The sequence below is a fragment of the Shewanella sp. MBTL60-007 genome (assembly GCF_019654915.1).
GTDB lineage: Bacteria > Pseudomonadota > Gammaproteobacteria > Enterobacterales > Shewanellaceae > Shewanella.
On sequence record NZ_BPET01000002.1, the window covers coordinates 57672 to 112415 of the forward strand.

Here is a 54744-nt window from a genome sequence, read left to right on the forward strand (position 1 = left end):
TAAACACGAGAGAAGCCGTGCCAATTTCAATAATTTTTTGCAAAAAAAAAGGCTCCGAAGAGCCGATAATCACAAGCAAAAATGATACAAAAAGGGTAACGAATAAAAACCCGCACAGCACGTAGGAATACTGTGCGGGGGACACAAGCTACAAAATGCAGCCAAACTTTTATAAGATGGGGCTTACTCCACCAGCATTTGATATCCCGGCTCTGTTAAGAAATCGACCAGAACATCTGAAGTTGTGATCTGCTCTAGCAGCACTGCCGCCTGAGTAAATCGACCGTGTGTGAAACGATCTGCTCCCACTTCATCTTTCACATTGGCAAGCTCTTCCACCAACATCTGTTTAAATAGCGATGGAGTCACCACCTCTCCTGAGGATAATTGTTGACGATGCTTAATCCACTGCCAGATAGAGGTACGAGATATTTCGGCGGTGGCCGCATCTTCCATCAATCCGTAAATAGGGACACAGCCGTTGCCATTAATCCAAGACTCGATATATTGCAGTGCGATTCGAATATTGAGACGCATACCCGCCTCCGTGCACTCCCCCTTTGCGGGTTCGAGTAACTCTCTGGCGTGAATAGGCGCATCAACATCGCGGGTAATGTGTAGTTGATTGATATGATCTTCACCTATGTACTCGTTAAAAATGGCCATTGCAGTGTCGGCCAGCCCTGGATGAGCAACCCAAGTCCCATCATGACCATTACGCGCTTCTAACTGCTTATCTTGTTTAACCTTAGCCAGCACTTGCTGGTTTATCTGCGCATCCTTGGAGGGAATAAAGGCGGCCATGCCGCCCATGGCTAAGGCGCCACGCTTATGACAGGTTTTGATCAGCAAGCGAGAGTAGGCACTTAAGAATGGCTTATCCATGGTGACCGACTGCCTATCGGGCAGCACTCTATCACTATGGTTATTTAGGGTTTTAATATAGCTAAAGATATAGTCCCAACGGCCACAGTTCAGGGCAACTATGTTAGAGCGAAGCTCATACAAGATCTCATCCATTTCAAACACTGCCGGAAGGGTTTCAATTAAGCAGGTGCACTTAATCGTACCAGGCTGCAAACAGAAACGCTCTTCAACAAAGGCGAACACTTTTGCCCACCACCTTGCTTCTAAATGACTCTCTAGCTTAGGGATATAAAAGTAAGGTCCGCTGCCTTTACTGAGTAACTTGCGATAGTTATTGTAGAAGTAGACGCAAAAATCAAACAAACCAGCGGGAATGGCAACGCCACCAAACTGTACGTGCCGCTCTTGCATGTGTAGGCCACGCACTCGGCAGACGAGTACAGCAGGATTATCACTCAAAGAATAATGCTTACCTGTTTCTGCTGTGTAGCTAATATCACCATTTACTGCATCACGCAGGTTAATTTGCCCTTGTACGACTTTATGCCAACTAGGAGCCAATGAATCTTCAAAGTCGGCCATAAACACTTTGGCATTAGCATTAAGCGCATTGATCACCATCTTACGATCCACAGGACCGGTGATCTCTACACGTCTGTCTTGCAGGTCTTTTGGAATACCGCGGATCTGCCAGTCTCGCTGGCGTAGCGATTTTGTCTCCTCTAAAAAATCGGGCAACTCACCTGAATCGAAGCGCGCTTGCTTAGCCTGCCGGTTGGCTAATAAATTAGGCACCTCAGGGGCAAACTGCTTACACAAGGCTTTAAGCAAACACAGTGTGCCTTCGGTCAGCACTTGTTCCTGATTTGCAACTGTAGGCCCGATAATCTGTAACTCTTGGCTCGACACCAATGTGTCAGCACTCTCTAATGCAGTTAGTTGCTCTGTCATCTTTTATATCTCCTAAAACTTTCCCATATCCTCGATGACACCAAACATTGACAGCATTCGGTCGCAAGTGTGCAAGCTTAAAAAGCTCAAAACACCCACTCTCTTATAGTTATGCTTGCTTCGAGCCTTCAAACCTATGACTTATTTCTTATGGCTTATCCCCATATGGGCTAAGCCATATAACTTGTTCGTTGGTACTAAGCGCCCTAAGTCGGCATCTGTTGATTTACAACAAAACCTACTGACTAAAAGTTTTAGTTGCAAGCCCGCACCGTCCCTGCCTATGTCAGTAAAGAGCTGTTTCAACTGCGTAAAACCACAATCACACAGCAGAGACGAAATGATATAACCATCTGATTAACTTGGATAAAAACAAGAATGAATAAATTATAGAAATTAAGAACTAAGACTTGTAAGACAAATTGACCATAGAGCGAAGAGTAAAACTAAGTTCGTTATTATATTTCACAGCGTTAACATAACTTGCCAGCAAAAAGCTTAAGCTAACATCATATCTATTCAGCGCTGCGTTTACTCCTCACCTCTAGGTTAATCTATAAAAGTACATTAAAACAAAAACTTAAATAAGTAACAGACAAAACCGATTTCAAACGCATGTTTGAAATTTACGTTTACGTTAACGAAATGTAAGTATGGCTAGACTGTTATCGATTCCCTGACGATAAATAGTGACCAACATCTCAAAAAACATTGGTTCAAGCCGAAAAAAGTTTAAAACTCCTACCTAAACAGGCACTACAACAAACGGATATCGGCTAATGTCATTGAGCTAGATTAATTGAAAAGGTTTAATTGAACACGGTAAGGGTAAGGGTAAGGAATAGATAAGCTAAGAAGCTGCTTAGTCGGATTAGCAACTAAATAAACATAACAGAAATGGCGCTTAAGGCCTCAAGGGATAGCAGTTCAGTTTAATAGTAAGGAATGACCAATATCGATTATTGTTATCTGCTGGAATAGCTCAACTCTGTCTCGATTCTAGCTAAACCAGACTAGGACAAAACTCATGCCTAGCTAGAAACTCATTAGATAATGGTCGAATGTTAATTAAATACCAGTGAGCGCTGAGTCTCGTCGCTTTTGCTCTGCAGCTCAAGCTCTGGACTATATAACGTTACCCTATTACGACCCGAGTGTTTCGATGCATAAAGCGCAATATCGGCACGCTTTAAAACCGGATCTAAACTGAGATCCTCTCGGTCATTGCTCGATACACCAAAGCTCGCACTAATATTAAACACATGCCCTGAGTACTTGGTATCGATCGCTTCTATCGCGTCCTTACAACGCTCGGCTATCTTCAGTGCTGTTTTCTCGCAAGAATAGGGCAGAAAAAGGGCAAACTCTTCACCTCCCATGCGAGTAAAAATGTCGCTATCACGAATAAGTGGTTTGATCACCGACACCACATGTTTTAGCACCCAGTCTCCGGTTGCATGACCGAAGCTGTCATTGATGTTTTTAAACAGATCTAAGTCAAGCACAACCACAGAAAAGTGTGCTTTACGCAAACTAACTTGTACGAACTCGTTCTCGGCAAAGTCCTGACCCGCGCCGCGATTATAAACACCCGTTAGCCTGTCTGTTAAGGCCAACTTCCGGTAACGCTGCTTTTGCCTGTGGCTATACAATAAAAACAGCGACAGGAAGATTACGCTCCCCGCTAACATAGTCATAATCATCACATCATTTGTCTTGTCAGAACGATCTAGCTCTTTCTGCGCCTCTACCAGCTGCCGCTCCTGATTGAGTAATGCGATTTCTCGTGCCTGCTCTTGGTGTTTAAACTTAGCCATCTGATAGGCATTAGCCTTGGCTTTAGTGTCATCGAGGACTAAATTACTATAGTGTTGATGGGACTCAAGGTAATCATGTGCAAGTTTGTACTGCTTTGACTCTAAGTATCGCTGCGACAATACTTTCGCGGCAATGGCTTTATATCCGACATTACTGGGTTCATCACTTAACCCCATCACTTTATTAGCATACTCTTCAGCTTGAGAATACTTCTTGAGTCGCAGGCTTGTCTTGGCAAGCAAAGCATGAACACTTATTATCTCCGCTTTATAGCCATACTTAATGTATCCGGCAAGGATCTCATTAAGTTGTACCTCCGCTCTTTGAAAATCATCCATTTTTATGGCTATTTCAGCCAAACCTTTTCCAGACACGAAACCGAATAAAGGAAATTCTTTGTTTTCACAATATGCCTTACTCCGAGCAAACCCTTTCTCGGCTTCTAAGTATTTAAATTCATTCAAGTCTGCATATGAACTCAAAATTAGTGAAAAACAACGAAGCCGACTATTACCTTCTTTAGTATATAAAAGCGCCCGCTCACTGTATTCTCTAAGTTCTTCATTAGCATCTAGGTTTAACGCTAAATTAGCCAACCTAACATAGGCGCCAGCCTTAGTATCAAGATCATCGCCTACCTTAATTTTTTTTAGGTAGCTATCCATCAACTGAAATGCTTCGCTATACTGTCGTAAACCAAGTAAATTTGCGGATTGATATTGATAAATATCCGTCAATAGCTCATCACTTAGATCATAATTTTCAACGCTTAGCAATAATTCCTTAGAAGATTGATACTCTCCTGCATAGCTCTTTTGAATAGCTTGATAAACAATCAATCTAAATTGCTGCTGTTGAGTTAGCCCATCCCAAGAAGTAAGCAAATTATCAATTAACTCCTCGACTTCTTCAGGAGAAGAGCTAATAGCCTTATCAATTTGAGACAAGGCTAAATCGTAGCGAACCTTACTTTCCTCCCCATAAACTGGACAGAAAAGAATAAAAGTAAGGCATAAAGCTACAATTAATTTCATACTTTATTTTTTATCAGATGAATAGATCAAAATAAGCGAACGATAATTCTGGCCACCTGATAGTGATTTAATCTGGTTGTCATCGCCCGACATCACCGCTTGGATTTCATCATCACTTAGACCATTGGCCTGCATCACACCTTGAGGATCTTGCTTATACTCCTCTAGTAGTTTGGCATCTGAACCTAACTTTTCGAAAAACTCATTAAACTTTGACATTTATATTCCCTTAAATTAAATGAACATCTTTGGTTTGTTTTACTTTTCACTTTTACTTTTTTACTTCTCAATTTCTTGTTTGCATAGATAAGCTGAAAAACCTCTGACACTCTTAGTACCCGACAATGGCTTTAACTGGTTAATATCATCCGAATTCACCATTTGGAGCTCATCACCTAGGCCATTGGCCCGCGCCACCGCTTGAGGATTTTGTTTATACCCAGCTAACAACTTTGCATTTAAACCTTATTTCTCGAAAAACTGATTAAACTTTGACATTTTTAATCCCTTAAATTAAATGAAACACGTTATCGTTATATTTAGCCTAGCTCTTCTGCGGTGATCCCAAGCTTGGCCAATACCTCATGGTTAAACTCAAGCTCCCGCGAAGGCGGAATAAGCAAGGTCGTGATAGCTGAAAGCTGCGCAAATGGCAGTTGTTTCAATGCTATTCTCTCTATTCTCGGAGTCTGAGTCGGCAAATTAGGCGCCTCATAGAGCACGATTTCATGCTCAAGCGGATACCACTCATTAAGTTGCTCCACTAAAACCTGTAATCTATCCGATGAAGTATGAAATTCGGTTAAGGTGTGCTCGCCAGCAATGCCTATCTGCCATAACAAGAGGTGGGTTGTTGGATCTGGAGTATGCTTATAGAACATAAACTGGCTGGCTTCGAAACTTTGATGACCAGAAGCGCCGGGATCGATGCCCACATCGGCCCATAAACAGGCCTCAGCAGAAATGCCCGGCTCCATTTGTGCCTGATAGCCCTCTCCTCTAGCTCTAGCAATCGCAAAGTGAGACACACAAGCAAACACGCCTGGGTGACCATATAAGGCACAGACGACTTTTTTGCCTAAGCGCACTTGCTCCAAAATAGCGGCCACCATCTGCTCATAGGTATCGCGACGGCTTTTAACTTCTCCCTCTCGAGCATAATAGGGCTGAAGACTGCGCACATCTTGATTAAGCGACTCCAGCCAATGCTGGGCAAACCCATCAGGTACCAGAGAAAACACCACATCAGCGTACTCAATATAGCTTTTGCTCAATATGCTAATTTGTCCGGCTAAATTGAGCCCGGTGCCGACACAAACCAAAGATCCTTTTTCTGTTGTCATCTACTCTCTGCCTATCGATGTAAACTTTATTCTTGTTCTAGCTAATTTTTTACAGCCGCTGACCAAAGCTTAACTTTCAGGGCTTTGGCTTCATACTTGGATTTCTAAGGTTAGATTTAAAGGCTTAAATTTCATGAAAAAACAATGTTAACTTAACACAACATTTCTGCAACTTAAACCAGAATTAGACTAGTGCGTCTTCTTTCTCAAAGTGGCCTGAATGACTTTCAGTAAAAGCTTTCTTATCAGTAAGGTAAAGTGAATTATTTGAGGTAGATAACAAGGTAGTCTTATCTAAGATTAAATGACAAAACGAAGCGACTAATCAGCTCAATAGCTATAGATAATGAACTTCTTCGGTATTTCCGACTCCATATATTCATTAATTAGGGTTTAATGTTAAATCCTGAATTGAACTAAAGAATTACGCTCCAAGCACGGCTTGACGCAATAGCCCTTGTCATAAGGGGGAGTGCTTGGGTATTATGACCGACAGATTTTTATGAAGTAGCGCATTCAATGACAATTAAAAAGAAAAGTCTTACCCTTTTGGGCGCTGCTGCGCTCTCGTTATCACTTAGTGGCTGTGGTGTTTTTGACTGGTTGATCTATAAGCCTGATATCCCTCAGGGTAACTATATGGAAAAACAGCAAGTCGAAAAATTACGTATTGATATGACTAAAGAGCAGGTTGAATACGTGCTTGGCCGTCCGGTTTTACGCGACAGTTTTTCTGACGACACTTGGTATTATGTCTACCACTACAAGAGTGGTCGTGATGCGAGCATCATCCATAAAGAGCTTATTCTAAACTTCGATGGCGATAAGCTTGTCGAAGTGAAAGGCGATTATGAGCTAAGTCCTGAGTTCAATACACCACTCGAAGAGAGTAGGTTACCTGAGATCAATACACCTGAAGGTGAGCCACTGATCCCAGAGCAACGCCCTCAAGCAGAACCGTTAGTTGAAGAGAAAGAAACTCAACCTGAGACGCTCTCTGAAAAGTTTGAATAACTAACCACTGAGATAAATACAAAAATGGCGATACCCTTTTAGGGATCGCCATTTTTTATCGCTGTTCTTTATTAAAACGACTGAGGTTTATTAAAGCTTACTACCAGTCTTCTTATTAACTCGGCCTTCATCTTTGGCTTTCTCAGCTCGCTTACGGCGCACATCTTTAGGATCGGCGATCAATGGGCGATAGATCTCAACCCTCTGCCCTGGCTGTAACACCTCATCATGTTTAACTAAGCGGCTAAAAATACCAAGCTTGACGGTATCTAGGTCAATCTCTGGGAAATAAAGCTGCATGTCACTTAATTTGACCGCCTCAATACAAGTGGTTCCCGGTGTGACATTGACCTTAATCAGCTTTTGCTGCTTGGGCAGCGCATAAATCACTTCGACCATAAATGGGGTTGGTTCGTTACTCATTGATAAATCACCTTTGCACGACTGGTAAATGCCGTCACCATTGACGCCATCAACTCTTTAAATATTTTACCAAAAGCCAAGTCGGCAATAGAGCTTGAGAACTCGAAACTCAACTCAAACTCGACCTTGCAGGCATCTTCGGTCAGTTCGGTAAACTTCCACTCACCAACAAGTTCTTTAAACGGGCCGCTCTCTAACTGCAGTTGAATACTTTTACCAGGAATAACCTGATTACGTGTGGTAAAGGTTTTACTGATCCCCGCCTTTGCAACATCCACCGAAGCGACCATAGTTTTGCCATCAAACTCTAGGACCTTGCCCCCGACACAACCGGGCAAGAACTCTTTATAAGACTCAACATCATTGACTAGGTCATACATCTGCATCGCGCTGAAGCGCACTAATACACTGCGAGAAATTTGCGGCATCTGTCGAACGGTACTCAGTAATTAAACACGAAAGGCCGATTTTAACATGAACACAAAAAAACGCACCTTTGATACTGTGCTAGCCTCTTGAGCGCCTAAAAAGCAGACAAACTCTCTCAGCAAAGAGATAAAACTTGTAATAAATTCATTTGGCCAATTCCATATTTGTTTAGCGCGAGTATAATGGCTGCCTATGGCTAAGAATAATGCAAAGAAATCAAAGAACCCACCAGCGACGATAGCACGTAATAAACGCGCCACTTTCGACTACAAATTTGAAGAAAAATTTGAAGCTGGCTTGTCCTTAATGGGCTGGGAAGTAAAAGCAATTCGTGTGGGTAAAGTAAACCTATCTGAGAGCTATGTGTTCCTGAGAAATGGTGAAGCTTACCTATTTGGTTGCACTATCACTCCACTCAATACTGCATCGACACATGTGGTATGTGATCCTATGCGTGATCGTAAGCTACTGCTTAATCGTCGCGAGCTGGACAAGTTACAAGGCTTAGTGGATCGTCAAGGCTATTCTATCGTACCTATCTCTATGTACTGGCGCAAAGGTGCATGGGTCAAGATTGAAATTGGCCTAGGTAAAGGTAAGAAAGAACACGACAAGCGTGATGACACCAAAGAGCGCGAGTGGAAGATTGAAAAATCACGTACGATGAAAAAAGCCGTTCAACAATAAGTTACAACGGAAAAAGCGTACGGATAACGAACAATCGATTTAACTTGTACTATTTATCCTTGTTTATAAGGGAATACACAGGTTACAATCAGTTTGTACTTGGGGGCGATTCTGGATTCGACAAGATTCACGAAACCCTAGGAGCATGCCGAGGGGCGGTTGGCCTCGTAAAAAGCCGCACAGTTATAGTTGCAAACGACGATAACTACGCTCTAGCAGCTTAGGCTAGCTAGCCATCTTGCTCACGTTTCTCAAATGGGCAGAGTATATAGATGGTCACCTTTACATTTGATAGCGAGGGAACCTTGTTCAGGGGTGAACCGCGAAACAGTACTGGACTCGCCAATTGCAATCCTGTCTTTCGGAGTGTACTTGGTTAACCAAAAGAGAGACTAAGCATGTAGTGCCGAGGATGTAGGCTTTTTGGACGCGGGTTCGAGCCCCGCCGCCTCCACCAATTAAAACAAAGGGTTAGCCGAAAGGCTAACCCTTTGTCACATCTGAATGTCCACAAATTGCCCACGCAGTTTCAAAAGTTGCCCACAAATGCCCTTTACCTTAGTTCGTTGCTGGTAAGCTTTACCCTCTTTTTTTATTTCAGTTTTATTTTTATCTAACTTAATGTTTTTATTGTGTTTGATCACCTTTCTAATTTTTAGCCTTTCTTGTTAAAACCCCACGGAATCCAGCGAAAACCTAGCATTCATGCGGCTTTCAAGATTGCTTAATCTCTCAGCGTTCCTGTATGGAACTGTAAAACAGTGAAATTAATCGCGATCATTTCAGATCTTCGATCCATTAAAAGCCCTAGGAATGGCGCTGGCTGCGCCTATGAACTGCAATAATCTAAAACTGAAATAAAAAAATTATAAAAAGCCCGTAGGAGGGGAGGACGTGTGCGGATTTCGTGGCGCGGATTCTCTGTGTGAATGGTTTCCGTGATAAAACTGGACGGTAATATCTGGGCGTGGGTTCGAGCCCCACGACAGGAACCGAACCCGCACCAATAGTTTTACCCTTCTGTAGACAACAAAAAGCCCAGCACTTGGCTGAGCTTACGTGTGGCTTTATCTATTATTTAACTTTGTATGTGCCGGCGCTGGAACCGCCTGTGACTTGCACTTGGGCGTTGCTGGTGATTTCGGCTACGACTGCGGCGGCTATGGCTTCGGCCATCTTCCCTGCAAAGGCATGTGGGCCTGTAGTAACAAAGCCTCTGCTTTCTAGCTCACTGACGAGCTTACTCTCTAGTGATGATTGACTTAGTGCCATGTGACTTCCTCTTTATTTACCTAACTACTTGCCTGCTGTAACTGTTGATGAACCATCTGCATGAGGGCCACCAATAAAGTGGCAGATGTGACCACAAGTGACCACGGCTGAGCCACCATTAAGTTTAATTGTGTCGGCATCCTCACTAATGTTCTTGGCCTTGATGCTTAAATCTTTGGTGATTGTCATGGTCATCTTGCCCTCGACTTCGGTTAGCTGGTCTTTTAGCACTTTGATTTCTTGCGACTGCTTAACCAGTAGCTTATGCATTTGGCCGATAGTGGTGCGAATGTCTTTATCGGTTTCGGTGATCAGGTTGCCCACATCATCGAATAACTGATAAACCCCATCGCGCACTTGGTTGCGGCTTTCACCTGCTTTGATGGCTGGTAAGTCCCAACCAAATGGCAATACTGTGCGAATAAATGGTTTGTCTGGTCTGCCGTAAGCAAATCCCACTTCAACAATTGCGCCAATGGCTGGCGGCTCTAACCGCCCTGCTTTATCGCCAATACCTGGCACGGGTAATGGTGCCGCCTCTAATATTGATTCGGTTTGGTTACCGTCTTCATCTAGCAGTTGTACATTAACCGCATAACGTGGGTGAAACGCGTCACTGCCGCGTTCGCCCTCTTCGGCTGGCAACTCTGGCAACTCAACGACCTTACCCCACCACGGCAAGTGATAGCGTCCCGATAATTCTGGCAGCACATTAAACAACTTGCGCTGTTCACTGCGTTCGTCTGCTTTGGTGACCGTCCACGTTAATGTCATGGTGTCGTTTTCAAGTTCAACTTGCTTAACTCGATGGCCGTTAACTAATGCGCCCGGGCGCATTGCTGGCATTGCCAATAATTGCCAACCATTACCGTATTGATTTTGGGTTAAGCCTTGCTCGATAGTCGTGGGCTTATTTGCCCAGCGGCTGTCTTGGTAGCTACCAACGTATATTTGGCCGTCTGGTTGCTGGTACCAAACGCAATCCGGTACCGCAAACACAGCGCCCAAGCTTTGCAACAACTGATACCCCGCACCTTGGCTCGTGAAGTTACCCACTTGTGAGTCGAGGTACAGCGCATTATTAGGTAAAACAAAACTTAAGCCAGTATCTTCACCAAGCTGGGTGATCACTTGCCTAAATGTTGCGTGGCGGATATTAATCGGCCATTTGTCTGCCAATATGCTTGCCAGTTCACGCACCATAATGCGGTGCATGCCTTTGCTGCTTGGGGTGACTTTGGTGACATAACCGGTAAAGTAACGCTGCAGCTTATTGTTGTAACCAATATCAAGGGCAACCACTTGGCCGTGTTTGGCCTCACCATGAATGTTGAAACTGCCACGGCCTGCGGCTGACAGCTCAAGCACCACATGGGCATTTGAGTGAGCAATAATTTGCTCGCCTATGGTTAAGCGTTTAGTTAGCTTCATGCTGGCTCGCCTATGGCGTTGTCGATGCTGGCCAAGAACTTCTCGACAGATGACACTTCCACTTTTGGCGGCGCTGCAGCAATTGGTGCGGTTGGGATCACGCTACTGCTTTGCTTAGTGGTTTGAAATCCGCTGGCACCCGCTAGCTCTTGGCGCTGCTCTGCTACCTCGGGCACACTTAAGTGTTCACGTAATTGGAAGCTGACATTCCACGCTAAAAACGTTGGGTGCTCTGGCGCTGATATAAGACCGCAAAACTTTACTTGCCTGATTTTAACCATGCGCGCCAACTCTGAACCTACGCGGCGAACAACACGGTTGCCCGCCTCGTCTTTAGCGATAGCCAGCTCAAACAAACGTGATAGCTGCGCCTTATCAGTGAACGGGATTAAGCCGGTGACTTTTAGCTCTTTGGCTTTATCGCCCTGTTCACTGCTGGCCGTGCTTGAGCTTTGGCCTGACATATCTTGTTCGGCCAGTTGCATGCTTAACTCAATTTTGCAGCTTTTTAAGTTAATCAGTTCACCGTCTAATGCTATTTGGCTCATGGCTTACTCCCCTGGCTCATTGATGCTACTCCTAAAAACCTTGCGACGATGAGTGTCATCATCATCGCCACTTATGGTTAATTTAACTGACGCATCACTCCGCTGCAGGCTGCGGATATCTCGTTTTAATTTCAGCGACCTTGTCCCGCCAAGCTTGCTCCGACTCGATCGTTTTATCGTATTGCCACTCCATATATAAAGGATCGGACTCGCTCTCGTAAGCCAAGCGGCGCTTAGCAAACTCTTGAATTTCTTCAAACGCTTTTTGATTTAACGTAGAGTTAATTGCATCCTCATCCATTCCAATTCCTTGCATATAATCTTGGCTAGAATTCGCATGGATCTTGCCTTCATGTATATATTTAAAATTCATAACTACGTTCTCCTGAATGGGGCGCTAAGTAGCGCTTTTCTTAAGTTATAAGTACTTGCATGGCTGGCATGACCAAGCCACGACTGGATGCTTTGACTAATATCGGCAAGCTGTATCTCGCCTTTTGCATACAGCTTGCGGTACTTTTTTAACTTGGTCTTTATTCGGTTAACACTGCACTTTCTGAGCAGCCGATGTGACGAATAAATTCGAAACCCTAAAAAATCCAGCGCTCGACCATTCGCCGTCGAAATGGGGAACACTTGGGTTTTACTGTTGGTCTTCAACCGCAGGTTCTGATTAAGAAATATTTCTACTTCTCTTCGCCATTGATGCAACTGCTCTTTGTCATGATGAATAAAAACAAAGTCGTCCATATAGCGCACGTAAAATTTGGCTCCTAGCTGATGCTTGGCAAATCTGTCCAGCTCATTAAGATAGATGTTGGCAAATATCTGGCTGGTTAAGTTGCCGAGCGGAATGCCAGCACCCAACGCATCGCTTGGGCTTGTATCAATAATGTAAAACAGCAGCGCTTTGGTCCGCTCGCATTTAATCTTCGCATCCAGTATTGATTTGAGGATGCAATGATCGATACTTGAGAAGTAACGACTAATGTCGGCTTTTAACGCATAAGTTTTGCCATGCTTTCGCTCAACTTTTTTAATAAACGCTTGCGTCCTATCTGCACCTTTGTGGGTACCTTTACTTCGGCGGCAGGCGTAAGAGTCGTGAATATACTGCTTATCAAACAGCGGCTCGATAATGTTGTATATCGCCCTATGCGCTACTCGGTCCCGAAAATGTGGTGCTGATATTAATCGGCGCTTTGGCTCAAACACGTAAAAATGGTGATATGGCGACATCTGATACATGCCCCACATCAACTCGTTTTGTATTTGAATAATATTCTCTTCAAGATTATTGAAAAACACCAAAGTAGCGTTGGCCTTTGTTTTCCCTTTTCGGCACTGATACGCCGCATCTAGAATATTTTCAAAACTGTATATCTGCTCAAAAATACAACCCATTGACGCATCAATCGGTTTAATACCTGTTCCAGCAATAGCTGAGGTGACAGCATCCTTTTCATTGTCGCACTGGCAGCACCCATTAGGGTGGTTGCTTCTGGCATAATCAAGAGCTGGGCGAAAACCAATGTTACTGTTCGCATTCGAGCGCGAATTGTTCAGATTGAGCATGCCCAAACCTGCGTTAGAGCCATTGTTCCAGTTGCCCCCGCGAAGCGGGAATCGGTTCCGCGTATTCATAATGCTGTCGCCTGCTGTTTCAACTTAACAGACTTGATCCACCCGCCAATCATGCGACCTATCTCAACCAATTTCTCAATCCATAGCTGATATTTTTTAATATCAAGATAATGCAGATCTTTGGCTAATCTCACTCGGCGCTTCAGTATTGCAAGCTCAATATCAAGATCCGTGAGTGTGGTCTTTTTGTGATAACGTTTAAATGCAGTAATAACTAGGCGCTGTAACTGCAGCATGGATAGGCGTATCTCAGCGCCAAGCACGTGCTTTTCATGCTTGGGGAACTGCTTAAGCGCTACGTATCCATAGAGCAACATTTCGCGGCATTTATCTTCGATCAAAAGGGCGGTCAAGCTGCCTCCGGTAAAGCCTTTAATATAATTAAGATTAAGCTGCGCTATCGCGCAGCGGCCAAAGTGTCAGTTTGCATTACACAAAGAAAGCTGGGCGAAAACCAATGCTACTGTTCGCACTCGAGCGCGAATAGTTCAGATAGAGCATGCCCAAACCTGCGTAAGAGCCATAGCTCCAGCCGCCCCCGCGAAGCGGGAATCGGTCGCCATAATTACGAACATAAATAGCACCTGCCACAGTGGTTGGTGACGCAGACTCAATCAGCAGTCTGCGCATAAGTTCAACTGGTGCATACCCAGCAGACTTGCCAATGGTGGCGAAATGAGCGTTATGCGCATACGGATAATCGTGACTATCATCGTTAATCGGGCCGTTACGCTTAATGATAGTGTTGCTTAAAACTGGCGCGCCAACATTACCTGTGCCAGCCATACTGTCTGAAGTTGAGTCAAAGTAAGCACCGTGGCGGTGCCAGTTTGCTTCATTGATGCTGGGGTTGTTGTCCAGTGTTGTGATGATTTGGCCATTATCGAGCTTCATTTGATCGAGCCACTCATTCACATTACCGACTAAATCCTGCACCCCGAAAGCGCCGTGATCGTGTGCCCAAGTATCTGGCCCTTTGCCTGTATCGGTTCTTCCGGTTCCGCTCGAATCCCCCGGCATGCCGTTATCACTGCGACGAGCAGTTTCTAATTTATTTTCATGACTGCGGCCATAATTTGTATTACCACGAGGCACTGTATTGTTTGCTAGTGACCAAAGCGCAATAGCGGCCCATTCATGGATTGACATCATGTGCCAGCCTGCCCCCTTATCGGTACACAGCGCTTTGGCGACATCGTAGTTAACTGATGTGCGCGGCTGCACGCCACCGACTACGCTGCAACCACCGTTAGCACCTGCACTTGCTAGATACTTGGCAATATAGACTTCACTGCGGGACGTGCCGTTATCCATAAACATAGTTGGCGTGCCTGTACCAAGCTGAAGATCGACACCGGTTCGCGTCAATATAGCTTCGTTTAGATCTTCATAATTAAAACGCTGGATACGCACCATGATGTTCGGGTTGCCCTGGGCATCAATTAAAATCGTGTTGCGACCACCTGATGCGTCTTCAATGGCTTTTTTATGGCCCTCAATCGCGTAATCCGTTAGAGCATCAACATTGTCATTAAACGCCTTTTCAGCGAGGGCGATAGCATCATCAGCTTTCTTATCAAGCTGGGCCATTTTTCCAGCCACCTCTTGCCCGAGTTCTTGCGATGCTGCGGTCTGCTCGTTTGACGCGCTAACGGCTTTGGTGACCTCTTTTAGTAGCTCGTTAATTTCCTGACTCATTTTATTTCCTCCAGTGAACGGACGCGTTCGCTTAATATTAAATTCCAGTAGGCATTTTTTGTCACCCATGTATTGGCGCTAATCACTGCTGTCGCGTTGCTGGCGGTGCAGCTTTGAAGTTGCACTATTTCATTTGAGTAGTCATACATCCACGACTCAGCAGACACCGGGGCTGGTATGGCGTCGGCTATGCCTAAGTGTTCCACTACAAAATTGCGGCTGATGGTGTTGCCCTCAAAGCTGCCAACCGTGCATACTTTTTGTGTTGTCGGCACATACGCGAACGAAATTAACTTGTTGTTATGGGCAAGTCCTATCCAGTTAAAATTAAAGTTGCCGACATCGGGGCCTAGCATCTGGCTAAATGTCACTCTATTTTTATCTATGATCCCGTGCTTTAGCGGCTCTGCGCGGTGGACTATTTGACTTGGCGTTGGCATGGGCTCTTCCGCTGGCTCTGGATCTCTAAAATCCAGCCCAGGAATAAAAGCAAATACAAACTCATCAATAATAAAGTCCTGTACATTGCCAACAGCTAAGGCGATATATTGCTCACCGTAGGTCGTTAGTCGCGCCATTGTTTGCCCCTTATATATAGGTGTTGGTAGTCGTTATTACACTCACTCGAAACGGTATTGAATCCACTAAAGTGTTCTAGGTTGCTATTGCTTAATGTTTTAACTGTAAGCGTTTGAAAATCTTGGCTTGCTTCGGTCACTGCCATACTGTTAACCGCCAGCCTTACTGACAAGTAATCGTAACGTCGGCACGTTCTGCCGTAACATTGAATTATCTCTGCGAGCAGGGCATTGTTCGGCGCAACCTCGGTGTCGTCTATCTCAATAGACACCCTATCCCAATCAAGTTCCGGCTGCCGCTCCCTGACACTGATCACCTCCATGCCTAAGCGCCCCATGATGTTAATGAAGCCTTGGGTGCTGCCCGCATCTTTAGCATTAACAAAAGCGTAAGCTACCCGCTTGCGGTACAGGGCCAAAGGCTCACCTTTAAAGCGGTTCACGGCGCGTTCCCATGCCAGCAAATCCAACATATCGACCGAGCAGGTTAACGGGTCAATTTGCGCTAGCGGCCAAATAAACCAATCGCGCAGCCGTTGCCAAAAAGACTGCAGGCCATTGGTTAACATGGCTGGCTCTTGTGGCTCGTCGGTTTTGTTTAGGGTTTTACCGTCCATCCACCACGGCGGCGTAATGGTGGGTAACTTAGGGCAACCTTTTGGCTCTGGTACTGACATTAGATCACCCCGCGATTGTTAATCACTAAGCTGCTAATGCGTGGCAATGCTAAGCCGTTAATCAAGTCATCAGTTAACCAACGCACACTTTTTAAATGTGGCAACTCGTCTGTTAACTCACTAGTCAGCTGTGAGAAAATAAAGGCACTGCGAGGGAACGTGCGCGTCATCGCTGGGTGCAGCTCAGATTCTCTAAATGCAGCGCGAATACGTGATTCAATGTCAGCCTCTAACTGGGCAATCTCACTGCTACCGATATTGCTGGCATGCCAAAAGTTAAGCTCTAACGCTTGAGCGCTAGCAGCAATAGGCATCACCAATAAGTCATCACCGTGGCCGTGATAGCCTCGGGTGCTAATGTAGTCGTTAATATTGTCAATTAGAGCTTGCGTCGTTTCGCCAACTTCCATCATTACATGGCAATTTGCGGTACCTGGACCACGGGGCGCTTCATGCTCAAAATAAAGTAAGTCGCTACGAATACCCGCAAAGCTTGCTATGGCCGCGCGGTAAACGGCATCAATGTGATAATTACCCCCGCTGCCGGACTTATCACGTATGCGCAGTGCCAGTTCATCGTCAGTTTCTTGGTTAGCACCGCTTTGGGTGATCCAATCGCCAATGTTATTCACCACCGCAATACCCGCTAACACCTCGGGTAAAACATTGTAATAACCTGCGCCAATGTTATGCCCTGCGCCCGACTGCTCTGCCTCACATAATATTGCCTCGGTTAATACGCCTGCGGGGATCAATGTGTCGGCTAATACTCGCATTCGGTAAATGGCGCCTAATGTGGCATCGCTTTGTATCACCGTGCCTGCTTTTACCCAAATATCAGCATTGGCATCTACTTTGGTGAATGTAATTAAGCCTTGGGTTTTTACCGCTTGCTTACGTTCTAGGCCTACATCCCACGCTTTTAGCTCTAAATACAGATCTGTTGCCGTGGCTGTAAACATGGCTGGCAATACGTGATTAGCCAGTAATGTTTTAATTAACCATAAAACTGGCGTGACAACACATGCCGAGAACAATTTCCAAAACGGGCTCATAGCGCTGTTATTACTGATAATTGAATTAGCTGCCATTACGTCAGCTTCAAGCAATGCAGTGACTTGCTGGCTATCCATTGGCACTCCCTCGTTAGCGAGTACCTTTTCAAAATCAACTTGTGGGCGTGTCATAATTTACCTCTGCAGCTAGATCGCCAAATTCGTAAGTGGTCGCGGTGATAGCAATGACTTTAGTGCTACGCACATCGAGTTCGATAGTGCCCGGCACTAAGCGAGTATCGGTTTCAATTAGCAGCTCCATTTCGGTGTATACATCGGCGCGCAATGTCGCACTGCGCTGGGCTAGCAATTTAGTCACTAGCCCCGATTCCATCAGCATGTGTTTAACGTCTTGGGCAATGCTTTTACGGGTGACTGTTAAGTTGGGCTGAGCGCCCACATCTAACGACAATGCACCATCAACAATTAACAGATCGCTATATTTGGCTTGTTCTGTCATGCGGTCATTAGCTCCTGTTGGTCGGCAATTTCGGCCAAACTAAAGTTTTTAGGTGGGTTGTTAATGATCACATCACCAAAGCTAATGCGCTTTTCGCCACTGCTGCTTGCCGCCATGCTGGCTCTGGCGTTCGCTGCTGTCTGCTGGTTAAAACGTGGCTTAATAGCGCTGGCCACTGACTCGTTAGCAACGGGTTTGATATTTAATTGCTGGCTGGTCGCATCTGGCTGATAAACAGGTAAGGCACTGCGCTGCAGATCAACTGCTTGTGTCAGCGACTCTGGCATCACCGGCTTAAACTCGCTTTGCTGATACTCAACAGGCAAACGGGTGATATTAGTCGCTGGCACTATTGAGTTAACGTCCATTGATGCCGCCCAAGGCCCCGCCATTGGCTTTGGCATCGCAGGTTCGTTAGCTGCTGTTTGCTGCATCCACTGCGGCACCGCTTGTTGGTTATGGTTTTGCAACACATCAGGCAAGCTTGATTGCAGCGCCGCTTGATCAACATCGCCCATGATAGGAATTAAATCTATTTCAACACCTGGAATGTAATTTAGCTTTTCGATGTACCAATTTAGGTAATCAACAAACATGCCTTTGAGTGATTCCCAAGCGTTGCTAAATACGCCGACCAAGCCTTGCACCCATTCCCAACTGCCCATAGTGGCAACTAAGTCATCCCAGTAATAAACCAGTGCGCCTACTGCCGCGATGGCTGCAACTACACCTGCTACCACAAGGCCAATTGGGTTGGCGTACATCGCAATATTCACCGCTAGCATTACACCGCGCAGTGACGCTAAACCCGATGTCAGCATGGCATTAATGCCTGCCCAAGCCATAGTGGTTGCACCATAGGCCGTCATCATCATTTTGCCCACGCCCATCGCCATGGTTAGCGCACCACCTGCCGCGACTAGGCCAAACATGGCAATGGCCGCATAACCAAGCCAGCGGGTTAAGTTGGGGAATGTTTCGGTAAACCAAAGCACATCTTTGCCCATATCGGCTATCCAACTAGCAAAACCATTAAAGGCTGGCAGAACGGCACTACCAAAGGCGGCTCGGATCACGTTCCAACTTTGTGCAAGTCGCTGGCTTTGGTCGGTCATATCTCGGGCCATATCGGTGGCAGGCCCCATGCCTTTAACATTTTTAAAGCTGTTAATGTTAGCTTTTAAGCCGTCTAAGTTTTTAGACATATTGATAATGGCTAAGGCACCATCGCCCAAGCCAGCATCATCTAAAAAGGTGCGTGCTTGAATACCCGACATGCCCTCAATCATCGGCTTAATCTTTTCAATCACCTCGACCATAGGCAATAAATTGCCTTTGGCATCGGTTAACCTTACGCCTAACTTTTCTTGCGCTCCGGCTACGCCCTCAAGGTAATTGGTATATTGGGTTACTGCATCGCCTTGGCCCATCTGCTGCCCAAGCATACCCAACACAGCAAACTGTTCATCTAATGCTACGCCTAAGGTCGACGGTAACGAGTGCATACCATCGAGCATGCCCTCCATATCTTGCATTGAGGTACCAAACTGCTGTTTAGCCATAGCGGTCATGCCAGTGATTTGGGCGATAAAGTTATCTTTGCCCATTGCATCGGCTTGGCCTTGATAGTTGCCATACAAGGTTTTGAAATAGTTGGTTACGGTATCAGCGTCTGACTTCATCGCCATGGCAAGCGTGGCACTTGATGTTGTTGCCGACTGCATTACATGCGCAGGCATATCGCCCATGCTGGCGCGCAGCTTTTCAGTGTGGGCTAGCACATCGGTAGCGGCTTGGCCGTATTCAATCGCAAAATCAAAGGCGGTTGAGGTCACCGCTTTTAATGCGTCATCAGCTACGCCAAGGCCTTTTATATCACCAAGTTTGCGGTCGATTTCAATTGCAGGCATCAATGCACTGTGCAGTGCCATGCCTGATGCAGCCATGCCGCCCAAGCCTGTAGCCATTTGCATGGTGCCTGCTTGGTACGTGTCAGCAAGTCCATTAAATTGCTTAGTGATGTTGGCGATAGGCTTAGTGATTTGGTCAACCAAGCCAACGGTAAACATTAGCGGTTTGGGCAGGCTCATTGGCGTTTTGTCTCCGTTGTACTTGTGCTAATACCAAGTGCTATTTTGAAAATGCGCGGCCAATACCTTTAGCGGTAGCGACCTCGATATTTTCTAGTTGGGTTTTGTGCAGCCAAAGCGCTCTGGCAATTGACTGCTCGCTGTCGTCTTCATTGGGGAGCTGATGCCGCCTAATTGCTAGCATCTGCTCAAACTGGTTGTTTTCAATTGCTTCAACCAGACCTGCTATTTTTTTACCGCAATCTCCAACACTGGTGAGAAATCAGCTTTTAGTGCACTAGCGATTTGCACCTCTGCACCAGGTGAATCAGTCAGTAACTTTTTAAGTGCATCTTTTTGCTCGGCACTAATAGAACGCACAACAAAGTTGTGAGCGGCAGTGCACATAGAGCCGCCACGATTTACCATGTCAACAAAATCAGAGTGATCATTCACAGTGACGTTAAATGTAAAATCAGTGGTACCAATGGTTAGAGCGATTTGCTTTTTCATGGTAAATCCTTATTTTTTCTGTTGTTAAAAAAGTCTTTTAAGTTGGTGAATCCGTCTTTCATCTGGCGCTCGATACGGTCGCCCAAATCTTTTACGTCATCTTTAGTGGCATAGCTTTCGGCCACGTGGGTTTTGTGTTCGCTTAGCTCTTTGGCTGTATTCTTTTGGCTGTTAAATAAGCCAACAAAGAGTGGTACCAGCACGGTAAGCACTAAACCGCCAATAGCTAAAAAAACACGGATCCAATCTAAGCTGTCATTCACTTGGCTACTCCCTTAATCTTTTCAACCGTGCGCAGACCTGCAAGGCCAAGCATGGCGAGGGTTAACTCCATCATGACTTCTAATGGCAACTCTGGTGTGCCAACATCAGGCCAAATCCATTGCAAAACAGGGTTAACCAAAAAGGCAAACAAAAAGCCAAAGCCACATACCCACATTAAAAATGGTCTTGCTCCCGCCACAAATGCACTGCGATGTTGCGCGGCCATGGTGTTAGCCAACGCTTGCATTAACATCGGCTTTTGTTTGATTTCGGTAAGCTCATTCTCAAGCTGTTGGCGTTCTTCGTCAGAGGTAAACAGTGCATCACCCGCTTTGCCAATAGCCTCGATGGGGTTAGTGCCTAAAATCGTGCTAAACCAACCCATGGAAAACTCCTTATAAATGCACTACACGTTGCAGCCAGCCAAATTGATATTTCTCTTGGCTTTCGTCTTTCACTGCAATGTTGATACAAAAACTAATTCGCATACTGCGCACCGCTTCAATCAATACCTTTAAGCCGTTTTGCTTACGATGCTCTACATACTTATTAAGCGCATATAGCGAACGGCTACCCACAACTCCATCGGCCACTAAGTCGGGATAAAGTGTTTGGCGGTTATTCAACACGTTAAGCACTTTCTGTAAACATTTGCCTGCACGGTTCGCACCGGAGTTAACCCCAAAGTCAAACAGCTGCTCTGTGAGTGTTTCGCTAATGCGGCAAATGTCATCAAGCTTTAACGGTGTCCAGTAGCGGTCTTGATAAATCTTGAACGCTAACTCATAAGGCAAGTCACGCATTGCGCCTTGATAACCATTTTCACGCGCAACACTTAACGTGATGCCATACATGGTTTCACCACCTCGATCAGTTGGGTCGTTAACATACCCGCCCTCGCGTTCGATCAACTCTTCAATCAATCTGTTTTTTAAGTTGCTCATCGCTTTCGCTCACTTAACTTTTGGCAGTCAATACACAACTGCACACCTTTTACCTCTTGGCGGCGTGGCTCTGGAATGGCCTCGCCACATTCAATACAATGGCTAGCACTGGGCGGTGCAGGTTTAGCGTTCTGGCGCATTGCGTTTGCTCTGGCCTCTGCACGCGCTTCATGTTTGACCGCTAAATCTGCATCATCCATTCGTGGTTGCTCCAAGTTGCCTACTGCACTATGTGTTCAATTTCATCTGGGCGCAGATATGGCACGCCATCGATATGAATAAAGTCAGGGCTAGTGATATCGAACGGGATTTTGAACAAGCTGGCACTGCCGCCTTTGCTGTCAATATCCAACAAGTCACTTAACTTGATGCGGCAACCAAAGCATTCAACCTTGCGTTCGTCTTGTGACGTTTTGGCATAAAACTGAATGTCAAAGTTTGGTAATGCGCGCCATGCGCCTGCCGTTTTGGCTTGTTGGCTAATCAAAGCAAAGTTTGCTGCGTTAACGGTTAATTCACCGCTTCCTGCCACATGGCCATCTACTGCCCCATCGGGTACACCACCGGTTTGAGATACACCGCTGTTGTCGGTAATGGTTACTGTGGCGCTATCGACTTGTACTGCAGTGTCACCCACGTGGGTTCTAAAATTCATTCCTGATAAACGCATTGTTTTCTCCTAATACGTAATTGGCGTTATAGAACGCTAAGATCCAACATGATGTTGACGGTGATTGATTTCGGGCTGTTGTACGGGCGCACAACCATGTAGATAACCACCTGCGTTTTGCTCTTCCACTCAATGGTGATATCGCCATCTTGTGGTGGCATGATGTCACCGGGGAACGCTACACCCTGCACCTTGTAGCTTTTGCTCATGGCGCGCAGTGGCTTAATAAAGTACGCCTTGTTTAACTCAATGCTGGCAGGCGTTGAGTTAAGCACACGGTTAGCCACGCGCATGATGGCGCGAACGCGCACTTCACGGCTTGCCTTGTGTACGACACGTAGATTTTCAACCACTTGGTAATCACCGCCAGTGACTTCTAGCGTTGAGCCATCGCCCCAATAAACGCCCTCCACGTCTGGATACCATTGCGGCACACTAAAACGCGCTACGGCCAAGGTATTTAAGGTCGCCAGTGATAATGGCGTTTCAGTTGAGTCAGTTGGCATAGGGCCAAGACCTGCAACCGAGCCTGTCGCAACTCGCATAGGAGAATCTGCAATGCTCACGCTGCGATTACATAAACGGCCAGCAAGTACGCCCACGTTATTGCCATTAAGCTGTGGCACGGGTACCACTAACGGGAGAGCCAAGCCATTCACTAGAACCGCCATTTTGGCTTCATATGCTGGCCATGTTTCATTTGCTTTATCGATACCTGGCAAGGCAACAATGACAAAGCACCAACGGCCATGTGAGCCTTGCAGTGCGAGTGTGGCGTCATAGATTGCACTAATTTGCTCTGCTGTGGTTTGCACATCACAAATCGCAAGCGCTTCAAAACTCTGTACTTCATTTGCACGAATAATCGCGCCGCTAATTTCTTCATCAGCTGCTAACGGGTATACCGCTGCCGTCCAGTTCTGCCCCGCATTAAGCTGCGCGGCTATGAGCTGCTTACGCAGATTGCTATCAGCAAATAGCGCACTGAGATCAGTTTGCGCATTGACTGAGTAAAGCTGGCTTTCTTCTTCGGCGTTGCCAGCGCGACCAATGTACAAAACGTGACGTTCAATTTCGGTCACTTCGCCTTGTCCTTGGTTTTGGTTGTTTACGGTAGCGTTACCTAATGGCATGGGGTTATCCTCTTGTTTGACTTAATAGTGTTGCTAATTCGGCTTGCACATTTTCGGGTGTGTCGCCAAGGAACGAACGCGATGGCACTGGAATAGGCCAACTTTGCTTACTCGTTTCCCCCCTCAGTTGCCGCAAAATAAGTCCGGCTTGGCCTTGTGATAGGCTTGCCGTGATTTCGCCAAGACTAGCTTTGCGATATCCCTTACCTTTTTGCCGCTTAACTTTGTAACCCTCTTTCGATAACGCTTTGGCTTGGGCGCGCGTACATGGCGCGTCATAATCTGCTTGCCCATGAATACGTGCCATGCGCTGCTTGCTCATTTGTTCGCTGCCACCCTCTTGTTGCAGTGCAGCAATGCGACCTGTATGTGTCGACTTATGCTTTAGCTCTAATCGGTTAGCGCTTTTCACATAGGGCTCAAGCGTGCGGCCCAAGCGTTTTAGTAATTTAGTTTTCTTGCCATTTTTTCGTGGGGCAAAGCTTTGGCCTGTTACCGTTCTTTGCTCTCTAATGCGTTTACGTGCTTTCGCGCGCTGGCTGCGACCAAGGGTTTTTAATATGCGAACCCGCTTATTGGCTGGCAGTGACAACATCAATAGTTGGTCTTTAACACTCAACGCTTGCTGTTTGTTTGGCGCAATAACGAGGCTCATTCGTCATCACTTAGCGACACCACTGTGTCAACGCTTTCGGCAATATTGATAGGCACCAGTGATACCCGGTAACGACCACCATTAAATTGCACTGGGCCGTTGTCGTCAGGAATAAGCTCTATGTCATCCATCAGCTGCAATTCGATTAATATCGTGGCGTTGTCTCGGCTTACTACATCGATATCAATTTCAGGATCATCCAAGCCGTAATCATCACGCGGCCATTCGCTGTCAATAAGGAACGCCGACACCATAGCAAGCAAGTTGTAAGAGTTAATGCGGCGGTGCGGAAACTGCTCGAACGCGATAACCGCGTTGTACTTCCACTTGGCAACTTCATAGCCATTACAACCAAGATCATCACCGTTTAAGATAAGAGTGCCGCGCTCTTGCCACGCATCGATGTTGTTGCTGTTAATCACCGGCTGCAAACTGGCAAGTAAAAATTCGCAAAGTTGCTGCAATTGGGTTTTGGTCTGGCTCATAGCGAGTGCACTCCCGCACGGCCAAGGCCTAACAATAACCGCACGCTGCGGTTAGATTGCCCAAGCAAAGCGTTTTGCTGGTCTTCATCTTGGGCTTTATTGTTGCCCGCCTCTTTTTGGTCAACGGCAGAAAAATAGCCCAGCAAGTCGGCATGGGAACGGGCATACACTGCCGCGCGGTAAATGCTGACCTGCTGTTCACTGAAATCAGGAACTAGACTAGCGTCTAAGGCAAAAGGCACATCCTTGTTAACTGGGGATGCTGCACTTGATGAACATGGCGGAAAAACGTAATTCAGTATTTGTTGTTGCACTTCGGCAACGCTGCGATTGAGTGAGTCAGCAATGGCTTGCTCTTCAAAAAATTCAGGTATACGGCGATGCTTGCGAAACTCGCCCGAAGACAACGCAGGCCAACCCGAATCTTTGTCGATATCTATGCTTGCTTGTGCTGCTGCATCAAATCCAAAACTGCTCATCTCATTCGCTCTTAATTGGGTTCAGTGCGGTTAGCGTCGACGTGGTTATTAACGGTCGCCCGTCAAACACTCGGCTAGCGCACTGGAGGGTTGGGAGTCGGTCCCTTGCGTTAGCTGCCTTGCTCTTGAGAACCATTCTCTTGTGAGCCACTCTCTTGAGAGCCATAGGCCTCTAACGCACGTATTCTCATTTCAATCTTGTTGCGTACTGTTTTTACCTGGGCATGCTTATGCAGGCTGGCGGCTTTTTCCAATAACGCATCTGCTTGCTGCAGGCGGTCAATGTCGCCCACTTGTGTTGGCTTAACATCGCCGTTTGTTGTGCGCAGTAACGCCAAACCCGCGAATTTGTAATACTTAGCGGTAACCACTTCCGGTAATTTCCAGCCATTAGCAACATGCTTAAACACTTGGCTGAAATACGGCTCAATACTGTGGCCGTTTTCTGCTTGCACTGTTGCCCAGTCGTATACAGCATCGCTAATAAACCCCGCCCATTGACGGCGAATACTTCGTGCCATAGGTTGGTTAAGCTCAATGGCTTTGAGGCCGAGCTCAATGCCTTGGCCGAGGTCGTCAATGTCGAAAAGCCAAACCACGCAATAAGCAAAAATAGGATTGTCAGAAATAGCATTTTTGTCGTTCTCCTTGGCACTCTGTAGCGTTGCTAAATATTCAGTGACAATGGGTAACCACTTGGGCAGTAACACGTCACGTTTGTGGGCGATTTTATCCGCCCGTCTTACCAAGCCCTTGAGGCGCTTTAAGTCGTCTTCAAGTTCAATCAGTTGTAAGTGCAGGCTTGGCGCATATTGCGCATCACCTGTTTGGCTTACTTTTTGGAGCTTTTCTTGGCTTTGGCGTCTTTCTCGCCACGCGAGGATGCTTGCTCCGCCAACGGCTTTTTTAGCTCTTCGGTAGCCTCTTTAATGTCACTTGCGGCTTCACTAATGCTTTCTGCGCTATAAGCCAGATCACTAGATGTTTCGCTTACGTTATTAGCAGCGGTTTCAACTTTGTCAGCGGCTTGGGTTACGCTATCAGCGGCTTGTTCCACGGTTTGGGCTGCATCGGTAACTGTGTCAGCACTGTGTTCTAATTCGGTTTGAATATCGGTGATTTTAATATCAGAGATTGCGCCATCATCATCGTTCGTCACTAAAGCTGCAGCCGACTTATCATCACCCGCAGCAGGATCAACATGAATTTGCGCATCTACATAAAGCGCGTTTTGGGCACCCAGTATGCGCCGGGCTTTTTCGATGGCTTGGTGTTCTTCACAACCAAGCAAACAGGCCAGTAGCGCTAACGCTTCATTTACTGGTGCCTGAATGGCATCATGCTCGGCACAGTCATGTGCTTGCTGTGCTTTTTCAGCATTAGCTTTTTCAGCGTCACAACGTTTTTTAAAATTGGCGATAGCACTCATGGCAATATCCTGTTTAGTCGTTCTAGTAATAAGTTGGTAAAGGCTTTACAAGGGTTTGATTAGGCACTCATTGAGTGCCTAATCGCTTGCTTTACACTGCAGGTGCAGGGCCAATATTCATATTGGCTTCATCGATAGCGGCGTAGCCCTCGAACTCTTCAACTGCGTAGCCTTCCATGCGCCAGTACTTGTCTTCATGCTGCTTACGGTCTTCAACATTTTCAGACTTACGCGAGCGCGTGCCTTTTTGCGTGTAAAGGTGCAAGTTAGAAAGCAAGGTCACCACGATACGTTTGCCAGGGAAGAACGGCGGCGTATAAGCACGTAGGCCACCAATGTTCTTATCAGCTTGTTGCGCGGCCACTTTCTCAGTTGGCTTGTCGGCTTGGTTCATCATGTGAGTTTGCGCTGTCGCAGTTAAATCGCTACCCACTAACACCACAAGACGCGGATCATTGCGCAATGACGGATGAATAAGCGTGTTTTTCAACTCGGTAACAATCGCGTCAAGCGTCTTGTATTCACGGTCTTTTAAGACGCCATCTACCGGATTAGGGTTAAAATAGATTGGGTCGGTAACAATTTGACCTGCAGCCTTTTCTTTAACGATTTGGTGCCAGCCCTTGTTAACGTCTTCGCCCATTGGGTTTGTTTCTGGATTAGATGTTGCTGCAACGGTTTTACCGTTAAAGCCAACACGCAGCATATCTAGCGCAAAACGCATCGTGCTATTTTGGCTCATGAGTTTCATAAACTGCTGCGCGCTACCAGCGTTCGCCCATACAGCCAATGTTGCCCAAGGCACTGCCGAGCATGAATCTGTTTCTACTAGCTCGTAGGTATGGCCATCAACACCATTCGTTGATGAAAAACGCCCGCCAGCTTTGCGGCCAGTAGCAATACCATAGTTACCCACTTTAACGACTTGGCCTTTAATCTGGTCAACGTCCATCGTGGTGATCAGTGATAGAAACTCAACCGATTCAAGCATGGCGGCTTTTAGTTTCAGTTCCATCGGGTTTGAAACGCTGAATTGATGGTGTACATCATCAACGCCGTAAGCTGTGGCCATGTTGCTGGTATATGCCAGCAAACAAGCGCGTGCGACCGGAGTCAAAGTATTCATGTTGTTCTCTCTTGTTTAGTGATGAATGTCAGCTATCAATTACAGCGAGTTATACGCAAGTGAAGTTATCGCCCGTACCTGCAGGATCAGGCTCTTGATCGCCCGTTTCTTTGCTTAACTCTTTAAACTGAGTTTCCATACCATCAACTTTGGCGGTTAGGTTGGTTAGCGTTTCATTCAGCGTGCCAAATTGCTCAGCCGTGATGCCGTTTTGTTGCTCACCCGCTGGCGGCCGCTCTTCTTCTGTTTCAGTCGGCTTTACACTGAATGCAGCTGTTTTTTCTTCAAGGCTTTGTAATCGGTCGCCAATAGCTGAAAATTGAGCCATTACGGCTTCATGCTGTTCTTTGGTCATGGGTTGTTCCTCTTCGATATCGTTTGCCGATGCAGGCGTGTTACTTCTGAAAAATGCTTCAAGCACGCCAAACAATCGGCTTTGTACCGACTTGCTTTCTGTATCTTGAATAAAGTCTGTTAATTCGAGGGGTTCTAGCTGGCTGTACTCGCGTTCGGTATCCACTTCACCAATAGAGAATTTAAGGCGAGTCGTGCCTGTTGATGCTGGCGAGTCGGTAACAGCAATACCTTGTAGATAGGCTTTACCAGTACCTTTGTAATCAATGTTTGGCTCAATAGACATAAACAGCTTTTGGCCGTCTTTGTTGGCTTCAAGTAGATAATCATTTGCCGTCAGTTTGACGTATAAGCGCAACTTACCACCTGCGGTAGCGGCTTTAACTTCGTCAACAGTGCCCCAGTTTTTACCCTCAAATGGGCCCCAAGTAGAGCGAAAATGTTCAGGCCAAATCATGGCGGTGTATTCATCAATTGAATACTGCTCGGCCATATCTTTAATCCACTCTTTTGTAATAGTGCGGCCATCAACGGTAGCACCCTCGGTTGCCGCAATTACCCAGCCTGTCTGTTTGCCCATTTGGCTACCCACTCCGCACGTTGTTATTCGATATAAATAGAGATATTGCAGGCAGCATAGCCAGCTGCAACGGCGCTGGCACTCGGTTTGATTCTGAGTGATTCGGATATAGGGAAGTATCCGAAACAGACCGAACATGAGTCCGTTATTGCCTAGCAACTAATGAATACACTGCAGATCACTTAGTTAATTTGTTCACTATTTACGGAGTCGAATTACTCACGCATGGCCTACTCTCCTGAAATTCGCGAAGCAACAAAGCGGCTCTATTTACGGCGCTGGACACCAGACGAGATCCGCCTTGAACTCGACTTGCCTAATACGCGGGTGATTTACTTTTGGGCAGACAAATACAATTGGCGTGATTTGCTGCGTGAAGAAGAAGTTGACGAGGCGATAGCACGCCGCATTGTGCTGTTAACTGATATTGCCGATAAAACGGGCGGGCAAATTAAAGAGCTCGACATGCTGATTGAAAAGCATGTAAAGCTTAAAAAGCAGCGCTTGATTAATGACGGCCATTCATTTGGTGCCAATAGCGCTAATAAAAATAACAAGGGCGGCGGCTCAAATAGCAAAGGCGGTGATCAGCAAAACGATGCTGCGCCAAGTAAGCGCAAAGGCCGTAAGCGTAAGAATGACGTTAGCCATTTAACCAAGGAAGATTTTAAAACTTGGTACGCCTCTTTATTTGAATATCAAAAAGTGATGCATGAAAACCTGCATCAGCGTATTCGTAATATTCTTAAGTCGCGCCAAATTGGCGCTACCTACTATTTTGCAGGTGAAGCATTCGAGCAAGCAGTGCTTACCGGAGATCCGCAAATATTCCTTTCGGCTTCACGTTCACAGGCCGAAGTTTTCCGCACTTATATTGTGCAAATTGCGCAGCAGTTTTTTGAAATTGAATTAACCGGTAACCCCATTGTGTTGCACACAGCGCATGGCGATGCAGAACTGCGCTTTTTAAGTACTAATAGCAAAACCGCCCAAAGTTACCACGGCCATGTGTATGTTGATGAATACTTTTGGATAGGCAAGTTTGATGTGCTCAACAAACTAGCCTCTGCTATGGCCACCCATAAGAACTGGCGCAAAACTTACTTTTCAACCCCATCAACCAAAGCGCATCCAGCGTATACCTTTTGGACTGGGGATCATTGGCGCCAAGGTAAGAGCGACCGCGAAGAGGTGGAGTTTCCCACCTTTGATGCCATGCGCGACCGTGGCCGATTATGCCCCGACAAACAATGGCGTTATGTGGTCACTATTGAAGATGCCCTTGCTGGCGGTTGCGAACTGTTCGACATTGACGAGCTGCGCGACGAATACAATGACGATGATTTTAAAAACCTGTTTATGTGCATCTTTGTTGATGATGCCGACAGCGTATTTAAATTCAGTGACCTTGAAAAATGCATGGTCGAGGCGGCGCGATGGCAAGATCACAAACCCAAAGAGCAACGGCCATTTGGCAACCGTGAAGTGTGGCTTGGTTATGATCCGTCACGAACGCGCGACAATGCCACCGTAGTGGTGGTTGCACCAGGTGAAAAGAAAGGTGAAAAATTCAGAGTGCTTGAAAAGCACTATTGGCGCGGCATGAACTTTGCGCACCATGTAAGTGAAATTCAAAAAGTCTATGCCCGTTATCGCGTCACCTATATTGGCGTAGATACAACAGGCATTGGCGCTGGCGTGTTTGATTCACTCAGCACTTTATTCCCACGCGAGGCCACGGCGATTCATTACAGCGTTTCAAGCAAAACCCGCTTAGTGCTGAAAATGATTGATGTGGTTGAAAGCGGCCGTATTGAATGGGACGCCTCCCACAAAGACATTGCCATGAGTTGCTTGTCTATTCGCAGAACCACCACCGACACAGGCGGGGCGATCACCTTTAAAGCCAGCCGCGATAACGTAACCGGCCACGCCGATGTGTTTTTTGCCATCGCCCACGCCGTTATAAATGAACCATTAAACTTTGCACATAAGAGAACATCATCATGGGCGCTACAACACTAAACGCAGCTAACGACAATTCAATGACCGACACGCCAGAAACGGCTAACGCGCCAGTGGTGTTTGGTCTACCCGAGCAAGTGATGCCCAGTATGTGGCTCACCGATTACGACTCGTTGTATTTCAACGACCATGAGCAGTACTGGGAACCGCCCGTTGATAGACATTTGCTGGCTAACTTAACCCGCCGTAATGCCCAACATGGCGGCATAGTGCAAAGCCGTGCCAACATGGCGACTAGCCGTTTTGTCTCCGGCCCTATGTCTGCACAACAAATTGGCGCGAGTTTTTTAAATTTGGTGCAATTTGGCGATGTGGCCTTACTTAAGATCCGCAATGGCTTTAGGCAAGTGGTGCGCCTGTTCCCGCTGCCAAGTTATCGCACTCGCGTGGGCAAAGATGGCGGTGCGGTAGTACTTGAACGCAACAACCAAGTGAAGCGCTATAAAGCCAAAGACATTATTTGGGTGCGCCAATACGACACTGTTCAACAAGTCTATGGTTGCCCCGACTATTTAGGCGGCTTGCAATCCACTTTACTTAATGAAGATGCCACCCTGTTTCGCCGAAAGTATTATTTAAATGGCGCGCACATGGGCTTTATTATGTATGCCACTGACCCCAACTTAGATGCTGATGTTGAAAAAGACATTAAAGAAAAAATCCAAGACTCTAAAGGCGTGGGTAACTTCCGTTCGTTGTTTGTCAACATTCCCAACGGTAAAGAAAAAGGCCTGCAGATCATCCCCGTGGGTAACTTTGAATCCAAAGACGAGTTTGGCAGTGTTAAGGCGGTTTCAGCCCAAGATACTTTTAACGCCCACAGGTTCCCCGCTGGCCTTGGCGGCATGATCCCCACTAATGCAGCAGGCCTTGGCGACCCGACCAAATACGACTCTGTGTATTTTAAAAATGAAACCAAGCCACTGATCAACATGCTGGTTGATGCGGTTAACAACGACAGTGAAATAGGCAGCAGCTTAAAGCTAGTCTTTGATTTAGAGGTTTAATAAACGGCACGATATAAATGCGTGAATGGAGTCGATAAAACCACTGTTTGAAAAAACAGTACTATGGCGTAAACTGTGGCTATTGTAACGATTAACAAATCGTTAGCCCTTATTAGCATTATTCGGTTGGGAGATAGAAAATGCGCGTCATGTGTCCAGATTGCGGTAGCAAAGCAAGAATAGGTAAATCCAATCGCTTAAGTTTGGCTCATGCTGATTTGTATTGTTCCTGCACTGACCCCGAGTGTGGCCACACTTTTGTGGCCAACTTAAGTTTTAGTCATACGTTAAGCCCAAGCTCGCGTACTTCTAGCGCGCTAGTCACTGAACTGGTTAAAGCAATGAATCCTCTGCAGCGCAAGCAGCTTCAACAAGAACTGGCATTGCTTTAGGGCAATGCTGTTCATTACAACCAACACACCCCCTTTCTACAATACCCGCCATTAATGAGATTGCGACGTCCTTATCGCCTACGGTACAGCAAGTTGATTCGATTGAACGAAGAACAAGATCCATTTGATTTAACAACAAACACATACGTAAACCCTTAATAATATTGACGTTCCCTTAAGACGCCATCAAGCATACATTTTTGCATGCAATATAATGCGAAAAATTGTTCTGCTTTTTATGGGCTAAACTGAAAGATACTTCGGATTTAAAAAAACTGTGATCTATGAGCATTAGCCTAAATATTATTGGGCAAAGGATTGTTACAAAAAGAAAAATTGTGAAGCTTAGCCAAGTTCAGCTAGCCGACAGAGTAGGGATTAGCGATAGAACGCTAAGCAAAATAGAGAATGGTTACGACTTAAAGCTGTCGTTATTATTGGCGATTTGTGATGCGCTCAACATTGAGACTGCTGAACTACTAAGCGAAAACAACAGTAATGCGTCTTCGCTTAGTGATGAAAGTAGGCTGCAGATTGACAGCCACTTAAATGCTATTCGTAAGTTGTTAGCGGATTAGTCGTCACCTGGTGGGTTCGCACACCGTATATTATCCAGCAATGTTTTTACTTGCTGCTCACTAAGCAGTGTAGATTTTATGTCCCCATAGTGAAATATTCCATCATCTGCTACAAGAATACTATCTGACGTACCCGTTTCAGGATTCCGCGAAACTGCCAATCCTTGAGGGTGTAATATCTCTCTATTAATTCGCTCTATAAGCCCTAGTTCGCTCATTTGGTTCCAATCAATTGTATTCATTTTCATCTCTTTATTTTTCCACATTTTAAACAAACACAAAAACACACTAGTTAACTAGTGTGTTTTTCGTGGTTTTTTAACTAATAGCTTTTACGTCTTGATACTGCGGTGCAAGATCTGCAGCTTGGTTAAGTTTTGCCAATGCCTGGCTAAAATGCTGTTGGGTAACATGGTAACGCCAATAAGCCCGTTTTGCTGGTAGGCCGTCAACCAAGTGCGCCATCAATGCATCGATTTTGTTTTGGCTGGTTATACGAGTCAGCTTTAACAACACCGCCAAGCCCTCTCGGGTTTCATGGCCTTGGACTAAAACCCGCTTTAGTTTTGGCGTAGTCATTAAGCCACCTTTTCTATTGCTGCTGGCAAGTGGTAATTGCTATTCACTAAAGCTGCCGCTAGCAATGGCGGTACTGAGTTGCCACATCTGGCCACTTGCTTTGCCTTTGAATATTTTTTGCCTGTATGGTCCACGTTGATAATGTAATCACTTGGGAAAGACTGCGCGGCAAACAGTTCGTGTGGCTCGAGCATGCGCATACCGATATCGACTATTTGATAGGCTTCACCTTTGACCATCACCAAACCAAAGCAATCGCCAGTGCGAATGGTATGTAACGGTTGATTGATATCTTGACCAATCCCAGTGCCGTAATACTTCATTAAGAACGCGCGCACTTCACCCACATGATTACCACCTGCAGTGATAGTGTGCACGGGCTCATTAGTAGGAAACCCAATATTGGTACCGCGCATTTTTATCATGCTGCTAGTCACCAAACCAAAGTGACCACCTTTAACTTGTGCGCAAATCGTTCTTAACGGTTCATTTTCTGGCATATTGCGTTGGCTGCTGGCATTGGCAAATTCAGTGATAAACGGCACTATCATTGCGTTTTCAGGTGCTATAAATGGTGCATCGCAATCAATAACAAATTTTTGAATCCCCTTAGCGATACGTTGCATGGTTTTCTCTGCAAGTGGCCGATCACGATTGAAGATTGATTTGCACGGAATAGACCAATCAATAATATCAGCGGCTGTTTTCCATGCTTTTAGTGCTTTGCCGTTACCCGGCTGCTTTTTAGGGTTGCCATGTGTAGGCTCTGGAAAGGTGATTGGCTGGCCGTCACATCGAGCAACAAGAAAGAAGCGCTTGCGAATAGTCGGGCAACCGTGGTCACTGGCGATCAACTGTTTCCATTCCACTTTATAACCATGCTGGCGAAGTTGGCGCACAAAACTATTAAAGGTTTTACCTTTACGCTTTTGACATGGTTTGCCATCAATAACAGGGCCCCATGTTACAAACTCTTCAACATTTTCCAGCATGATAATGCGTGGGCGAACGGTAGCAGCCCAACGCATTGCTACCCATGCCAAACCACGGATTTTCTTTTCTAACGGTTTGCCACCTGCAGCTTTTGAAAAATGCTTACAGTCAGGGCTAAACCATGCAAGGCCAACAGGCCTACCCGCACAAACCTCGACAGGATTCACATCCCAAACCGATTCACAATAATGCTTGGTTAATGGATGATTAGTTTTATGCATCGCAATTGCATCAGGATCATGATTAATCGCAATATCAATAGGCCGCCCAATGGCTAACTCAATACCTGTAGAGGCTCCGCCACCACCTGCAAAGTTATCAACGACAAGTTCGTAATTTTCAATATTAAGTGAAAATTGATTATCACCTCTAAACATATCCCTTACCCCTGCTTTGCTTTTACTAAGTTATTCAGTACTACTCGGCACAATTCACGCTCTTTTTCTGGTAACCGGCTTAACCATTCGCGCACCGCTTGGCGACTCTGTTGCGCTAATTTGGTTTTACAGCGCTGATACCGATCTAAACACTCGCCCTTTTGAGCATTTAGCGCGTTGAGTCTTTGGCGTTCGTCACTGGTCATTAATTTAGAAAGGTTCATCGTCAACATCCTCTGCACTGTTCTGCTCAGTTTTGCTGTCGCGGTAACTAAATGGGCTTGCCCACTGCTCGGCCTTTTGGGTATCAAGTACCTGGCGTAATTGAGCAAGTGCGCGCTTGGCCACATCAGGTGCCATGTGGCTAATCCAGTTTTCAACATCTGAATTTGTGTCGAGTACTCGCCACGCTTGCTCGCGCAGTTGCGCGTCTAATACCTTTAAGCGCTGGCGCTCAATAGCATCAAACTGACTATCTAAGGCGCTATCGCTCCAATCGTTATCAAGTGCATGATGCGCGCTTGGCACCTGTTTGCTCACAATGAGCATGCCATCGCGCAGACGAACATATTTATGGCTTTCGCCACTAACACCAGAATGACTAGCATCAACAACATCAATAACAGCACCCGCGCGTAGGCGTTTAAGTGAATCGCTGTCGAGTCCTAACTTTTTGGCCTCAATAATTAACTGTTGGTCTTTTAACGGTAACCTTTCGATCCTTTTTCTAGTTTTGATCGACTGCGTACAGTTATTGTCAGAACTCCAAGGTGCGCGGCTGTCGCCGCTTTTCAAAGAAACATCAAAAGCTAAATCAACAGCCAAAGCAAAAGCGGCATCATCTGCCGATACAGGCGCTTTATCTTGGCTGTCGTTGTGTGTTGGCTTGCGAATTTCCCAGCCCTCAAGGCGAGTTTGCACCGCATTGCTCATAGACATAACGCCCATAATTTTGGTGATATCCTCGCCGTATAAGTTCGCTGCTTCATTAGTCACTTTTGAAAGCTGAATAGGACGGTCAGCCCGTTTGCAGAATGTGCCGCCCATAGCCTCAACATAGCGCTGCCAATTGCTGTGGTCTGACGCATTGCGCGCCAGCTCAAGCACATCGTCATAATCAATCGCTTCACGCAAGCGGCGCAGTTCACGCCATACCGTGACCGATGGACCACCAATTTGTTGAAACTGGCGAATGTTCCAAATGCTAGCCCAAGCCGCCACACCCTCGGCGCCATGTTTACCACTGCTTTCGGCTTCATAGTCATCATCGACATAAGCGCCATCAATGTTTTTCGCCACATACTTAGCGATATAACCGGTAGCACTGCCTTGGCTTGGATCAATGGTTTTGTAGTCAAAGCGTGGGCGGTAACCCTGAAAGCGTAAACTGCGCTTACCCTTTGGTGGTGTAAGTTCATCTTTGTGATGCTGCAAAGCATATTTGCGCATAATGGAACGCCCCAAGCGTAATTGCTCGGGGCGAAAAAATAACACCATGTGCCAATGTGGCGTGCCATCGTGGTGAGGCTCTACCACTCTAAAACCAAATAGTTCAACCTCTTCACGCGCTAGCTTTGAACGCGCTTTTGCCCACTGCTTACATAAATAGGCTTGCGTGTCTTTTGGGTTGGCGCCTAAATAACGTCTATTTGAATAGCTAGGGCCTTTCTTGCTTTTGGTGTAACTGTGGTAACAACTTGGGGCAGTCCAAGTATAAAACTCGGCAACTAAACCTTGCTCTATGGCAAGATCTTCAAAACCACGCATACGTACCATCAACTCAGCGCGGCGCACTTCTGGGTTAGCAACCGAGGCAGCAACCGCATCGGCTAGGCTAATTTCAAGACCAAGATCTTCATTAACCACCACCATTTCGTTAAGCCATGCTTTTGCAGCTGCCTTACGGTTTTTAAACTCTTTGAGTGAATTAACCGAAACATAAGGCGATACACCCGCACGAACCTTGCCCGTAACAATGGCAGCATGTTCTTTATATTGTCGAAATGCCTTGTCCAGTTTGCGCAGCCACCACGCTTCATCAACCAAACGTGCTAACGCACCTGCAATTTTGTTGTACATGGTTAAGTCGGCTTCAAACTCACCGCTAGCTTTACGCTGCTCATAACCAACAAAACTAGGTAGTACAGGAGTAAAGCCCCATTGGTCAGCAGGTTGTATAACGGCTAACAGCAGTTCAAGCGCATCAACCTGCACACCACCGTAGGTCATATTATTTAAAATACTGGCGCAGCGGTCGGCCCACTCTTTGGCTACGGCCTCACGGCGCAGTTCGGTATTGATATGCCAAATCGGCAAAGGAAATTGGTGCAGCATTTTCCGTGTGGATGTAACCCTATTGCGCAACCAAATATTAGCGCTACTGCTACGGCTATACTTTTTATGTTTACGCGCATATTCCATAAACAGGCTAGCCGCCACACATTCTGGCAGGCCATCAAGTTGTTTTTGCGCCCATTTAAGATCGTCTTGCTGATGTGGAGCCGAAAAAATAGCCGAGAGGTTAATCCCGGCTTGGCGTTCAATTTGTTGAAGATCCATTACAAGTCCTTAAACCCATGATGAACCCGCGCTTTAGCTAACGTGCGCCGTATACCTTTTGCTAGGTTGGTGAGGTCATTGCCCAACGCTTGCCAATATAGGCAATCGAGTGCACCAGAATATTTAGCAATGGCAATCAAATTGGTGTTATCAATTAAACCATCGTTATCGATAAGCACCTGGATCTCTTTGGCGAGTGACAGCTTATTGCTGCGAAAGTGCTTTAGTAAGTGGTGAAATGCTGCTTTGCTCATAGACCACCCTGCTTTTTGATTTCACGCGCTAAGCCTCTAGCGAGTTGAATCCATTCAAAAGCGTCTTCTCGATAGAGTGGAATACTCTCTGGATTGACGTTATTCCAAAAACTAATCATCTCGGCATCTTTAGATACTTGAAGTTGCGCCAAAGCAAACTGACGAATACAACCCAAATTTGCAAGACTCATTTTGCTGATGGCCGTGTAATGGTTGAGCTCTTCTCGAGTCATCCATACATGGTCTTGCTTTTCGTTGCTAGATGTTTCAGATATCTCAACAATGCTAAATTTCTTTTTCTTATCCTTTAGCGCATCGGTGATGACTGCTGGTACCTGAGCAGATAAAAACAATTTTGCACCTGCAAGTGACCAAGCTGTTTGCACGCTGCCGCCTTTGCCAAAGCCATAAAAATAACGGTCACCACGATTGGTTGTAATTTTAATTGCTACTGTTTTATTGCTCATACCGCCCCCAACTCATTCAGACTGACACCTAACTCACGCGCCATTTGGTAATCCTCAATGCGACGGCGACACGCTGTTGCACATTTACCCTCTTCGGTGATTTTTGGCGGACGGCTGGCATGGCCTAATGTGCGATTTAAAAACGCAGTGCGAATATTGAAATTTTGGTTATTGATAGAATCGGTTAATGCACTCATGCTGCAGCCTCCACTTGGTTAACAGCTGGCATATCAATGCGCAACTTAGGCTCAACCACTGCGGAAAAATGCTCGGCGTTCTCTTGATTGAAGTTAGCCACTGAATCAACATCGAACGCTTTTGAAATGCCCCAGCCGTTGTAATCATCAGGCTTAAAAGTGACATCAACCATTTGATTAGGGTTACCCAACGACCAGTAAGGTTTTGACAAAGACACCACGCCGCGCGCAGTAACAAATTGGTTTTTCATGCTGCAGCCCTCGCAACTTGGCGAGCAAACTCGCTACGGCTCATAACATCGCCCATATCCAAACAAAGTGCGGCAAGCACATCGTCATTCAAAACCTGCAGTGCCACACGCTCAAGGCAAAAAGCTATACCTAAATAACGCTCTGCGCATAACTTAGAATCGTCACTAACTGCATTTGCATGGCGGCTAAAAATATCCGCCATCAATTTGCGCATAGCTAAATGTTGTGGATTACTAAGATCAAAAGCTGGGGTATTGGCTGCTGGCACCGATTGAGCCATTGTATTTAAATGAGTCATATCAAGCCGCCTGTTGAATTTGGTTAACGTGGATATTGTTACGAATAGCAACTAAGCGAATGCTTAAATCTTTAGTCACTAGCGAATGAGGGCATGCGACATCGGCAATGGCTTTGATAGACTCAAGGGCCGATTCAACCATGTCTTTGTCAGCGGGGACGCTAAACGATAATGAAGCAATGACGCGATTAGCCTCTTGTGCAATTGCTTGCTCTACTGTTAAACTTTGCTTTGTCATATTGATGCTTTCCTTTATTGATTTGACTTGGGCCATAACCGTTGCTGCGGTTGTGGCTTTTTGCTGTCTATGGGTTACTGATTTTTTGAACATCGATTTTCCTGCTCTACCTCTAATGCCAGCTCAGCGGCCAGCGCATTGATATCTTGTATTTCTTGGCTTAATTCGTCCTCTTCACCAATTGCCTCACGCTTAACCCCAATTGACTTGACCACCTGCGGCTTTGTCTGACTTAAAAACTGATCACGTGATAACGACACGCAACCAAATGATTTAGCTAAATCGGTTAAAGAAATAAGGGCTTGGCGAACGGCGTTACGGTCTGACAAAGAAAGGCTAAGTAAAGGCTTGTTGATGTACTCGCTAGGCTTTAAACGAGCTGCATATAAAATCATGGCGCGCTGCTGTGGGTTCAGTTTGTCAAATCGACTTGCAGCGCTGTTCTTACCTAACATTTGGCGTATATCACTAATGGCGGTTTCCGCAACATTTTGACAGCTATCTAACTGCTCATTCGCGGAGTTAAGGTTGGTGGCTAAACTTCTTACTGCTGTAGACATGGTTTTCCCCTTTCACTAACGGCTGTTGATTTGGCTTACATCAAACCTGGCATTGGCATCGTTTGCAGCGCATCGCTGGCAACGGTCAATACCGGAATGGCCTGAAATTTTTGCTCAACGTCATGCACGAAAATGGCAAGTTCTCCCATAATGTATGACGCTCTCTTAACTGTTTCGTGGCGCACACGCTCTGTTACTCGTCTAGTGGCTTTAACATCTAATGCCAACGCCCCGAGTTGCGCACTATTGGCGGTAATATCTAAGGCTCTATCGGTTAATGGGGTTTTGTCTGCGTTTGCTAAATCGCCTAACGACACTGAAGTCACGCAACCAAGATCCATCAATACACCGTCAACAATGCAGCGGTTGCCGCTGGCTCTAGTGATTTTTACCAATTCACTCACAGTCAATTGATGTGGCTGCTCAGGTAAAAGTTTGTTGCGTAGCATTTGTGGCCGTTTCATTCCGGCTGACTTGGCGATATCACTCACCACTTCGTCATTTGCAAATTGACGCAACGCACCATTTAGGTGATTGCAGCTATTTAGTGGTTGTGTACTAGCTGATTTGGCATACATAGACGCAAAACTCCCTTTTGCTAACATTCAATTGAAGAGATTAATCAAACAATCGAATGATTTGCTACGAACAAGCTAATTAACAGGCTTCGGCTAAGTCTCTAGCCTCTTTAACTAACGCTATCATGTTGATAAAAGGGCGCTCTTTAGACTTTAGCTTAGGGCGAATAGGCAGGCGACCGTCGCTAATAAGGGTGCGGACGGTTCTCAATGTGATACCCGTACGACGAGCATATTCTTCACATGAGATGTAAGGGGCGTCAATTTGTAGGGTGAATTCACTCATTTGGTGTTATCCTTTATCTAATTGCGTTTATGACGGGCTTTTACGGTGGCGACCTATAGTCGCCCGTCACAATCATTTTGAAACTGACAGGATTATTGATCATATGAACGGGCTAGTCAAATACAAACACAACGAAAAATTCAGTCAATTGAGCAAACCTCTCGAATGTGATGGGGGAAGAGTCCTAATTGAACGATTAATACATTTATTTGAAGTAAGAAATAGAGTTGAATTAGCTGAACTCCTTGGTGTAACTCCCGGCACTATCTCTACCTGGACAACAAGAAAAACAACTCCTCATGAATTACTGATAAGAATTCATTTACTAACTGGCTGGCCGATGGAATATCTTTGTTTTGGTACAGGAAAGCAAAGCCCAGTAGAACCTATATCTAAAGATGAACTAACCAATAGCATTGCAGAACCTACGCTTGCTTATAACCGCGGAGTTTTACAAGTTTATTGCATAAAGAATGGCGGACTTGACCCTTACGAAAAATTTGAAGCAACTAATAACATCATCGAACACTTCAAAATTAAAGGTAATGATCACGACCTAGTAATTAAAGACACTGATAATTTGCTATTTATCAATTCAGAAGAAAATGAAGCTGTATCAGGAAAGTATTTATTTGCTACTAATAACCGCTATCAACTTGGAGAATTAAAACTCCTACCCGATGGCAATACCTATCTAGTAGAGGGTGATGACAAATACCCAATCAATCCAGAAATAACCAAGATCCGCGGCAAAGTGGTATCTGAATTAAAAACCGTTTAATAAGGAAGTTGTAGTAATGGTTAACTTGAATTTGTTAAGTGATGAACGCTATCTAGATATGTGCAAAAAAGTTGCCGATGATAGCAACTGTGCAATCGCGTTAAAAAACAAAGCGCTCCCTACACTAAAAACAGCTCTAAACAATGAAGAAACTATACTTGCCTTTAGCTTTGGTTATGTAGATGGCTCGCCAATCAATAGCCTAATAATTCTAACTGACGCCCGAATACTATTTCTAAAGAAAGGTTTTTTGGGTGGGGTAAAAAGGTTTGAAATCAAGCTTGCCGATATTAGTCACCACAACGTAACCAAAGGTTTTCTAACTTATAAAATTGTGATTGTCTTACGGAACGCTAAAGAATTATCAGGCCAGCTAGACTCATCTTCCGCGCAGTTTTTTGATAGTACTCTTCTTGGCGCATATAAGAACTCTAGTAACTCTAACCATGAAACAAAGCATAAGCATGTATTCGAAAAGAAAAGTCGGATGGAAAATTTTGAAAAAGATTTGAACACCATTTGGGAGGGAGTATCAAGTGAAGTGTCATTCACTTATGAAAAGTGGAATAACGAACTTAAAAAGGAAGAAAAGAGTAGAAGAAGCATAAAGCCAACCACAATCTACTTAAACGAGGATAACGAATTTTATATTCGTGGCATTTGTAGCTCTAGTAATGAATCGCGAACTTTTAAACAATCCCGTATATCAACCATGATGCAGACCAATTCTAAACGTTATTACTTTGGTGACTGGTGTAGTGATGTTTTGAAAATCAATCTAGATCAGTTAGCCCCTAATGCAAGATGGCGTATATAAATTAAATGTCGATTAGAAACACAAAAGATGGCAGTAATAAACCTTGGAAACTCGACATGCGTGTCGATGGCAGGGAAAGTAAACGCATAAGAAAAACCTTTGCCACAAAAGGTGAAGCTGCCGCTTATGAGACTTATGTTTTAAATAAGGTTGAAGCTAAACCTTGGCTTGGTGAGAAAGTAGATAACCGCCGCCTTTCGGAGTTAATAACCCGATGGCATGATCTGCATGGCCGTCAATTAGCACAGCCAACACAGCGCATGGCTAAATTAAAAATGATTTGCGATGCAATGGGCGACCCAGTAGCAAACAGAATTACCGTGAATGATTTTGCCAATTATCGCCAGATGCGACTTGATGGTGAAATTGAAGACGCACAAGGTAATAAGACTAAGGTAAAACCCAACACGGTAAACCATGAACATGCTTATCTTAATACTGTTTTCACTACGCTTAAAAAGTTAGGTGAATGGTCGCTGCCTAATCCACTGGATGGTATTGAACAATTCAAGATAGAAGATACCGAATTAGCATTTCTTTACCTTGAAGAAATCCCAATAGTATTGAGTGAATGTGACAACGCCAAATATGAACACCTTAAAACCATCGTGCTAATTTGTTTAGCAACAGGTTGTCGCTGGTCAGAGGCCGAGGGATTGCGCGGCAGTCAAATTGCGCACAATCGAATTACCTTTGTAAAAACTAAAGGCAAGAAAAATCGCACCGTGCCCATCGCCCAAGAACTGGCTGATATACTGCCCCGCGTTCGTGGGCCATTATTCAGACCATGCCGAAAATCATTCGAGCAAGCGATAAAAAGAACCGGCTTACAATTTCCAGACCGACAAATGACGCATATCTTACGCCATACATTCGCCAGCCATTTTATGATGAACGGCGGCAATATTTTGGTACTAAGGCAAATACTCGGCCACTCAGATATTAAAGACACAATGCGCTATGCTCACTTCGCACCAGATCACTTAGATGATGCAATTACGAAGAACCCAGTAGCGAACCTATTAAAATAAATTGCCCACAAATTGCCCACACAGCCTGTCGTCGTGCGTTTAATACCGTCTACTATTGGCAGTTAAAACAATGATTAACCTATAAACCCCACTAGATTCAACCTATCGAAAAGGATGTAGGCTTTTTGGACGCGGGTTCGAGCCCCGCCGCCTCCACCAACACTGAGGTTAGTAATAACCTTCAAAGGCCGCTAAATCCTAACCAGGTGGATTTAGCGGCTTTTTTGTATCTGTACCTTTCTATCTACAGTCCCTTACCTTCTCTTTACTCTCATTCATCAACATATTAGTTCTACAGTCAAACAGCCCTAGCTAAGACTCTTTAACTTTCACCAACTAAAGGTTGCACTAAATCAAAGAATCGTTATATTTCTTAATGGTTTAATACATTGTTATGGATGACAATATCTACCTTAAATTCAGTTAAGCGCATATACCACATCAAGCATTGAAAAAATTAAGGGACTAATTATGAAAGCATTTGAGATTTGTTTTACTGGATTCACCGCTGGTGAGCGAAACGAACTAGAAACAATAGGTGAATCAATCGGCCTTTCGGTCAAAAAAAGTGTAACCAAAAACCTCCACATTTTGTGTGTTGGTGAAAATGCCGGCCCCAGTAAAGTAGATAAAGCTCGCGAAGCCGGCTCGGTAGTTATCAACAAATCTCAATTTGTGCATTTTGCTGATACAGGTGAGCTTCCACAAAGTACAGTTGAACAAATACTTACTCTAGTTGAATCCCGAACCCCAATAAAACCAAGGCAACAAAGACCTAATGATGTCTTTTTAAACAAAGATGCCCAACCATACGGCCGCTGTAATCAAGTTGCTAATATCGAAAAAGCGATTGCTTCACTACATGGCATTTTGTTAGGGATCACTGCCGATAGCAAACTTAAGCCAGCCGAACATGCCTTCCTCGATTTGTGGTTAAAAACCCATGAAGATATCTCAATTGACCCCGATCTTATTGATATCGTCGATGTACTCAACGATGTGTTAGAGGACGGTATTATTGATGAAGATGAATATGATGATTTGTTCTGTTTAATAAATGATGTGAATGATGTTCGCGGCTTCAATGAACCAAATAGCCATAACCTGATAAACCAACTGCTTGGCCTACTTCAGGGGATTTCAGCAGATAACGAAATCAATGAAAGAGAAATTGATGCACTCCAGATCTGGTTAGATGAAAATCAACAAATTTTAGATAAGTGGCCTGCAAGTGTTGTTGCATCAAAACTATGTGAAATTTTTGAAGATGGCATTATCACCGAAGACGAAAAGAAAGACCTGTTGCTAACAGTGCAGAAAGTCACTGGTAATCGTTTCTGTGAAACAGGTGATGTAACAGATAACACCACCGAGTGCTTTGACGATATAAGCGAGATCCCGCACGACAATATTGGTTTTTGTTTCACTGGAAAGTTTAAATTTGGAAGCCGTAAAGCTGTTGAGGCTAAAGCTCAAACCCTTGGTGCTATGACAAGCAAAGATGTTTTGCTCTCTACTCAGTTTGTAGTGATTGGCACCCTAGCGAGCCGAGATTGGAAATACCTAAGTCATGGCCGAAAAATTGAAAAAGCTATGTCACTGAAAGAAAAGGGGCATGAAATTTATGTCATATCTGAAGAACAGTGGTTAATGGCTATTTAATTAATAAAAAGTTGAGTAGGAATAAAGCATGTCAGCAGATATGTCAGTCGCGGTCATCGGTGCAGTAGCGGTAATAATAGCCTCTATTATAGGTCTGATTGTTGCAGTTACTACAGCCGTTATAGCAAAAGAACAAAAAGTATCAGAGTTTAGACAAGCTTGGATTAATGATTTTAGAGAAGATACTGCTGCTTTTATTACTGCAGTTTGCGATTGTATGCATGCTCTGGAAGGAATTGCCGTCAATAAGAAATTCAAAAAAGATATCATGTCATTACAGGTTGATTACAACAGCTCTTATAAAGAGGCTGAATTAAGAGCCATGATGTTGCAACTTCGACTTAACCCCAGCAAAGACAAGCAGTGTATTAACTATATTGACGAGTTGAAGCGAATGTTGGACTCTGTTACTACAGATAGTTCTAATGTTAAGTATTCAGTCGCTATTAATGAAATAAAGGTATTCAACACTATCTTTAAGGATGAAGTTCATTCAATTTTAAAAAATGAATGGGAGATCGTTAAACAAGGGGAAAAGCGGTTTCTAAGATTTACGAATTTAGGTAAGTTTTTAGCGTCTACATTAATGGTAGCTATTTATGTTTTATTCGTAATAGCGCTAGTAAAATCACCTGTCCTTTCTTTTTAAAAGACATCACTAAAGAGTAGTAGCATGGATAGCATCATCGAAAAATTTTACGATCCCACATTTTGGTTTCAAGGTTTATTCTTCCCGTTTGTCGTATACCTCATTGCCAAGCTCTTCAAACTGCTCCCCACTTTTTTACGGGGAGTGAGTCGAAAGTTTCGAAAGAATGAATTAGCTAAACTCAAAACCTTACGGCGTAATCCTTATGCTATTCAATTTCATATAGCAAAAGAGCGCAGCTACTTCCTACTTTTTATCATGACAGGCTTTTTCTATTTAGTGTTAACTATAACCACGGGCATAGCGACACTCCTCACAACAAATACTCTGGCTTTTTTTGTTACTACAAGTCCACTTTATTGTATTGAGCTTATCTGGCTGATTCAGAGCTCTCTTGTTCAAAAGTTAATTATTTCAGCTAACAAAATACGGCCAAAATATGCCTATTAGTAACCTAAAAGACAGCAGCGATAAACCTTGGCTATGTGAGTGCTACCCTAATGGCCGCGAGGGTAAACGCGTACGTAAAAAATTTGCTACTCGCGGTGAAGCGGCAGCATTTGAATTATTCACCATGAAAAAGGTCGATGATAAACCTTGGCTGGGTGAAAAGGTCGATAATCGCAGGTTATCTGAGTTAATTAAACGCTGGCACGAACTCCATGGCCAGCAACTAACTCACCCAGAGCAACGACTACGAAAACTTGATTTGATATGTAATGGCATGGGCGACCCAATTGCCAGCAAAATCACCGTTAATGACTTTGCTAATTATCGACAAATGCGTCTCGATGGTGAGATTGAAGATGCTCAAGGTAAGAGGAACAAGGTTAAGCCCAACACCATTAACCATGAACATGCTTACCTCAATGCGGTTTTCTCTGAGTTAAAGAAGTTAGGCGAGTGGAAGTTACCTAACCCGCTTGATGGGATATCTCAATTTAAAATTGAAGACACCGAACTGGCGTTCCTCTACCCAGAAGAGATCCCTATTGTTCTAACCGAATGTGCTAACGCTGAATACGAACACCTCACCACTATTGTGCTGATATGTTTAGCCACAGGTTGCCGTTGGTCAGAGGCCGAAGGTTTGCGCGGCAGTCAAATAGCCCACAACCGCATCACCTTTGTAAAAACCAAAGGTAAAAAGAATCGAACAGTGCCAATAGCGAAAGAACTGGCCGACAAGATACCGCGTGCAAGAGGCCCACTATTTAGGCCTTGCCGAAAATCATTTGAACGTGCTATTAAACGCACCAAGTTGAACTTCCCAAACAGACAGATGACCCACATTTTACGCCACACATTTGCCAGCCACTTTATGATGAACGGCGGCAATATTCTGGTACTAAAACAGATACTCGGCCACTCCGATATCAAAGACACCATGCGCTACGCCCACTTCGCCCCCGATCACCTGGACGACGCAATCACCAAAAACCCAATCTCATTAATTCTTCAAAAAATATAGCCTATGAATATTCAAAAAATGTGCGGCGTATTAGTACTTATTAGTTGGACAATTTTTCTTTTCATACTCCAACTACCTGAAGCAAAAAGTGATATATCGTACTCTTATTTAATGTATGCAGTCTTTCCTGCGTGCGCTTTAGCCTCTTATTTATATATACTCGCAGGGCATATCGAAGTATTAAATAAATATGGAGGAGAACATAACCCTAGATCTTGGGGATATCATTGTTTTACCGGTGGTATTTGTATCTGTAGCTTAGTGATTATGGGCGTTCTCGGTTACTTAATCAGTTTACGAGTTGACAATGAAACCGCCATCATTGGTATGACTTTGTTTGTACTTATTATTTTTGTTTCAGAAAAAGTCGACGCTCAATTAACTAAGGATCTCAATAGCGTTGTGGACAGTTTAGAAACGACTATCGCATCTAAAGAAAAATCAGAATAAACACATACATTGCGTCAATTCCACACGTGATCACCACTATGGCGCAATCACCGAAAAACCAATAGCAGGACTACCAAGTAAAAATGAGTGAACTCTTCAAACTTGCAAACATTATTGCCACCCCACTAGTGATTATTGTTCTTCCCGTATTAATGTTTTTGTATAAATATCGGCATTCTGATAACAAAAACATCCATTTTATCAAGTACTCCTGTACCTTTGATGCCACTCATGGCTTAGCTAGGCAACCACTATTTTGGGTAGCAATCGTCTATCCAATAGGATTGTTCTTTTTTACAGGGTCGTACGCTTGGGCTGGTACTAACTTTGATATATCTGCGACAGGGTTTAACCAGTTTATCGAAATAAGTAAGCTACCTCTTGGTTTGCTTGCACTATCACTCCCCCTAGCAGTGTTAACTGCTAGGCTTCACGGTACAAAGCAGACCGCAATGCAAATAGCAAAAGCTAACGAACAAATAGCCAACACAGAAAAGCAGATTTTAGAAACTCAGCAGAAAAATAGAACTGACTTGTACCTAGCTCACTATAAACACCTTTCTGAGCACATTATTGAAATTGAAAAAAAGTGGGAAAATGCTAGTAACCAAACTGTTCTAATGCCAGGAAAATCTCTAACGATAGATAAAAAACGATGCCACAGATATCTATACCCAAGTTCATCGCTCATTAATGGGACAGGAAATATTTCATATCGGAGTTTCGATTATGCTGTTATGACCTTAGTATCTATACTGGATAAAGCGATCTACTTACTCTAGACTAAATGCTATAACAAGAAAGACTTTAGAGATTTTTTTGTGAATTCATCGACACTTTTAGACAATATGTTCAATTCATTATTTTTTAACGAATCAGTTGAAAGTATATTATATCGCAGAGGAACATTTCCTTTAGAAAATAATGAAGTTTGTTATTTCTCTACAATCGAAGAAGTCCTTTCAGTTAGTTCTTTTCTTGAAAAATCCCTACATGAAGTTTACAGTTTTGACACTGATTACGAACAAAAAATGAACGAAGAATTCAAGTGTAAAATGACTTTACTTTCAAATCTAATGTTTGATGATGCTATTAGACAAATTGAACTATATCTAAATCAAGAGATCCATTTATTTTCAAAAAACCCTCCTGACTGGAGTGATTTAAGTAACGCCTTTAAGCAACAGGATAATGGCGACAAAATGGCGGCAACCATTTCGAAAGGCTAACACCCACTAACAGATACTTAAACGTAACCATTTGAAAATATGAAAATATCTAGTAAACATGGGCTATTAGATAGGATGTAGGCTTTTGGGCGCGGGTTCGAGCCCCGTCAGCACAACATCCCACCAACACTGAGGTTAGTAATAACCTTCAAAGGCCGCTAAATCCTAACTAGGTGGATTTAGCGGCTTTTTTGTATCTGCTATTCACACATCCCGTTAGTCAATTAACAAACACAAGTTTTCCACCTATATTTCAGGCACAAAAAAACCTGCACTAGGCAGGTCTTTTCATATCAACTTATGTTTCAAAGCAGCTTATATTTCAAAGTGAATTGATTAGTTTTGCTTTCGTACAAACTTAGACTTAAGCATCATTTGGCCGTGGCCATCAACTTTACAATCTATGTCGTGGTCAGCATCAACGAAACGCTTAATAACCGCTTTAGTACCCACTTTCAGTACTAGAGATGTGCCTTTTACTTTAAGATCTTTGATTAGCGTAACCTTGTCTTCTTCAGCCAATAGGTTGCCAACAGCATCTTTTAAGATGATAGCGTCAGGATCAACGATAACTTCGTTCGGGTTCCATTCATGAGCACATTCTGGGCAAACTAGGTTTGAGCCGTCTTCGTATACATATTCAGACTCACATTTTGGGCATGGTGGCATTGCGCTCATGGTATATTCTCTTTAATAAGTAATCTACTGAGCCATACTTGATCTGCCACTTGTAAAAATGACCATCAATACGACTCGCATTTCAAAGACATATTATAATCAATATTTTGAATATCAGCTAGATTCAAACCCCCATCCTGTGAGCCGGCCTCAATTTGCTTTTTTCTCGACATGATCTAGGTATCAGTTTTCCCTATCTCGGATTGGTTCAAGTACACAAATCACTTACAAATGATACGCTTCGTTTAAGTTCAGCTACCCTTAGTTTGCGCATTTAACAAATGTACAGCACGATAGCAGTGGGCTATTCCCTCCCTCAGCCTTAAGAGCCACATCCAATCCTGCCGAACCATAGAAAAGTAATAAAGCGAAAGAAAAGGCTTATCGAGACTAAGTCACGATCTTAATTAACACCAAGAGTTTGTTATCGCCGCAGTTAGGATATTGATTTTCTATCTTGCATAGCTATCTAGACGGGGAAATAAAAAGACCCGCTAAAAGCGAGCCTTAGAGATGAGTGAAAAGCGCGTCGGGGTAGCTATACTGTCACACAGGGTTATGCCATATCCCTCGTTGACCGCGCTGTAAGCCCAGAAACTTACGCGGTTGCTGCTCTTAGAACCATGACCTATTGCCTACACAGCCGCTAGCTTATACCTACTAACACTTACACATCCACTAGTCGACTTCTTCTACCTACTACTTGCAATGGAAATCACTTTCTAAAATACGCTTTTCAATGCTAAGTATAGTCGAAATCTCCAACGCCACTAGTCTCTAGAGCCAATATTGATAGATCTAAATGTCCTTTCATACAGCTTCAATATAACCAATATCGACATTATGACTTAACCTATGATTGTCTTCATATATTGCTTTAACGAGATCCCAAACTGCGACTTAAAACGTTGGCTAAAGCGAGCCTCAGACTGATAACCACAGCGTATCGCTAACTCAAGCTGAGACAGGGGGGCGCCGTTTTGAGCGCTAAACGATTGCATAATACCTATGGCATATAACATTCTAACTTCGGCCAATATCACTCTAAATGAAGTTCCCTCTTTGCTTAAATGGCGTATAAAAGTCGCCTGACTCATCGCAAAGTGGTGACAGGTGCTGTCAATCGTATGATTTGCTGCAGGCTCCATCGACAAAAAGTGACTAACTTGCTCCCTTAGGGTCAAGACATCACTTTCAAACAACCTAGATAACATGCCAAGTTCATTGAGCTGCAAATAAAATGCATCCAAATAACATTGCTGCACCTCCCGGCTTAAATTTTGCTCAGCCATGGCTATAAGCTGTGAAAAAGCAAAGTTTAGGCTAGTGTTAACGGCTAAAATGGGCGCCGAGGCCAAGCTCGTAACCCCCTCCTCTCTGTTAGCTATCTGTTTTAAGACTCTCTGTGATGGCAAGGATAGAAAAGAGACTTGTATCGATCGAAACTTGTCCTGATAGGGCTCATTAATAAAGGTAAGCTCTCGATTAGAAGAGGCAAGTAGCCAGTGGTTACGATCGAATGTCAGAGTTTCTCCCTGCCAAAGCAGAGTCTTAACACCTGTTGTTACCGCAATAATGCTCGGCGTATAAACGGGGACGTTTCGTAAAGGCTGAGGTTTTTGCCCATAGAAACGCTCAATCTGAACCAATGATGCCAATCTTGCTCTCTCCTCTAGCACTCATATCAGTTAAATAGGTTAATGACTAACGAACATAAGTTGCAGTCAACACTGCCTTATCTAACGCCATTTTATTAAGGGTGAACCCAACTACCGCAGGGGAAATATCTGTCGGCAGATCAATTTTAGCCTCAGGTAGCGCCCAAATGGTAAATTGGTATCGATGCATTCCGTCCCCCTCTGGTGGACATACACCACCGTAACCTGGTTTACCGTAATCGGTTCTGGTCTCATGGCCCGCTTTAAGTTTACCAGATGCACCTTGGGCTAATGAGGTGGTTGTTGCTGGGATATTGAGTACCGTCCAGTGCCACCAACCACTCCCCGTTGGCGCATCAGGATCAAATGCCGTAATCGCAAAACTTTTAGTCCCTTTTGGAGCATCACTCCAACTTAGCTGAGGTGATAAGTTGCCACCGCTGCAGCCCATCCCGTTGTACTCAAATTTTGATGACATCAACTGGCCTTCATTGATATCACTGCTCGTTAGTTCTAAGGCGTAGCTGTGAGCAGAGAAAGCGATTAAGGCGATAGATAAAGCAAGACGTTTCATTTTATGGTCCTAGATTACTAGTGAGTATGGATCTAGTTTAGCCAGAATACCGCACTAAGAAATCACACTAACTATCATTTATTGTCAAGGTTAGCGCTAATTTGACACTTTCTGTATAAAAGACCGCCCTACTCTGTCAAAATGATGAACCTAATATAAAAGTGCCTCCTCAACTTTTAGCTTTGATACTAGTAAGTCACTTACTTAAGGCTGAAACCTTGGCTCTCAATATAATCTTGCATAAAGGGTCTGGACTCCTTACTTAAGGTAGCCGTAATTTGCTCCGACCAAGATTTCTGCTTGTTGTTGCGGCTTCTGCTTGCATAGTAGTTTCTTATATGTTGATCGTACCTCTCAAGCTCTTGCTTATCGAGGCTTTGATAACGTTCTTGATGGACCACTATACTCAGCGGCAGACGGGGTTTCATTTCAGGAACTTTGGCACTATAACCTAAGCACATACCAAATAGCGGTAACACATGCTTTGGTAAGCCAAGTAGCTCGGTGACTTGCTGAGGGTTATTACGGATCCCGCCAATATAGACACCACCTAAACCAAGAGATTCAGCTGCAAGTAGCGCATTCTGCCCCATGATGCCGGTATCAACCGCTCCAATAAGGGTCTGTTCGGTAAATCCAAGTTGGGCATCAGGGTGGATCTGTTGATGGCGATTAAAATCGGTACAAAACACCAAAAACTCGGCGGCTGACTCCACATAAACTTGCCCGCCAGCAAATTCCGCGAGCTTAGCTCTTACATCTGGCAAAGTGACTCTAATAATACTTGAACACTGTATAAAGCTAGAACTCGAAGCGGCATTAGCGCAGCGCAGAATTAACTCTAGCTTTTCATCTTCAATTTTTTGCTCGGTAAAATGCCTAATCGAACGGTGCTGTAAAATAGCCTCAATAGTTGAATTCATGCTCTATTCGCTTCCCTTGCCTATAAATTTAACTTGATTCTCAAACCTCCTACAAAAATCAGACAACCTAAAACTAGTTAGAATTCAAAAACAAATAGAGAAAGCCGACACGCGAGTATGAGGTTTGAGGCAAAAATAATCGGAACTAGCATCTAAATTATAATAAATCCCTCAAAAGCTTAACTAAAATTAAATGTAATTCATACTTATTGACCTGCCCACACTTCAGGACTAGCTTATAAACATGGTATCAAGATCACATTCTGTCATCTCGTTCGGCCATTACATTCATGGAGTATTCTAATGAGAAATCTTGAATTATTTAGTACTGCTTCTATCGATCACCTTATGTGGTCAACCAACGGATATGCCGCCAGGTTAGACTCGCCAGCCCTATCCATCTTTACTGATTTTGATCACTCCCAGCCAATGGCGGTGGACTCATCAACTAGTGCAATAGATACTGCCGATATCATGGAGAAAACCCATGCCTTTATGCGTCTTGTTGTCGATAAAGATAATCGATTTCTTGGGGTCGTAACCAAATACGAGTTATCCGATAGCAAGATGATGAAGATAGCGAGCCAACGTTCAACCAATATCAAAGACTTACAAGTCACCGATGTGATGGTGCCCCGCGAAGACTTGATGGCGCTAGATTACCATCAAGTTACTACAGCTAAAGTGAGTGATATTGTACGTTCATTAAAAGAAAACGGCTTACACCATATACTGGTTATCGACCATGAGTTGCACCATATCCGTGGACTCATTTCGGCCAACGATGTAGCAAGAAAGCTCAATGTACCCATTGATATCCAGCAACCACCATCATTTATGCAGATTTTCAAAGCGACTAAGTAAGCCCGCTTCAACTGCAACACTGACAGCGCCTTATCTATAGCCGCTCTAACGATACCCGAAATAAAAACCAAAAAGCCTTAGTACGCTAACACTAAGGCTTTTGTGTTTAAGAGCGAAATCAGTACAGGTAAGCACTGAGTTCCTTAATAGGCAATGCCTTTGAATAGAGCCAACCTTGGTGTAGGTTAATCCCAAGTGCTTTCAAGATCTCTGCCTGCTCTTGGGTTTCTACTCCCTCAGCAATGACCTTAATATTTAACTCTTTCGCAATCGCTATATAAGAGGCAATGAGTGATAACTTACTCACCGCCGTCCCTAGGTGGCTAATAAACTGTTGATCGATTTTAAGGTAATCGAAATCCAAGTTTTGTAAACATAAATTACCGCCATAGCCCGTACCTACATCATCGAGCTTTACCTTACAGCCTAACTCTTGACACAATTGAATGAACTGCTCAAGTTGCCGCCAATTCTTAATTGGTACCCGCTCGGTTAATTCGAAGCTCAAATACTCTACTGGGTAGCCTTCCTCGACTAACTCCCGTAAAAATGAAAGCATCTGCCCTTGCTCGATCTCCAATGCGCTGACATTAATGCTGCACCAACGAATAATATTCGCATCCAATAACTCTCTTAGATCTGTCAAAGCCGTTTTAACAACCCAGCGAGTGACCTCAGGCATTATAGGATCTTGTTCAAGTACCTCTATAAACTCTCCAGTATTTCGTACGCTTCCGTCTGATTTAAACCACCTTAATAGCACCTCAACCCCCACAACCTCTTGGTTTTGGTTATCGAAAATAGGTTGATAAACTAAGTTGAACTCCTTTTTCAGTGCTTTTAAAAAACGCCTATGCCAATAATATTGCCTTAACACTCCTCTTAGTAAGAGCCAGCCAACAAATAACATACCAAAGGTCAGAACTACACCGACAAGGTGATGTAACCACAATAAAGCTTTGTTATATAGGTTAAGAGAGAAGCTATAGGTCAACCCCGTGACTTCTGAGTTAAATTGCAGAGTGCTCCAATACGGAACACTTTTGTTTATCCTAAATAATTCATACTGATTATTAGACAGGATTCTTAATGCCCCACAGTAATCACAGTCTTTCAACATTTCTTGTATATAAGGAAAAACATCTATACCGATTAACCCGCGATATTGCTCCGTATGTCGCCCTACATAGATGGGTTTCGTTGCATCAAGATTACGACTATTCATCTGCTGATATACATAGAGTCCATTTGTCATTGCGCTCCCCACATCATAATAGGGTGCCTGTGGTAATGGAGAGACACCAAGCGCTGAGCAAGCAAACGGTTCACCTAAAAACTTAACCCAAACAACAACTAAGGTATCTAAAGTTAAGGTATAGTCTTTAAGAGTATCTATTACCTCTTGTGAGCAAGTATTGGCTTTTATCGTTCTCAGCTCATTCTCGACAGTTTGTAGGCTACGATTAGCACTCGCTAGGCGCTGACTATAGATGCTATCAAAATCATTAACTCTTACCTCTAGCTTAGTGTACAGCTGATACTCGGTCAGAATGTAAGAGATGACGGCACACAACATTAATGCCGCAATAACCAGCCAAGGCAACACTCTTTTATCGGTTCCATAAGTGACCATCCCCCTATGCCTTAACCGACTGAAAGCAAGTAAAGGGTAATGCGAGTCCCACGC

71 protein-coding genes and 1 other RNA gene (1 of these 72 cut by a window edge) are annotated in these 54744 nt (G+C 44.5%); 18 read left to right on the forward strand and 54 right to left on the reverse strand.

The window, feature by feature from the left end; all coding sequences use genetic code 11:
* Positions 1–183 precede the first annotated feature (183 nt).
* The 4 genes from aceB to K5Q92_RS00925 all read right to left on the reverse strand — a co-directional run bounded on the left by aceB (position 184) and on the right by K5Q92_RS00925 (position 6013).
* The gene (aceB, locus tag K5Q92_RS00910) at positions 184–1818 is read right to left on the reverse strand and encodes a malate synthase A (protein ID WP_220767176.1); all 1635 of its coding nucleotides are present in this window, start codon (positions 1816–1818) and stop codon (positions 184–186) included.
* Between the two features lie 1064 nt (positions 1819–2882).
* Positions 2883–4670: a GGDEF domain-containing protein gene (locus K5Q92_RS00915; protein WP_220767177.1), complete on the reverse strand. Its 1788-nt coding sequence runs from the start codon at positions 4668–4670 to the stop codon at positions 2883–2885.
* A 3-nt stretch (positions 4671–4673) separates the two neighbouring features.
* Positions 4674–4889 carry a hypothetical protein gene (locus K5Q92_RS00920; RefSeq protein WP_220767178.1) on the reverse strand — a complete coding sequence of 72 codons (216 nt, stop codon included), beginning with the start codon at positions 4887–4889 and terminating at the stop codon, positions 4674–4676.
* Between the two features lie 320 nt (positions 4890–5209).
* Positions 5210–6013: an SAM-dependent methyltransferase gene (locus K5Q92_RS00925; protein ID WP_220767179.1), complete on the reverse strand. Its 804-nt coding sequence runs from the start codon at positions 6011–6013 to the stop codon at positions 5210–5212.
* A 519-nt stretch (positions 6014–6532) separates the two neighbouring features.
* On the opposite strand from K5Q92_RS00925, the gene K5Q92_RS00930 reads away from it, so the two are divergent.
* On the forward strand, positions 6533–7027 hold the full coding sequence (locus tag K5Q92_RS00930) for an outer membrane protein assembly factor BamE (RefSeq protein WP_220767180.1): 495 nt from the start codon (positions 6533–6535) through the stop codon (positions 7025–7027).
* A 90-nt stretch (positions 7028–7117) separates the two neighbouring features.
* On the opposite strand, the gene K5Q92_RS00935 is transcribed toward K5Q92_RS00930, so the two are convergent.
* On the reverse strand, positions 7118–7450 hold the full coding sequence (locus K5Q92_RS00935; RefSeq protein WP_220767181.1) for an RnfH family protein: 333 nt from the start codon (positions 7448–7450) through the stop codon (positions 7118–7120).
* Positions 7447–7878 carry an SRPBCC family protein gene (locus K5Q92_RS00940; protein ID WP_220767182.1) on the reverse strand — a complete coding sequence of 144 codons (432 nt, stop codon included), beginning with the start codon at positions 7876–7878 and terminating at the stop codon, positions 7447–7449. The genes K5Q92_RS00935 and K5Q92_RS00940 overlap by 4 nt, the downstream gene beginning before the upstream one ends.
* A gap of 193 nt (positions 7879–8071) precedes the next feature.
* Between K5Q92_RS00940 and smpB the strand changes: the two genes are divergently transcribed.
* Together smpB and ssrA are read left to right on the forward strand one after the other, a co-directional pair.
* Positions 8072–8566 carry an SsrA-binding protein SmpB gene (gene smpB / locus K5Q92_RS00945; RefSeq protein WP_202722360.1) on the forward strand — a complete coding sequence of 165 codons (495 nt, stop codon included), beginning with the start codon at positions 8072–8074 and terminating at the stop codon, positions 8564–8566.
* Between the two features lie 101 nt (positions 8567–8667).
* Positions 8668–9023, forward strand: a transfer-messenger RNA (tmRNA) gene (gene ssrA, locus K5Q92_RS00950).
* A 617-nt stretch (positions 9024–9640) separates the two neighbouring features.
* Here the strand turns inward: ssrA and K5Q92_RS00955 are convergent.
* The 27 genes from K5Q92_RS00955 to K5Q92_RS01085 all read right to left on the reverse strand — a co-directional run bounded on the left by K5Q92_RS00955 (position 9641) and on the right by K5Q92_RS01085 (position 28630).
* Complete coding sequence (locus tag K5Q92_RS00955; protein WP_108944080.1) at positions 9641–9838, reverse strand: hypothetical protein; 198 nt, start codon at positions 9836–9838, stop codon at positions 9641–9643.
* A 24-nt stretch (positions 9839–9862) separates the two neighbouring features.
* Positions 9863–11269, reverse strand: coding sequence for a hypothetical protein (locus tag K5Q92_RS24165; protein ID WP_259649449.1), 1407 nt, complete (start codon positions 11267–11269; stop codon positions 9863–9865).
* The gene (locus K5Q92_RS00965; protein ID WP_220767183.1) at positions 11266–11817 is read right to left on the reverse strand and encodes a DNA-binding protein; all 552 of its coding nucleotides are present in this window, start codon (positions 11815–11817) and stop codon (positions 11266–11268) included. Before K5Q92_RS00965 ends, K5Q92_RS24165 begins: the two co-directional genes overlap by 4 nt.
* Before the next feature lie 94 nt (positions 11818–11911).
* Entirely contained in the window at positions 11912–12190 is a 279-nt protein-coding gene (locus K5Q92_RS00970; RefSeq protein ID WP_220767184.1) for a hypothetical protein, read from the reverse strand.
* Between the two features lie 2 nt (positions 12191–12192).
* Positions 12193–13461 carry a reverse transcriptase/maturase family protein gene (locus tag K5Q92_RS00975; RefSeq protein WP_220767185.1) on the reverse strand — a complete coding sequence of 423 codons (1269 nt, stop codon included), beginning with the start codon at positions 13459–13461 and terminating at the stop codon, positions 12193–12195.
* Entirely contained in the window at positions 13458–13814 is a 357-nt protein-coding gene (gene avd, locus K5Q92_RS00980; protein ID WP_220767186.1) for a diversity-generating retroelement protein Avd, read from the reverse strand. The genes K5Q92_RS00975 and avd overlap by 4 nt, the downstream gene beginning before the upstream one ends.
* A gap of 76 nt (positions 13815–13890) precedes the next feature.
* A complete protein-coding gene (locus K5Q92_RS00985; RefSeq protein ID WP_220767187.1) occupies positions 13891–15159 on the reverse strand; it encodes an SUMF1/EgtB/PvdO family nonheme iron enzyme in 1269 nt (422 codons plus the stop codon).
* Positions 15156–15737 (reverse strand): phage tail protein, encoded by a 582-nt coding sequence (locus K5Q92_RS00990; protein ID WP_220767188.1) that lies wholly within the window; start codon positions 15735–15737, stop codon positions 15156–15158. Before K5Q92_RS00990 ends, K5Q92_RS00985 begins: the two co-directional genes overlap by 4 nt.
* Positions 15725–16414, reverse strand: coding sequence for a phage tail protein (locus tag K5Q92_RS00995; RefSeq protein WP_220767189.1), 690 nt, complete (start codon positions 16412–16414; stop codon positions 15725–15727). Before K5Q92_RS00995 ends, K5Q92_RS00990 begins: the two co-directional genes overlap by 13 nt.
* Positions 16414–17601: a baseplate J/gp47 family protein gene (locus tag K5Q92_RS01000; protein ID WP_220767190.1), complete on the reverse strand. Its 1188-nt coding sequence runs from the start codon at positions 17599–17601 to the stop codon at positions 16414–16416. Before K5Q92_RS01000 ends, K5Q92_RS00995 begins: the two co-directional genes overlap by 1 nt.
* Positions 17582–17929 carry a DUF2590 family protein gene (locus K5Q92_RS01005; RefSeq protein ID WP_220767191.1) on the reverse strand — a complete coding sequence of 116 codons (348 nt, stop codon included), beginning with the start codon at positions 17927–17929 and terminating at the stop codon, positions 17582–17584. Before K5Q92_RS01005 ends, K5Q92_RS01000 begins: the two co-directional genes overlap by 20 nt.
* Complete coding sequence (locus K5Q92_RS01010; RefSeq protein WP_220767192.1) at positions 17926–20019, reverse strand: phage tail tape measure protein; 2094 nt, start codon at positions 20017–20019, stop codon at positions 17926–17928. The genes K5Q92_RS01005 and K5Q92_RS01010 overlap by 4 nt, the downstream gene beginning before the upstream one ends.
* A 40-nt stretch (positions 20020–20059) precedes the next feature.
* Positions 20060–20203: a DUF6890 family protein gene (locus K5Q92_RS01015; RefSeq protein WP_174208583.1), complete on the reverse strand. Its 144-nt coding sequence runs from the start codon at positions 20201–20203 to the stop codon at positions 20060–20062.
* A 41-nt stretch (positions 20204–20244) separates the two neighbouring features.
* A complete protein-coding gene (locus tag K5Q92_RS01020; protein WP_220767193.1) occupies positions 20245–20511 on the reverse strand; it encodes a putative phage tail assembly chaperone in 267 nt (88 codons plus the stop codon).
* The gene (locus K5Q92_RS01025; protein ID WP_220767194.1) at positions 20508–20774 is read right to left on the reverse strand and encodes a hypothetical protein; all 267 of its coding nucleotides are present in this window, start codon (positions 20772–20774) and stop codon (positions 20508–20510) included. Before K5Q92_RS01025 ends, K5Q92_RS01020 begins: the two co-directional genes overlap by 4 nt.
* Positions 20771–21160 (reverse strand): 3TM-type holin, encoded by a 390-nt coding sequence (locus K5Q92_RS01030; protein WP_220767195.1) that lies wholly within the window; start codon positions 21158–21160, stop codon positions 20771–20773. The genes K5Q92_RS01025 and K5Q92_RS01030 overlap by 4 nt, the downstream gene beginning before the upstream one ends.
* Before the next feature lie 10 nt (positions 21161–21170).
* Positions 21171–21719 carry a glycoside hydrolase family 108 protein gene (locus K5Q92_RS01035; RefSeq protein WP_220767196.1) on the reverse strand — a complete coding sequence of 183 codons (549 nt, stop codon included), beginning with the start codon at positions 21717–21719 and terminating at the stop codon, positions 21171–21173.
* Positions 21716–21919, reverse strand: a complete 204-nt coding sequence (locus K5Q92_RS01040; RefSeq protein WP_220767197.1) for a TraR/DksA C4-type zinc finger protein — start codon at positions 21917–21919, stop codon at positions 21716–21718. Before K5Q92_RS01040 ends, K5Q92_RS01035 begins: the two co-directional genes overlap by 4 nt.
* 20 nt (positions 21920–21939) lie before the next feature.
* The gene (locus tag K5Q92_RS01045; RefSeq protein WP_220767198.1) at positions 21940–22389 is read right to left on the reverse strand and encodes a phage protein; all 450 of its coding nucleotides are present in this window, start codon (positions 22387–22389) and stop codon (positions 21940–21942) included.
* Between the two features lie 26 nt (positions 22390–22415).
* Positions 22416–23522, reverse strand: a complete 1107-nt coding sequence (locus K5Q92_RS01050; RefSeq protein ID WP_220767199.1) for a DUF2586 domain-containing protein — start codon at positions 23520–23522, stop codon at positions 22416–22418.
* 4 nt (positions 23523–23526) lie between these two features.
* Entirely contained in the window at positions 23527–24177 is a 651-nt protein-coding gene (locus K5Q92_RS01055; RefSeq protein ID WP_220767200.1) for a phage virion morphogenesis protein, read from the reverse strand.
* Complete coding sequence (locus K5Q92_RS01060; RefSeq protein WP_220767201.1) at positions 24174–24662, reverse strand: phage tail protein; 489 nt, start codon at positions 24660–24662, stop codon at positions 24174–24176. The genes K5Q92_RS01055 and K5Q92_RS01060 overlap by 4 nt, the downstream gene beginning before the upstream one ends.
* Positions 24659–25141, reverse strand: a complete 483-nt coding sequence (locus tag K5Q92_RS01065; protein WP_220767202.1) for a head completion/stabilization protein — start codon at positions 25139–25141, stop codon at positions 24659–24661. The genes K5Q92_RS01060 and K5Q92_RS01065 overlap by 4 nt, the downstream gene beginning before the upstream one ends.
* Before the next feature lie 110 nt (positions 25142–25251).
* On the reverse strand, positions 25252–26025 hold the full coding sequence (gpM, locus tag K5Q92_RS01070; RefSeq protein WP_308443564.1) for a phage terminase small subunit: 774 nt from the start codon (positions 26023–26025) through the stop codon (positions 25252–25254).
* Positions 25974–26570 (reverse strand): hypothetical protein, encoded by a 597-nt coding sequence (locus tag K5Q92_RS01075; protein ID WP_220767203.1) that lies wholly within the window; start codon positions 26568–26570, stop codon positions 25974–25976. Before K5Q92_RS01075 ends, gpM begins: the two co-directional genes overlap by 52 nt.
* 91 nt (positions 26571–26661) lie before the next feature.
* Complete coding sequence (locus K5Q92_RS01080) at positions 26662–27696, reverse strand: phage major capsid protein, P2 family (RefSeq protein WP_220767204.1); 1035 nt, start codon at positions 27694–27696, stop codon at positions 26662–26664.
* Between the two features lie 49 nt (positions 27697–27745).
* Positions 27746–28630: a GPO family capsid scaffolding protein gene (locus K5Q92_RS01085; RefSeq protein ID WP_220767205.1), complete on the reverse strand. Its 885-nt coding sequence runs from the start codon at positions 28628–28630 to the stop codon at positions 27746–27748.
* 225 nt (positions 28631–28855) lie between these two features.
* Between K5Q92_RS01085 and K5Q92_RS01090 the strand changes: the two genes are divergently transcribed.
* The 3 genes from K5Q92_RS01090 to K5Q92_RS01100 all read left to right on the forward strand — a co-directional run bounded on the left by K5Q92_RS01090 (position 28856) and on the right by K5Q92_RS01100 (position 32054).
* Positions 28856–30655 (forward strand): terminase large subunit domain-containing protein, encoded by a 1800-nt coding sequence (locus K5Q92_RS01090; protein WP_220767206.1) that lies wholly within the window; start codon positions 28856–28858, stop codon positions 30653–30655.
* Positions 30637–31662 (forward strand): phage portal protein, encoded by a 1026-nt coding sequence (locus tag K5Q92_RS01095; protein WP_220767207.1) that lies wholly within the window; start codon positions 30637–30639, stop codon positions 31660–31662. Before K5Q92_RS01090 ends, K5Q92_RS01095 begins: the two co-directional genes overlap by 19 nt.
* A 149-nt stretch (positions 31663–31811) precedes the next feature.
* On the forward strand, positions 31812–32054 hold the full coding sequence (locus K5Q92_RS01100; protein ID WP_259649457.1) for an ogr/Delta-like zinc finger family protein: 243 nt from the start codon (positions 31812–31814) through the stop codon (positions 32052–32054).
* Here the strand turns inward: K5Q92_RS01100 and K5Q92_RS01105 are convergent.
* On the reverse strand, positions 31996–32199 hold the full coding sequence (locus tag K5Q92_RS01105) for a hypothetical protein (RefSeq protein WP_220767269.1): 204 nt from the start codon (positions 32197–32199) through the stop codon (positions 31996–31998). The genes K5Q92_RS01100 and K5Q92_RS01105 overlap by 59 nt on opposite strands.
* 139 nt (positions 32200–32338) lie before the next feature.
* Here K5Q92_RS01105 and K5Q92_RS01110 point away from each other — a divergent pair, with 139 nt between their 5' ends.
* Positions 32339–32632 carry a helix-turn-helix domain-containing protein gene (locus K5Q92_RS01110; protein WP_259649450.1) on the forward strand — a complete coding sequence of 98 codons (294 nt, stop codon included), beginning with the start codon at positions 32339–32341 and terminating at the stop codon, positions 32630–32632.
* On the opposite strand, the gene K5Q92_RS01115 is transcribed toward K5Q92_RS01110, so the two are convergent.
* From K5Q92_RS01115 to K5Q92_RS01180, 14 genes are all read right to left on the reverse strand, one after another.
* Positions 32629–32874, reverse strand: coding sequence for a hypothetical protein (locus tag K5Q92_RS01115; RefSeq protein ID WP_259649451.1), 246 nt, complete (start codon positions 32872–32874; stop codon positions 32629–32631). The two genes, K5Q92_RS01110 and K5Q92_RS01115, sit on opposite strands and share 4 nt — an antisense overlap.
* A 76-nt stretch (positions 32875–32950) precedes the next feature.
* Positions 32951–33211 carry an adhesin biosynthesis transcription regulatory family protein gene (locus K5Q92_RS01120; protein WP_220767210.1) on the reverse strand — a complete coding sequence of 87 codons (261 nt, stop codon included), beginning with the start codon at positions 33209–33211 and terminating at the stop codon, positions 32951–32953.
* Positions 33211–34581, reverse strand: a complete 1371-nt coding sequence (locus K5Q92_RS01125) for a DNA cytosine methyltransferase (RefSeq protein WP_220767211.1) — start codon at positions 34579–34581, stop codon at positions 33211–33213. Before K5Q92_RS01125 ends, K5Q92_RS01120 begins: the two co-directional genes overlap by 1 nt.
* A gap of 5 nt (positions 34582–34586) precedes the next feature.
* Complete coding sequence (locus K5Q92_RS01130; RefSeq protein ID WP_220767212.1) at positions 34587–34805, reverse strand: hypothetical protein; 219 nt, start codon at positions 34803–34805, stop codon at positions 34587–34589.
* A complete protein-coding gene (locus K5Q92_RS01135) occupies positions 34792–37140 on the reverse strand; it encodes a replication endonuclease (RefSeq protein WP_220767213.1) in 2349 nt (782 codons plus the stop codon). Before K5Q92_RS01135 ends, K5Q92_RS01130 begins: the two co-directional genes overlap by 14 nt.
* Positions 37140–37394 carry a hypothetical protein gene (locus K5Q92_RS01140; RefSeq protein ID WP_220767214.1) on the reverse strand — a complete coding sequence of 85 codons (255 nt, stop codon included), beginning with the start codon at positions 37392–37394 and terminating at the stop codon, positions 37140–37142. The genes K5Q92_RS01135 and K5Q92_RS01140 overlap by 1 nt, the downstream gene beginning before the upstream one ends.
* Positions 37391–37861 carry a hypothetical protein gene (locus K5Q92_RS01145; protein WP_220767215.1) on the reverse strand — a complete coding sequence of 157 codons (471 nt, stop codon included), beginning with the start codon at positions 37859–37861 and terminating at the stop codon, positions 37391–37393. The genes K5Q92_RS01140 and K5Q92_RS01145 overlap by 4 nt, the downstream gene beginning before the upstream one ends.
* Positions 37858–38058: a hypothetical protein gene (locus K5Q92_RS01150; RefSeq protein ID WP_220767216.1), complete on the reverse strand. Its 201-nt coding sequence runs from the start codon at positions 38056–38058 to the stop codon at positions 37858–37860. The genes K5Q92_RS01145 and K5Q92_RS01150 overlap by 4 nt, the downstream gene beginning before the upstream one ends.
* Positions 38055–38309: a hypothetical protein gene (locus tag K5Q92_RS01155; protein WP_220767217.1), complete on the reverse strand. Its 255-nt coding sequence runs from the start codon at positions 38307–38309 to the stop codon at positions 38055–38057. The genes K5Q92_RS01150 and K5Q92_RS01155 overlap by 4 nt, the downstream gene beginning before the upstream one ends.
* On the reverse strand, positions 38306–38608 hold the full coding sequence (locus K5Q92_RS01160; protein ID WP_220767218.1) for a hypothetical protein: 303 nt from the start codon (positions 38606–38608) through the stop codon (positions 38306–38308). The genes K5Q92_RS01155 and K5Q92_RS01160 overlap by 4 nt, the downstream gene beginning before the upstream one ends.
* A gap of 1 nt (position 38609) precedes the next feature.
* Positions 38610–38939, reverse strand: coding sequence for a hypothetical protein (locus K5Q92_RS01165; protein WP_259649452.1), 330 nt, complete (start codon positions 38937–38939; stop codon positions 38610–38612).
* On the reverse strand, positions 38921–39406 hold the full coding sequence (locus K5Q92_RS01170) for a hypothetical protein (RefSeq protein ID WP_220767219.1): 486 nt from the start codon (positions 39404–39406) through the stop codon (positions 38921–38923). The genes K5Q92_RS01165 and K5Q92_RS01170 overlap by 19 nt, the downstream gene beginning before the upstream one ends.
* Positions 39407–39441: 35 nt before the next feature.
* Positions 39442–39984 carry a phage regulatory CII family protein gene (locus tag K5Q92_RS01175; protein WP_220767220.1) on the reverse strand — a complete coding sequence of 181 codons (543 nt, stop codon included), beginning with the start codon at positions 39982–39984 and terminating at the stop codon, positions 39442–39444.
* A 79-nt stretch (positions 39985–40063) separates the two neighbouring features.
* On the reverse strand, positions 40064–40270 hold the full coding sequence (locus K5Q92_RS01180; RefSeq protein ID WP_220767221.1) for a DNA-binding protein: 207 nt from the start codon (positions 40268–40270) through the stop codon (positions 40064–40066).
* Between the two features lie 103 nt (positions 40271–40373).
* Here K5Q92_RS01180 and K5Q92_RS01185 point away from each other — a divergent pair, with 103 nt between their 5' ends.
* The 10 genes from K5Q92_RS01185 (at position 40374) to K5Q92_RS01230 (ending at position 48360) form a co-directional block, all read left to right on the forward strand.
* Complete coding sequence (locus tag K5Q92_RS01185) at positions 40374–41051, forward strand: helix-turn-helix domain-containing protein (protein WP_220767222.1); 678 nt, start codon at positions 40374–40376, stop codon at positions 41049–41051.
* 16 nt (positions 41052–41067) lie between these two features.
* A complete protein-coding gene (locus K5Q92_RS01190; protein WP_220767223.1) occupies positions 41068–41868 on the forward strand; it encodes a PH domain-containing protein in 801 nt (266 codons plus the stop codon).
* Positions 41869–41873: 5 nt separating this feature from the next.
* Positions 41874–42899, forward strand: a complete 1026-nt coding sequence (locus K5Q92_RS01195) for a tyrosine-type recombinase/integrase (protein WP_220767224.1) — start codon at positions 41874–41876, stop codon at positions 42897–42899.
* Positions 42900–43370: 471 nt separating this feature from the next.
* The gene (locus K5Q92_RS01200; RefSeq protein WP_220767225.1) at positions 43371–44561 is read left to right on the forward strand and encodes a BRCT domain-containing protein; all 1191 of its coding nucleotides are present in this window, start codon (positions 43371–43373) and stop codon (positions 44559–44561) included.
* 28 nt (positions 44562–44589) lie between these two features.
* The gene (locus K5Q92_RS01205; protein ID WP_220767226.1) at positions 44590–45210 is read left to right on the forward strand and encodes a hypothetical protein; all 621 of its coding nucleotides are present in this window, start codon (positions 44590–44592) and stop codon (positions 45208–45210) included.
* A 24-nt stretch (positions 45211–45234) separates the two neighbouring features.
* Positions 45235–45660: a hypothetical protein gene (locus K5Q92_RS01210; RefSeq protein ID WP_220767227.1), complete on the forward strand. Its 426-nt coding sequence runs from the start codon at positions 45235–45237 to the stop codon at positions 45658–45660.
* Positions 45650–46681 (forward strand): tyrosine-type recombinase/integrase, encoded by a 1032-nt coding sequence (locus K5Q92_RS01215; RefSeq protein WP_220767228.1) that lies wholly within the window; start codon positions 45650–45652, stop codon positions 46679–46681. The genes K5Q92_RS01210 and K5Q92_RS01215 overlap by 11 nt, the downstream gene beginning before the upstream one ends.
* 3 nt (positions 46682–46684) lie before the next feature.
* Positions 46685–47131 carry a hypothetical protein gene (locus K5Q92_RS01220; protein WP_220767229.1) on the forward strand — a complete coding sequence of 149 codons (447 nt, stop codon included), beginning with the start codon at positions 46685–46687 and terminating at the stop codon, positions 47129–47131.
* An 83-nt stretch (positions 47132–47214) separates the two neighbouring features.
* On the forward strand, positions 47215–47913 hold the full coding sequence (locus tag K5Q92_RS01225; protein ID WP_220767230.1) for a hypothetical protein: 699 nt from the start codon (positions 47215–47217) through the stop codon (positions 47911–47913).
* Between the two features lie 39 nt (positions 47914–47952).
* Complete coding sequence (locus K5Q92_RS01230) at positions 47953–48360, forward strand: hypothetical protein (protein ID WP_220767231.1); 408 nt, start codon at positions 47953–47955, stop codon at positions 48358–48360.
* A 336-nt stretch (positions 48361–48696) separates the two neighbouring features.
* Here K5Q92_RS01230 and K5Q92_RS01235 read toward each other — a convergent pair whose 3' ends face one another.
* From K5Q92_RS01235 to nfsA, 4 genes are all read right to left on the reverse strand, one after another.
* Positions 48697–49038, reverse strand: coding sequence for a zinc ribbon domain-containing protein YjdM (locus K5Q92_RS01235; protein WP_220767232.1), 342 nt, complete (start codon positions 49036–49038; stop codon positions 48697–48699).
* An 848-nt stretch (positions 49039–49886) separates the two neighbouring features.
* Positions 49887–50696 (reverse strand): helix-turn-helix domain-containing protein, encoded by an 810-nt coding sequence (locus K5Q92_RS01240; RefSeq protein ID WP_220767233.1) that lies wholly within the window; start codon positions 50694–50696, stop codon positions 49887–49889.
* A 46-nt stretch (positions 50697–50742) separates the two neighbouring features.
* Positions 50743–51270: a YbhB/YbcL family Raf kinase inhibitor-like protein gene (locus tag K5Q92_RS01245; protein ID WP_220767234.1), complete on the reverse strand. Its 528-nt coding sequence runs from the start codon at positions 51268–51270 to the stop codon at positions 50743–50745.
* Between the two features lie 200 nt (positions 51271–51470).
* Entirely contained in the window at positions 51471–52193 is a 723-nt protein-coding gene (gene nfsA / locus K5Q92_RS01250) for an oxygen-insensitive NADPH nitroreductase (RefSeq protein WP_220767235.1), read from the reverse strand.
* Between the two features lie 303 nt (positions 52194–52496).
* Here nfsA and K5Q92_RS01255 point away from each other — a divergent pair, with 303 nt between their 5' ends.
* Complete coding sequence (locus tag K5Q92_RS01255) at positions 52497–53057, forward strand: CBS domain-containing protein (protein WP_220767236.1); 561 nt, start codon at positions 52497–52499, stop codon at positions 53055–53057.
* 118 nt (positions 53058–53175) lie between these two features.
* Here the strand turns inward: K5Q92_RS01255 and K5Q92_RS01260 are convergent, their stop codons facing one another.
* Together K5Q92_RS01260 and K5Q92_RS01265 are read right to left on the reverse strand one after the other, a co-directional pair.
* Positions 53176–54690, reverse strand: coding sequence for an EAL domain-containing protein (locus K5Q92_RS01260; RefSeq protein ID WP_220767237.1), 1515 nt, complete (start codon positions 54688–54690; stop codon positions 53176–53178).
* Positions 54691–54694: 4 nt separating this feature from the next.
* A protein-coding gene (locus tag K5Q92_RS01265) for a hypothetical protein (protein WP_259649453.1) crosses the window boundary here: on the reverse strand, positions 54695–54744 show its 3' portion. It continues 616 nt past the right edge of the window; 50 of the gene's 666 nt are visible here — the last part of the coding sequence; its start codon lies off the right edge, out of view — the gene reads right to left on this strand; the stop codon is at positions 54695–54697.

Coding starts and splice junctions, on each gene's coding strand:
- aceB (WP_220767176.1), bottom strand. CDS start 1,818: ATGACAGAGCAACTAACTGCATTAGAGAGTGCTGACACATTGGTGTCG.
- K5Q92_RS00915 (WP_220767177.1), bottom strand. CDS start 4,670: ATGAAATTAATTGTAGCTTTATGCCTTACTTTTATTCTTTTCTGTCCA.
- K5Q92_RS00920 (WP_220767178.1), bottom strand. CDS start 4,889: ATGTCAAAGTTTAATGAGTTTTTCGAAAAGTTAGGTTCAGATGCCAAA.
- K5Q92_RS00925 (WP_220767179.1), bottom strand. CDS start 6,013: ATGACAACAGAAAAAGGATCTTTGGTTTGTGTCGGCACCGGGCTCAAT.
- K5Q92_RS00930 (WP_220767180.1), top strand. CDS start 6,533: ATGACAATTAAAAAGAAAAGTCTTACCCTTTTGGGCGCTGCTGCGCTC.
- K5Q92_RS00935 (WP_220767181.1), bottom strand. CDS start 7,450: ATGAGTAACGAACCAACCCCATTTATGGTCGAAGTGATTTATGCGCTG.
- K5Q92_RS00940 (WP_220767182.1), bottom strand. CDS start 7,878: ATGCCGCAAATTTCTCGCAGTGTATTAGTGCGCTTCAGCGCGATGCAG.
- smpB (WP_202722360.1), top strand. CDS start 8,072: ATGGCTAAGAATAATGCAAAGAAATCAAAGAACCCACCAGCGACGATA.
- K5Q92_RS00955 (WP_108944080.1), bottom strand. CDS start 9,838: ATGGCACTAAGTCAATCATCACTAGAGAGTAAGCTCGTCAGTGAGCTA.
- K5Q92_RS24165 (WP_259649449.1), bottom strand. CDS start 11,269: ATGAAGCTAACTAAACGCTTAACCATAGGCGAGCAAATTATTGCTCAC.
- K5Q92_RS00965 (WP_220767183.1), bottom strand. CDS start 11,817: ATGAGCCAAATAGCATTAGACGGTGAACTGATTAACTTAAAAAGCTGC.
- K5Q92_RS00970 (WP_220767184.1), bottom strand. CDS start 12,190: ATGAATTTTAAATATATACATGAAGGCAAGATCCATGCGAATTCTAGC.
- K5Q92_RS00975 (WP_220767185.1), bottom strand. CDS start 13,461: ATGAATACGCGGAACCGATTCCCGCTTCGCGGGGGCAACTGGAACAAT.
- K5Q92_RS00985 (WP_220767187.1), bottom strand. CDS start 15,159: ATGAGTCAGGAAATTAACGAGCTACTAAAAGAGGTCACCAAAGCCGTT.
- K5Q92_RS00990 (WP_220767188.1), bottom strand. CDS start 15,737: ATGGCGCGACTAACGACCTACGGTGAGCAATATATCGCCTTAGCTGTT.
- K5Q92_RS00995 (WP_220767189.1), bottom strand. CDS start 16,414: ATGTCAGTACCAGAGCCAAAAGGTTGCCCTAAGTTACCCACCATTACG.
- K5Q92_RS01000 (WP_220767190.1), bottom strand. CDS start 17,601: ATGACACGCCCACAAGTTGATTTTGAAAAGGTACTCGCTAACGAGGGA.
- K5Q92_RS01005 (WP_220767191.1), bottom strand. CDS start 17,929: ATGACAGAACAAGCCAAATATAGCGATCTGTTAATTGTTGATGGTGCA.
- K5Q92_RS01010 (WP_220767192.1), bottom strand. CDS start 20,019: ATGAGCCTGCCCAAACCGCTAATGTTTACCGTTGGCTTGGTTGACCAA.
- K5Q92_RS01015 (WP_174208583.1), bottom strand. CDS start 20,203: ATGCTAGCAATTAGGCGGCATCAGCTCCCCAATGAAGACGACAGCGAG.
- K5Q92_RS01020 (WP_220767193.1), bottom strand. CDS start 20,511: ATGAAAAAGCAAATCGCTCTAACCATTGGTACCACTGATTTTACATTT.
- K5Q92_RS01030 (WP_220767195.1), bottom strand. CDS start 21,160: ATGGGTTGGTTTAGCACGATTTTAGGCACTAACCCCATCGAGGCTATT.
- K5Q92_RS01035 (WP_220767196.1), bottom strand. CDS start 21,719: ATGAGCAACTTAAAAAACAGATTGATTGAAGAGTTGATCGAACGCGAG.
- K5Q92_RS01040 (WP_220767197.1), bottom strand. CDS start 21,919: ATGGATGATGCAGATTTAGCGGTCAAACATGAAGCGCGTGCAGAGGCC.
- K5Q92_RS01045 (WP_220767198.1), bottom strand. CDS start 22,389: ATGCGTTTATCAGGAATGAATTTTAGAACCCACGTGGGTGACACTGCA.
- K5Q92_RS01050 (WP_220767199.1), bottom strand. CDS start 23,522: ATGCCATTAGGTAACGCTACCGTAAACAACCAAAACCAAGGACAAGGC.
- K5Q92_RS01055 (WP_220767200.1), bottom strand. CDS start 24,177: ATGAGCCTCGTTATTGCGCCAAACAAACAGCAAGCGTTGAGTGTTAAA.
- K5Q92_RS01060 (WP_220767201.1), bottom strand. CDS start 24,662: ATGAGCCAGACCAAAACCCAATTGCAGCAACTTTGCGAATTTTTACTT.
- K5Q92_RS01065 (WP_220767202.1), bottom strand. CDS start 25,141: ATGAGCAGTTTTGGATTTGATGCAGCAGCACAAGCAAGCATAGATATC.
- K5Q92_RS01075 (WP_220767203.1), bottom strand. CDS start 26,570: ATGAGTGCTATCGCCAATTTTAAAAAACGTTGTGACGCTGAAAAAGCT.
- K5Q92_RS01080 (WP_220767204.1), bottom strand. CDS start 27,696: ATGAATACTTTGACTCCGGTCGCACGCGCTTGTTTGCTGGCATATACC.
- K5Q92_RS01085 (WP_220767205.1), bottom strand. CDS start 28,630: ATGGGCAAACAGACAGGCTGGGTAATTGCGGCAACCGAGGGTGCTACC.
- K5Q92_RS01090 (WP_220767206.1), top strand. CDS start 28,856: ATGGCCTACTCTCCTGAAATTCGCGAAGCAACAAAGCGGCTCTATTTA.
- K5Q92_RS01095 (WP_220767207.1), top strand. CDS start 30,637: ATGGGCGCTACAACACTAAACGCAGCTAACGACAATTCAATGACCGAC.
- K5Q92_RS01100 (WP_259649457.1), top strand. CDS start 31,812: ATGTGTCCAGATTGCGGTAGCAAAGCAAGAATAGGTAAATCCAATCGC.
- K5Q92_RS01105 (WP_220767269.1), bottom strand. CDS start 32,199: ATGTGTTTGTTGTTAAATCAAATGGATCTTGTTCTTCGTTCAATCGAA.
- K5Q92_RS01110 (WP_259649450.1), top strand. CDS start 32,339: ATGAGCATTAGCCTAAATATTATTGGGCAAAGGATTGTTACAAAAAGA.
- K5Q92_RS01115 (WP_259649451.1), bottom strand. CDS start 32,874: ATGAATACAATTGATTGGAACCAAATGAGCGAACTAGGGCTTATAGAG.
- K5Q92_RS01120 (WP_220767210.1), bottom strand. CDS start 33,211: ATGACTACGCCAAAACTAAAGCGGGTTTTAGTCCAAGGCCATGAAACC.
- K5Q92_RS01125 (WP_220767211.1), bottom strand. CDS start 34,581: ATGTTTAGAGGTGATAATCAATTTTCACTTAATATTGAAAATTACGAA.
- K5Q92_RS01130 (WP_220767212.1), bottom strand. CDS start 34,805: ATGAACCTTTCTAAATTAATGACCAGTGACGAACGCCAAAGACTCAAC.
- K5Q92_RS01135 (WP_220767213.1), bottom strand. CDS start 37,140: ATGGATCTTCAACAAATTGAACGCCAAGCCGGGATTAACCTCTCGGCT.
- K5Q92_RS01140 (WP_220767214.1), bottom strand. CDS start 37,394: ATGAGCAAAGCAGCATTTCACCACTTACTAAAGCACTTTCGCAGCAAT.
- K5Q92_RS01145 (WP_220767215.1), bottom strand. CDS start 37,861: ATGAGCAATAAAACAGTAGCAATTAAAATTACAACCAATCGTGGTGAC.
- K5Q92_RS01150 (WP_220767216.1), bottom strand. CDS start 38,058: ATGAGTGCATTAACCGATTCTATCAATAACCAAAATTTCAATATTCGC.
- K5Q92_RS01155 (WP_220767217.1), bottom strand. CDS start 38,309: ATGAAAAACCAATTTGTTACTGCGCGCGGCGTGGTGTCTTTGTCAAAA.
- K5Q92_RS01160 (WP_220767218.1), bottom strand. CDS start 38,608: ATGACTCATTTAAATACAATGGCTCAATCGGTGCCAGCAGCCAATACC.
- K5Q92_RS01165 (WP_259649452.1), bottom strand. CDS start 38,939: ATGTTCAAAAAATCAGTAACCCATAGACAGCAAAAAGCCACAACCGCA.
- K5Q92_RS01170 (WP_220767219.1), bottom strand. CDS start 39,406: ATGTCTACAGCAGTAAGAAGTTTAGCCACCAACCTTAACTCCGCGAAT.
- K5Q92_RS01175 (WP_220767220.1), bottom strand. CDS start 39,984: ATGTATGCCAAATCAGCTAGTACACAACCACTAAATAGCTGCAATCAC.
- K5Q92_RS01180 (WP_220767221.1), bottom strand. CDS start 40,270: ATGAGTGAATTCACCCTACAAATTGACGCCCCTTACATCTCATGTGAA.
- K5Q92_RS01185 (WP_220767222.1), top strand. CDS start 40,374: ATGAACGGGCTAGTCAAATACAAACACAACGAAAAATTCAGTCAATTG.
- K5Q92_RS01190 (WP_220767223.1), top strand. CDS start 41,068: ATGGTTAACTTGAATTTGTTAAGTGATGAACGCTATCTAGATATGTGC.
- K5Q92_RS01195 (WP_220767224.1), top strand. CDS start 41,874: ATGTCGATTAGAAACACAAAAGATGGCAGTAATAAACCTTGGAAACTC.
- K5Q92_RS01200 (WP_220767225.1), top strand. CDS start 43,371: ATGAAAGCATTTGAGATTTGTTTTACTGGATTCACCGCTGGTGAGCGA.
- K5Q92_RS01205 (WP_220767226.1), top strand. CDS start 44,590: ATGTCAGCAGATATGTCAGTCGCGGTCATCGGTGCAGTAGCGGTAATA.
- K5Q92_RS01210 (WP_220767227.1), top strand. CDS start 45,235: ATGGATAGCATCATCGAAAAATTTTACGATCCCACATTTTGGTTTCAA.
- K5Q92_RS01215 (WP_220767228.1), top strand. CDS start 45,650: ATGCCTATTAGTAACCTAAAAGACAGCAGCGATAAACCTTGGCTATGT.
- K5Q92_RS01220 (WP_220767229.1), top strand. CDS start 46,685: ATGAATATTCAAAAAATGTGCGGCGTATTAGTACTTATTAGTTGGACA.
- K5Q92_RS01225 (WP_220767230.1), top strand. CDS start 47,215: ATGAGTGAACTCTTCAAACTTGCAAACATTATTGCCACCCCACTAGTG.
- K5Q92_RS01235 (WP_220767232.1), bottom strand. CDS start 49,038: ATGAGCGCAATGCCACCATGCCCAAAATGTGAGTCTGAATATGTATAC.
- K5Q92_RS01245 (WP_220767234.1), bottom strand. CDS start 51,270: ATGAAACGTCTTGCTTTATCTATCGCCTTAATCGCTTTCTCTGCTCAC.
- nfsA (WP_220767235.1), bottom strand. CDS start 52,193: ATGAATTCAACTATTGAGGCTATTTTACAGCACCGTTCGATTAGGCAT.
- K5Q92_RS01255 (WP_220767236.1), top strand. CDS start 52,497: ATGAGAAATCTTGAATTATTTAGTACTGCTTCTATCGATCACCTTATG.
- K5Q92_RS01260 (WP_220767237.1), bottom strand. CDS start 54,690: ATGGTCACTTATGGAACCGATAAAAGAGTGTTGCCTTGGCTGGTTATT.